Source organism: Bradyrhizobium sp. STM 3809, from assembly GCF_000239795.1.
In the GTDB taxonomy this organism is placed as follows: domain Bacteria; phylum Pseudomonadota; class Alphaproteobacteria; order Rhizobiales; family Xanthobacteraceae; genus Bradyrhizobium.
This window is the reverse complement of record NZ_CAFJ01000802.1, coordinates 1-48981: the sequence shown is the minus strand read 5'-3', so window position 1 is coordinate 48981 and position 48981 is coordinate 1. Positions and strand designations below refer to the sequence as shown.

Here is a 48981-nt window from a genome sequence, read left to right as displayed (position 1 = left end):
ATCATCGATCGCGGCAACGATCGCGTGGATCTGGTCTTCACCATCACCGAGGGCAAGAAGACGCCGGTCCGCGCTATCCGCTTCATCGGCAATACGGCCTATGGCGCGCGACAATTGCGCGCCGTGATCAAGACCTCCGAATCCAACGTGCTCAGCTTCGTGACGGGGGGCGATGCCTATGACGCCGATCGGGTCAACGAGGACCGCGAACAGTTGCGACAATATTACCGGAACCACGGCTACGCCGATGCCGAGGTGACGAATGTCAGTGTCGAGTTCGACCGCGCGTCCAATGGCTTCGATCTGAGCTTCACGATCGACGAGGGCGCCCTCTACAAGCTCGGCGCGATCGACATCGCCTGCAACGTGCCGGGGCTCGCCTGCGACAGCCTGCGCCCGCTCCTGCTTCCGCAACAAGGCGATACGTTCGATGCGAGCAAGCTCGACACGAGCGCGGAGGCGCTGACTGCCGAACTCGGCAGGCGCGGCTTTCCCTTCGCGCAGGTCGAACCGCGCGTCAATCGCAATGCCTCAGCCCGGCTGGCCGACGTGAGCTTCCAGGTCGAGCAGGGACAACGCAGCTATGTCGAGCGGATCGATATTCACGGCAACACGCGCACGCGCGACGACGTCATCCGCCGCGAGTTCGACTTCGGGGAAGGCGATGCCTACAACAAGACGCTGATCGACCGTGCCGAGCGGCGGCTGAGGAACCTCAACTACTTCAAGACGGTCAAGATCACGTCGCGCCCCGGCTCGAGCCGCGATCGCGTGGTGCTGGACGTTGAGGCGGTGGACCAGGCGACCGGCGATTTCAACGTCTCCGGCGGCTATTCGTCCACCGACGGACTGCTGGCCGAGGTCAAGATCGGCGACCGCAACGTGCTCGGTACCGGCAATACGGCCCAGGCCACGTTCACCTATGGCCAGTTTGCCCGCGGCGCCACGCTGTCCTTCACCTCGCCCTATGCGCTGGGCAGGCTGACGCCGGGCGTCGAGCTGTTCGCGCGACAAAGCACCGCCACGACGTTCCAGTCGTTCGGTAGCGAGACCTATGGCGGCGCATTCACCCTCGGCATGCCGGTGAGCGAGCAGACCGCGATGCTGTGGCGCTATTCGCTCTATGACCAGAAGGTCGTGCTCGCACCAGGCATTTCGCCCACCGCGGTGTCCGTACCGGTCCGGCAGGCGATCGCGGCGGGACGGCAGACCGTGTCCCAGCTCGGCAACACCGTCACCTACAGCACGCTCGACAACAGCAAGATGCCGACCAACGGCATTCGCTCGCAGCTGAGCCAGGATCTGGCCGGCCTCGGTGGCGATGTGCGCTTTCTGAAAACCACCGCTGACGTCCGCTACTATCGCTCGATCAACAGCGACCTGACCGCCATGGTGCGCGGCCAGGGCGGCTACATCACCGGATTTGGCGGCCAGCAGGCGCCGTTGCTCAACAGCTTCTTCGGGGGGCCGACGATGGTGCGCGGCTTCGCCCCCGGCGGCTTCGGGCCGCGCGATCTCACCGCGGGATCGACGATGGACAATGTCGGCGGCAGCCTCTATTGGGCCACCACGGCGGAACTGCAGAGCAACATTCCCGGGCTGCCGCAGGAGTACGGGCTGCGCGCATCGGCCTTCGTCGACGCCGGCACCGTGTTCGGCTATCGCGGGACGACCCAGAACGTCCAGGTTGCCAACAAGAACGTGCTGCGTTCCTCGGTCGGCGTCGGCATGACCTGGGCATCGCCCTTCGGCCCGCTGACGGTCGACTATGCCGTGCCGATCAGCAGGGCGGCATACGATGTCGTGCAGCCGTTCCGCTTCAGCGCAGGCGGCTTCTGACGGGCGTCGCAGCGCGAAGGCCGCGACGCTCAGCCTCGCCCGATCCTGACCGCGTCAGTATGGCTGATAGTAGTGCACCCGCGGGCCATAGTACGGATGGCCGTAATACGGGCGCCCGTAATACGGATGCGGCGCATAATAGACCGGCGGCGGCCCGTAATAGCCAGGTCCTACGTAATAGCCCGGCCCATAGTAATAGTCGTCGTCATGCGCATGCGCCGCAATCGCGCCGAACGTGCCGATCATCGCACCCATGATGGCAAGGCCGGCAGCCGGGTTGCCCCGGTAGACGCGGCGGTGACGCCGGCGGGCGCTGAGGTCGGTCGCATCGCTGGCGGACGCCTTGGCAACGGTGACATGCGCGCTCGGGTTCGCCGCCCGTGCGAGTGCCGGCGCCGCCTCGCCCGCCATGAGCACCGTCGCCGCGACGGCAGCAAGCGCGATCTTCGCGCTGGTGGACCGGAACAGATATTGACCACTGACCATGATATCCCCCGTCTCTGCACTGGTCCCAAATATAATACGCCGGCGTCGAGCCGGTTGACCTGAATCAACGGGACGATCACCTCGGTGCGCGCGTGGTCATTCAAGTCGTGGGATGCTCCCGGAACCTTGGACTTTGCCGCGCACCGCAAGGTTCAAGACGGACCAGCGCGATTTTTTTTCGCGAACCGGCAGGCTGTCACGGGAAACCAATGCCTGCAGTCCAGGACAAGCGCATCCGATGTGAACAGGAGCTTCCATGACATCAGCATTCGCCCGCACGCTCTTTGGTTCGATGACATTCCTGCTCGTTGCAGCATCGGTGGCGGCGGCCGAGGACGGCAGGACCACGCTGTTCAGGGTCGTGACCGTCAAGGACGAGATCGTCATCGGGTTGAGCGGCGAGGAACTGGCCTCGATCGGCGGCAGCGACGCCAGCGCGGTGGCGCACGCGCTGGCGCAGAAGGGAGACCTGACGGCCTGGCAGTACAATGTCCATCGCGCAGCGAACGGCGAGTTGCAGATGGCGCCCTCGGCCAAGATCGGCCTGCTGTCGCACGCCTCGCTGCGGGTCGAGCCGTACAGCACGACCTATGTCGTCGCACCGCATCCTTGAGCGGGCCATCAGCCGGCCATCGCGCGGGGCCGGTGGCGGCGCGCGCGATGCCTGGGCTTGCCGCTAGCGGGAGTGACTGCCGGCGCGGCCGGTCGCAAAGCCATAGACCACCGCCAGGCGGTCCAGGCATTCCTTGAAACGGCGCGCGAAATAGTCGTTCCAGCGCTGGCTGGCCAGCCCGCGCTTGTGTCCGACCTGCTCCATCGTCAGGCCATGCACCAGGACATCAAGAGTGATCGCCGCGCCGTCGGCCCCAAGCTCGCGCTCGGCCCGGTTCAGCCTGAGCACCGCCTGCCTCTGACCTTCCGTGACCGGCTCGCGCCCGCGGGCGCCGTCGACATGCTCACGGGATGGATCGATCGCCTGCGGGCCACGCTCGGCGCGCTCCCAGTCGTTCTGGAACGCGCGTCCCGCACGGTACTGTGCGTCGTCGAGCTGCTTGTGCGCATGCAGCCGGCCGAGCGGATCGTTGCGGACCGATCGCAGCGCGACGATCTTTTCGCCGGGCTCGAGCGCCAGGGGATCGTCGATCTCGACCGCCACCAGGTCGGCATTGCGCCTCGGCTCCTGAGCGCGGCGGTCGTGGGTCTTGGAATCCTGGATTTTGGACGTGCGAAGGGGCTTGCTGCGTCGGATGCGCGCCATGTCTCGTCTCCGGAAAATGGAATGGGATCGGGTTGGGTGGGGTTGGCGGCGCGCTACGCGGCCGCGACCAGCCGCAGGATCAGGGGGCCGGCGGGACGAACGGCGGTCTCCTCGGGCGGAGTCCGCGTCAGTTGATGATGGGGCGCGCAATAGCACGAGCCCGGCTGGCGCCGATGGCCGCAAAAGGTGATGGGATCGCCGTCCCGGTCGCCGCCATAGGGGTAGCGGCAATCATCGGGCGCCAGCTGATCCAGCGACAGCAGCCGCGGGCTGATGCCGACCGAGCGCAGTTCGACCCGCCGGTCCGGCTTCGCGGGCCGCGGCAGCGCTGCCGGCCGGGCGTTGGCGTCCGGGCTGCGCCGCGAGGTTCCAGCCGCCGCCATCGCCCGCGGCTCGGGGCGGGCGGCCCTGGTGGCGGGTGCCGCCAGGCCGATGCGCTTGCCGCGACCGAGCGTCGCATTTCGCGTATAGGCCGTCCCGAACTGCGCATTGAGCGTGCGCGCGATCTCGGCATAAGAGAGCCCCTTGGCATGGAGCTCGCACAGCATCCTGGAGTGGTGATCTGGCCAATCGGTGGACTGCATTCTCGCCTCTTTCTTCTGGATCGGGCGCCGAAGGCTCTTGCCCGACGGCTCAATTTCCGTTATTCCGAAGAAAAAGTCAAGCTTGAGTTCTGATAAATCGAAACATATACTCGTTTCCGAGATTCGCAAAAGGGGTTCAAAGCCATGTTGGACGTCGCCATGATCGAGCGTGCACTCGAAAAGCCGGGAAAGACCAAGGGAGGACTGGCCCGCGCCATGGGCGTGCGGCCGGGCGCCGTCTCCGAGATCCTCGGAGGCCAGCGCCTGATCAAGGCCGCCGAGATCCCGCTGATCACGGAATATCTGGAGCTGAACTCGGTCCCGATCATGGGCCGCGTCGGCGCCGGCTCGGTCATCGAGCCGGATTACGAGCAGGTCCCGCTCGAGGGCCTCGGCGAGGTCGCCCTGCCCTTCCCGATCTCCGAGGAGACCGTCGCCTTCGAGGTGACCGGCGATTCGATGCTGCCGAAATACGAGAACGGCGACGTGATCGTGGTCTACAAGGAGCAGCGCCACCCGCTATCGAGCTTCTACGGCGAGGAGGCCGTGGTGCGCCTGAAGTCCGGGGAGCGCTACCTGAAGACCATCGAGCGCGGCAAGTCGCCGTCCGTGGTCAATCTGAAGAGCTTCAATGCCAAGCCGATCGTCGGCGTCAAGCTGGACTGGATCGGCGAGATCTTCGTCACGCTGCCGCGCGGCCAGATCGCCCGGATCCGCGCCAAGGCGGCGGCGAAGTCGCGCGCCCGCGCGGCGAGCAAGGCGGAGCGCTAGGTCATGGCCGGAGGGGTTGCGAAGGCGCCCCTCCTCCTGCCTCCCGCACGACGCAATAAGCCTTGACATATTTCTGATTTACAGAAATAATGGCGCGATCACAGTCAGCCCAAGGCGAACTGGCGCTCCATGCAGTATTTCGTCGTGATGATCGACTACGGCCGGCGCGGACGCGAGGCCGTGGTCGATCCCGAATTGACCCGGCGCGATGTCGTCGCACGCATCGCGTCGGGGGAATATGCCAATATCAGCTTCATTCACGAGATCGCCGGCCACTCGGTCGCGGACATCACGGCCGACCTGCTGTCCGAAGCCCGGCTGCCGGACATCGACACGGCAGATGCCGATCTGCAGGCAAGGCGGTTCGACCATCTACGGGACCTGCGCAAGCACGAGCGGGCGTGACGATCTGCTGTCGTCCCGCCCGCGCGGCAGCGGCAACCGAAACGGTGGCCGGCCTCAGGGCCCCGGCCAACCGGAGCAACGCGCTAGACCAGAAGAACGGTGGATCCGGTCGTCTTGCGCGCCGCGAGATCGGCATGAGCCTTCGCCGCGTCCTTGAGCGGATAGGTCTGGTTGACCTCGATCTTCACCGCCCCGGACTTGACCACGTCGAACAGCTCATTGGCCATCGCGACCAGACTCTCGCGCTTGGCGGCGTAGGTGAACAGCGTCGGCCGGGTCACGAACAGCGAGCCCTTCTGCGCGAGCAGGCCGAGATTGAGCGGATCGACCGTGCCGGACGACTGGCCGAACAGCACGGCGAAGCCGAGCGGCGCCAGACAGTCGAGCGATTTCAGGAACGTGTCCTTGCCGACGGAATCATAGACCACCGGGACCTTCCTGCCGCCGGTGATCTCGTTCACCCGCGCGACGAAGTCCTCGCGCGAATAGACGATGGTGTGCTCGCAGCCATGCGCCTTGGCCAGTTGCGCCTTGTCGTCGCTCGACACCGTGCCGATCACGGAGACGCCGAGATGCTTGGCCCACTGGCTCAGGATCAGGCCGACGCCGCCGGCGGCCGCATGCAGCAGGATGGTCTCGCCCGCCTTGACGCGATAGGTCTGCCGGATCAGGTATTGCGCGGTGAGGCCCTTGAGCATCATCGCGGCCGCCGTCTTGTCATCGATCTCGTCGGGCAGCTTCAAGAGCAGTGCGGCCGGCATCAATCGCGCCTCGGAATAGGCGCCGAGCGGCGACGAGCCATAGGCGACGCGGTCGCCGACCTTCAGGTCCGTCACCCCTTCGCCGACCTCCTCGACCACGCCGGCGCCCTCGCTGCCCAATCCGCTGGGCAGCTGGACCGGATAGAGGCCCGACCGATTGTAGATGTCGATGAAGTTGAGGCCAACCGCCGTGTGGCGGATGCGCGCCTCGCCCGGGCCGGGCTTGCCGACCTCGACCTGCTCCCAGGTGAGGACCTCCGGACCACCGGTCTTGTGGAAACGAATGGCGTTCGTCATGTGCTGCTCATCCTCCCTGCTGCACGCCTGAGGTCGCACCGCTCGAGCGGTCGTTTTGCCGGCTTTCGATCGGGCGACCAATACCGGGCTATTTGGTAGCCGCTCCGGTCGCCGCTTGGCAACCGGCTTCGCGGCGGCCTCGAGCGGATGGATCACCGGTCAGGAACCACGTCAACCGTTCCGGCGTTCACCGGCGAACGACGAGGACCGCCTCATGCCGCCAAGGAAACGCAGTGCTGTGGTCAGCCCGGCCATCCTGATCGAGCTCGCCTGTCACACGATCATGGGCACCGCGCTCGGCCTCGGTCTGGCCTTTGCCCTGACCGAATTCGACGCGTTCGGCATCTCGACCTTGATCGCCCACAGCCTCGATCCGCACATGACGTTCGTCGTCTTCGTCGGCACCTTCACGCTGGCGTTCGCGGTCGGCGCGACCCTGACCGGGTTCGTGTTCACGATGATGCAGGAGAGGTAGTTCAGTCCGCGGTCTCAGACACGCTTCGTCGTGTCGTCCCGATCCGCTCCTGCGCGATGCGCAGCTGTCACATGCGCGTCGTGCAAAGGTTGCAGATCAGCGGCATTCGGATCGCGTGGAGACGAGAATGCCCGCACCATCGCGTACGATTGCCCGGCTGTCGACGAGCGCGCGATCATGACGAGCGGCTGGCTTGCGCTGTTGGCGGCGGGACTGCTGGAAATCGTCTGGGCGCTCGGCCTCAAGCATTCCGACGGCCTGACCCGGTTCTGGCCGAGCCTCGGAACCGTCGTGGCGATCCTGCTCAGCTTTGCGATGATGTCGCTCGCCCTGCGCTCACTGCCGTTCGGCACCGCCTACGCGGTCTGGACCGGCATCGGCGCGGCCGGAAGCATCGTCGTCGGCATGTGGCTGTACAGCGAGCCGGCGGACCCCGTCCGGCTGCTCTGCCTGACGCTGATCATTGCCGGCATCATGGGGCTCAAGCTGAACTCGCCGGTCTGATCGCGCCGTTCCACGCAAGCTCCGTCGCAACTCGATGCCACCGAACAGCGCGAGCGACAACACGAACGGAATCAGGTGATAGAGCACGCGGAAGATCAGCAGTGCTGCAAGCAGCTTCTCCTGATCGTCGCCGCCGAGGCCGAGCAGGATGGTCGCATCGAACAGCCCGATTCCAGCGGGCGCATGACTGGCGAATCCGAGCAGCGTCGCCGCAATGAACACCGCCATCAGCCGGGCGACATCGATGCCGAGCTCGGCCGGAATCAGCATGTACATGGCGAGCGCGGCGGTGCTGAGATCGAACAGTCCGATCAGGATCTGCAGCAGGACCAGCGGTCCCGACGGCAGGCGCACCCGCCATCTCCGGCTCCCTCGCCCGGGCCAGCTCCAGACGACGAAGCCGACGATGCCGCACAGCAGCGCCGCCGCGATCAGCCGATTGAGCGTCGGCGGCCAGTACTCCACCCAGCCGAACGCATCTGGGTCGATCAGCAGGCTCAGCCCCAATGCGGTCAGGTTGCCGAGCCAGAAGGTCAAGCCGGTGAGAAAGCTGATCTTGGCGACGTCCAGCGCGCGGAGCTTGTAAGGCGCATAGATCCGGTACCTCACCAGCGGCGAGATCAGCGCGACCGCGCCGATGCCATGGGCGATGGGATAGCTGGTGAAGCTGCCGACCGCCGCGGCACGAAACGGGATGTCATGACGACCGATCGTGCGCAGCGCAAAGAGATCGTAGAGCGTCAGACCGGCATAGGACAGCGCGATCAATCCCAATGCGAGCGCGATGAGCCTCGGATCGGTCGCCTCGGCGATCGCGATCACATGACCGACATCGAGCTTCTTGACGGCCCGCATGAGCACGGCGATGGCCACGGCCGCGATCACGAGGCTCATCGCCAATCCGGCCAGACCGCGCAGCCAGGCCGTTCGGTTCAGCTGCGGCGGCAGATCATCGTTCGGCACGGCCATTCAGCGGATTGTCTCGCCGAGGCGATAGGCGCCGGCTGATTCGAGCGGGATCATGGCGCCGTTTGACACGTTGATGTGACGGCTGCGTTACCATTTCAGCATGCTGCGCGGCGTCATGCGGCGTTAACCACGCGCGAGGTGCGTGATGCACCGCACTGACGCCACGGAGGCTGTATCGCACATTGCGGATCATTCAGATTTGAGTTAATCGCTGCGCCCCTCGCGCGTAATGAGTGAGCCGTATCATTACGGATGCATAGCGGTCGCATCCTCGTCACGCTGACTTCCTAAGAGGTGTGCGCGACAACAAGGTTCGAGGCAACATGAACGCGGAATCCGATCACGAGCTCACGCCGGATCAATGGGAGACGCTCAAGGCGCTCCGCGGTCCCGTGCGCGACGGCCGTCGGCCGAATGGTTTCATCGTCGGCCAGCTCGTTGCGCTGGGGCTGGCCGTCATCAGCGACGGAACAGCAAAGATCACGCCGGAGGGACGAAAGGTCCTTATTCGGGGATCATCGCGCCTGCTCGACGTCGCGGCCTGACCAGCCGCGGCCCTCTCGCATGTCAAGCCGGACGTCCGCAGCCCGGTGCTCACCACATCGATTGCCGCGCGCGCTCGGGCCATTCGCGATCGTATTGTTCGCCGTCGACCGCGTTGGCGGTCATCGCAGCCAGGATCTGGCCGGGCGACGGAATCTCGCGCGGATCGACCCGCTTGTCGGGGTTCCAGAGATCGGCACGCACGATCGCGCGGGCGCATTGGAAATAGATCTCGTCGATGGTCATGACGAGCACGGTGCGGGGCAGCTTGCCCTCCATTCGGAAGCTCTCGAGCAGATCCGGGTCCGCTGACAGGTGGCCCCGTCCATTGACGCGCAGCGTATTGCCGGATCCCGGGATCAGGAACAACAGGCCGATCCGCGGATCGCGGACGATGTTACGCAATGAATCGACCCGATTGTTGCCGCGGCGGTCGGGCAACATCAGCGTCTTGTCATCGTGGATGCGAACGAAACCCGGCAGGTCGCCGCGCGGCGAGCAGTCGAGCCCTTCCGGACCGGATGTCGCGAGTGCGACGAACGGCGATTTCTCGATCATGACACGGTAGTGCGGCGTCACGCGGTCGGCAACCTTCGCTGTCGACGTCAGCCCGGTCTCGCCGTAGATCGCCTGGAGTTGCTCAAGGGTGGTGATGATCGACATCTTTCACAGCTCCCATCATTTCGGCCGATGCGCCCGTACCGGTTCCCCGGATCACCTCGATCAGCCTGCGGCCGTGTGCGGCGGGATCACCGACGTTGACGATGGTGACATCCGCCGTCACCGCGTCGTCGCTCACGATACGATGCAACCGCTCGCCGATGTCGGTGTCGCTCGGGCGATGCCGCTTGCCGAGCCGTTCCGCGAGGACGTCCGCCGGCGCGGTGATGTTGACGACCACGACATTGGCATAGTCGCGGCGCGCCGAGGGAATGACCGTTCGCGACACGTTGACGACGACGGTGCGGCCGGCAGCGAGGTCGTCTCTGATCGCACGAGGCACGCCGTAGCTGTGACCATGCGCGTTCCAGTGCAGCGCAAAGGCGCCCGCGGCGAGCGCCTCGCGAAACGCAGCCTCGCTCATCTCCAGATTATCCTCGAAGGCCGAGGCTTCGCGGGTGACGACCCGCTGCGGAAACACGACACGGTCATCGCCCGAGCACGCGCCCCGCGCCAGGTTGATGAGGGTGTCCTTGCCTGCGCCGCTTGGCCCGACGACGAGCACCAGCCGCCCGGGCCCCAGTCGCCCGTGCCGATCATCCGAGCCAGTCGACGCCGCGCTCATGCCACCCGCGATCCTTCCCGCCAGACGCTGCGCACGACGGCGTGATCGCCGGCGACATGGACGCGGATCAGGTCCGCGCGTTTGCCCGCAGCGATTTCACCGCGGTCACGCAGCCCCACGGCTTCGGCTGGCGCCTTGGTGACGGTGCGAACCGCTGCCGCGAGATCGATCGCGGGCACCCGCCGCGGCAGTTGCAGCGCGCCCATCAGCAGGCTCGATGGCACGTAGTCCGAGGACAGGATATCGAGCAGCCCTTCGCGCGCGAGATCCACGGCAGCGATGTTGCCGGAATGCGAACCGCCCCGGACCACGTTGGGCGCCCCCATCAAGATGCTGATCCCCGCTTCGTGCAGGCCTCGCGCGGCTTCCATCGTCGTCGGAAACTCGGCGACGGCGATGCCGTCCTTGATCGCGTCGGCGACGTTCTCGTCGGTGGTATCGTCATGGCTGGCGAGCGGCACGTCATGGGCCTTGGCCAGCGCGACGATGTCGCGCATGTTCGCCGCCGCATAGGCCTGCTGATAGGCGAAGCGCCGCGCAAACATGACGTCGAGCTCCGCGTCGGTCTTGCCGCCGCTCTTGCCGCGGTAATAGTCGCGCAGCTTGCCCTCGTCGCGAAACTGGCGCTGGCCGGGCGTGTGATCCATCAGCGACATCAGCCGGACGTCCGGGCGACCTGCGAGTTGCCTGGCTTCCTCGACCACCGTCGGCATCGGCACCTCGCAGCGCAGATGCAGGAAGTGATCGGCGCGCAGCAGCCGCGCGTCGCGCGCGCGGCCGATCGCCTCCGCCAGCACATTGGCCTGGCCGTCGACGCCTTCCGCGCCCTCCTCGCTCCACACACGCAGCGAATCCAGAACGGTGGTAATGCCGGCCGTCGCGAGTTGCCCGTCATAGGAAATCACCGCCGCGACCGGGTCCCAGTAGACCTTCGGCCGCGGCACGAAGTGCGCTTCGAGATGATCGGTGTGCAGCTCGATGAGCCCGGGCATCACGAGATCACCGCCGGCATCCAGGCTGCCGGCCGGCGCGGTGCCTTCGCCGATCTCGGCGATCCGGCCTCCGGCCATCGTCACCCAGCCCTGCTCGACGACCCGGTCCGCAAGGACCAGCCGGGCGTTTCCTATCACCGTCTCGGACGTGTTGGCGCTCATCTGCTTTCTCTGCCTTCTAAGCCGCCGCCGCGAAGCTCGTCACATCGACTATCCGGTCTGCGATGTCAGCACGAATATCATCATCGTGCACGATCGCAATCATCGCGACGCCCGCCTGCTTCTTGGCCGCGATGAGATCGACCACCACCATCCGGTTCGCCGCATCGAGCGAGGCGGTCGGCTCGTCCAGCAGCAGGATCGGGAGGTCGGAAATGAAGCCGCGGGCGATGTTGACGCGCTGCTGCTCGCCGCCGGAGAACGTCGAGGGAGGCAGCGACCATAGCCGTTCCGGAATGTTGAGCCGGGCGAGCAGCGCGCCGGCGCGCGCCCGCGCATCGTCGCGTGACACGCCCGACACGAGCAGCGGCTCGGCGACCACGTCAAGCGCAGCCACCCGCGGCACCGCCCGCAGGAACTGGCTGACATAGCCGATCGTCTGCCGCCGTGCATTGAGCACCAGGCGCGGCTCGGCGCCGGCGAGGTTCGTCATCTCGCCACGATGGCGGACGCTGATGCGGCCCTCATCGCAGCGATAGTTGCCGAAGATCATCTTCAGGATCGACGACTTGCCCGCGCCCGAGGGTCCCGACAGCACGACGCATTCGCCGGCCGCGACCTGGAACGAGACGCCCTGCACCACCGGCAGCGAGATGCCGCCCTGCAGATGCATGGTGAAGGTCTTCCTGGCATTCTCAACGTCGAGCATCACGGTCATGGTCATCGGCTCATGGCGGCAGGATCGAGGACACGAGGAGCTGCGTGTAGGGCTCGCGCGGATCGTCGAGCACCTGGTCGGTCAGGCCGGTCTCGATCACCCGGCCCTCCTTCATGACCATCACGCGATGAGACAACAGCCGCGCCACGGCAAGGTCATGCGTGACCACGATCGCGGCGAGGCCGAGCTCGTTGACGAGGCTGCGCATGAGGTCGAGCAACCGGGCTTGCACAGAGACGTCGAGGCCGCCGGTCGGCTCATCCATGAAGACGAGCCGCGGCTCGGTGACCAGATTGCGCGCGATCTGCAGCCGCTGCCGCATGCCGCCGGAATAGGTCCGCGGCGCATCGTCGATGCGCGCGGTGTCGATCTCGACGCGCTCGAGCCAGGACGATGCCGTCTGCCGGATTCGCCCGTAATTGTTCCAGCCGACCGCCATCAGCCGCTCGCCGACATTGGCGCCAGCCGACACCGCCATGCGCAGGCCCTGCGCCGGGTCCTGATGCACATAGCCCCAATCGGTGCGGAACAGGAAGCGGCGCTCGGCCTCGCCGAGCTGCGCGAGATCGCGCAGCTCGCCATCGCGCATCCGATAGGAGACGCGACCGCCACTCGGCGCGAGCTGGGCCGACAGCATCTGCAGCAGCGTCGATTTGCCCGAGCCGGACTCACCGACGATCGCAAGCACCTCGCCGGGATAGAGCACGAAGGACACGTCGCGGCAGGCGGCGAGACGGCCGTAGCTCTTGGTCAGCCCTTCCGCGACCAGCAGCGGCTGATCCGATGCGCCGGTCATCTCAGCCATGGTCGTCTCAGCCATGGACCGCCTCCTTGTGCGGAGCGGCGCTCTCGACGCCGCGATGTCCAGCCGCCTGGCGGCCCTCGCAATAGTCGGTGTCGGAGCAGACGAACATGCGGCTGCCCTTGTCGTCGGTCACGATCTCGTCGAGATAGGAGTCCTCGGCGCCGCACAGCGCGCAGGGAGCATCGAACTTGTAGCGCGTGAACGGATGGTCCTCGAAATCGAGCGACACCACCGACGTATACGGCGGAATGGCGTAGATGCGCTTTTCGCGCCCGGCGCCGAACAATTGCAATGCGGGGCAATTGTCCATCTTGGGATTATCGAACTTCGGCGTCGGCGACGGATCCATCACATAGCGCGCGTTGACCTTGACCGGATAGGCATAGGAGGTCGCGATGTGGCCGAAGCGCGCGATGTCCTCGTACAGCTTGACATGCATCAGCCCATATTCCGCCAGCGCATGCATGCGGCGCGTCTCGGTCTCGCGCGGCTCGAGAAACCGCAGCGGCTCCGGAATGGGGACTTGATAGACCAGCACCTGGCCCGCGCGCAGCGGCGCCTCGGGGATGCGGTGGCGGGTCTGGATCACGGTCGCTGCGTCCGTCGACGTCGTGGTCTCGACGCCCGCCGTCTTGGCGAAGAATTTGCGGATCGAGATCGCGTTGGTGGTGTCGTCCGAGCCCTGGTCGATCACCTTGAGCACATCCTGGGGACCCAGAATGGCCGCGGTCACCTGAACACCGCCGGTGCCCCAGCCATAGGGCATCGGCATCTCGCGGCTCGCGAACGGCACCTGATAGCCCGGAATCGCGATCGCCTTGAGGATCGCGCGGCGGATCATCCGCTTGGTCTGCTCGTCGAGATAGGCGAAATTGTAGGTCGGCGCGTTCATTCCGCAGCCTCCTTCAGCGCGGGAGCGGCGTTGGCGTCGGCAAATTCCTGGCGCAGCTTGCGCAGCAGGCCGAGCTCGGACTGGAAGTCGACATAGTGCGGCAGCTTGAGGTGCTCGACGAAGCCGGTCGCCTGGACGTTGTCGGAGTGCGACATGACAAACTCCTCGTCCTGCGCCGGCGCGATCACGTCTTCGCCGAGCTCGCGTGCGCGCAGTGCACGATCGACCAGCGCCATCGACATCGTCTTGCGCTCGCTCTGGCCGAACGCCAGCCCGTAACCGCGCGTGAAACACGGCGGCTCGGTGGCCGAGCCCTTGAACTGGTTGACCATCTGGCATTCGGTCAGTTCGATCGATCCGAGCGGAACGGCAAAGCCGATCTCCTCGGCGAAGAACTCGACCTCGACCTCACCGAAGCGGATTTCGCCCGCGAACGGATGGTTGCGACCGTAGCCACGCTGGGTCGAGTAGCCAAGCGCCAGCAGAAAGCCCTCGTCGCCGCGCGCGAGATTCTGCAGCCGCAGATCGCGGCCGGCCGGAAAGCTCAGGGGATCGCGTGTGAGATCGCCGACCGGCGCATCAGCCTCCGCTGCGGGAGAGGGCTCGATCAGTCCGTCCTGACCAAGGATATCGGTCACGCGGGGCATCGGAACATCGGACGTTGCGGCGAGAGCCGGATCCTCCGGATCGCCACCTTGTGCCAAGCCCGGGTCGAGCAGACGATGCGTGTAGTCGAAGGTCGGTCCCAGCACCTGCCCACCGGGAATGTCCTTGAAGGTGGACGAGACCCGCCGCTGCACGCGCATCGCGCCGGTATCGACGGGCTCGGTCGCACCGAAGCGCGGCAAGGTCGCGCGGAAGGCGCGCACCAGAAAGATCGCCTCGATCAGATCGCCGCGTGCCTGCTTGATCGCGAGTGCCGCCAGCTCGCGGTCATACAGCGAGCCCTCGCTCATGACGCGATCGACCGCGAGCCCGAGCTGCTCTGAGATCTGCGACAGCGACAGCTCCGGCACGCTGCGGTCGCCGCGACGCTCATGCGCCAGCAGCCGGTGCGCATTCTCGATGGCGCGCTCGCCACCCTTCACCGCCACATACATGGGTCAGACTCCCGAGGCTGCGAGGCGCGTCGTGCGCGGGATTGCGACCAGCGAGCGATCATCGACCAGGATCACGTCGATGCCGCGCGGAAACAGCGCCTGATTGATCGACAGCCGCGCGAACAGGTCGGCTGGCGCGAGCGAGGCCGTCAACGCCGTCGTGCCGTCAATGCCCGGACCACGCAGGCGAAACGACTCACCTGCAGCGAGGCTCGGCACCTGCATGATCAGCGTCGTCGAGCGATCGGGATATTCGGCCGTCCCCAGCGCAAAGACGGAGAGATCCGGCAGCGCGGCTGGCGCCGCGACCAGCGCAAAGCTCGCCGCATCCGGCCGCGCGACGATCGGCGCACCCGTGTGGAACTTCAGCCAGGCACCGACATCGGAGGCGCTCGCGAAAGCATCGTCCAGCCAGACCGGCGTGTCCTGATCGAGCAGCGTCAGCGCGACGGCCGCGACGCCCACCATCATCGATGGTGGATGGCCGACCTCATCGTCGACCGCCATCACCTGCCCCGGACGCGCCATCGCTTCCATCACGGTGCGGAAGGTCGATTGCGCCGCCAGCACCTTGTCGGCGAACCCGGGCTGCAACTCGATCGTCGTCACCGCCATCACCCTTCTCCCCGCACCATGGTGTAGAAATCCACACGCGTGGCTGCCGCCTCGGCCGCGCTCCGCTGCTGATCAGCCTGCACCTGCGCGCGCAGGGGAGCCACGACCCTGGTCTCGATCGCCTGGGCATGCTCGGGCGACTGCAGCAGCGCATCGCACAGCGCGATCAGCCGCGCCTTTTCGCTGTCACGCCCGAGCACATAGCCGAAACCGAGCTGGCCGCTGTCGAGCCGGACGGCCGCGCGCGACACGGTCGCCTCGCCGAGATTGAACGGCGCGCCATCGCCGCCGACACGGCCGCGCACCATGACCAGACCGCTCTCGGCGGCCCGGAGCTCCCGATGCGGCGGCACCGTCACTTCAGCCATTCGCGCCCCGATCTCCGCCGAGGGAACATGCGCGAGCACGCGCATGGCTCCCTTCCGCCTCTCCTGCAATGCCGTGTCGCCGCTCATGGCCCGTTCCGATCTTGCCCGGCTCAAGTTGTCTATGATAATAGACAACTTGATAAGAGAGCGCCATGACTGTTTGATGACATGGCTGTGATTTTCGGCAGCAGCTGGTGGAGCCGCGATGAGCATTGAGGACGCCGGATCGGGCGTGGCGCTGTGGCGGCGCGTCGCCGACGGCATCGAGCGCGAGATCGCCGAAGGGCGCTTCCCGGCGGGAACACGGCTGCCCGGCGAGACCGAGATCGCCGAGAGCTATCGCGTCAACCGCCATACGGTGCGCCGCGCGCTCGCGACGTTGGCGGAGCGCGGGCTGGTGCGCGCCGAGCGCGGCAGCGGCACCTATGTCGAGGCTCCCCGCCTGTCCTATCCGCTGCGTTCGCGCACGCGCTTCTCCGAGATCGTCGGCGCCGGTGGCCGCGAGCCGCGCGGACAGTTGATCGCCGCCTCCGAGGAACCGGCGACGCGCGATCTCGCGCGCGGGTTGGGATTGAAGACCGGCGCGCCGCTCATCCGCATCGAGGCGCTGCGGTTTGCCGACAAGACGCCGATCTGCGTCAGCACGTCTTTTCTGTCGGCCGAGCGGTTTCCGGACGCGGGCCGCATCTTTGCCGCGGTCCGCTCGATGACGGCCCTGCTGGCGCATTACGGCATCCGCGACTATCGCCGCGGCGGGACCCGTATCACGGCCGCGATCGCCGACGCCGGCGACGCCGCGCGACTCGACCTCGCCTTGGGCCGCCCCGTCCTGGTCGTGGACAGCACCGACATCGACGCCGACGGCACCCCGCTGGTCAGCAAGCGCTCGCGCTTTGCGGCCGAGCGCGTGACCTTCGAGGTGGAAGGCTGATCGGCGTCCGCGGCGCGGCTCGAAGACCGCCGGATCAGTCGATCAACGTCCCATCCGGATTGAAGAACGGATGCGGCCCGTCGAAGTCGCCGATCGGGACCTGATGCGTCACGATCGTTCCGAACTCCGGCCCGGCAAACCAGGCGTGCAGATGAAACGCCGGCGGCTCGACCTTGAAGGCTGGCGCACGGATCACGGCGAGGTCGAGATCGACGGCATGGTTCGGCGCCGGGCAGATCGTGCAGGGAACGCCGGCAAAGCGCGTCAGCGCGGCGCGGTGAACGTGGCCGCAGCCGATCAGTTGCACCCGCGGGTGGCGCCGCACGATGGCGGCGAGTTGATCGGCATTCCGCAGGTTCTGCCGGTCCATGTGCCAGATGCCGGCAGCAAAGGGCGGGTGATGCAGGAACAGCAGCGCCGGTCGGTCGGAGCTGGCAGACAGAGCGGCGTCGAGCCAGTCGAGGGTCGATCTGTCCAGCTCACCATACGGATGGCCCGGCACGCTGGAGTCGAGCAGCAGCAGATCGAGATCGGCCAGTTGGACATGCCGGTTGAGTGCACCCGACGCCGTTTCGTACGCATGGTCGGGGAATGCAGCGCGCATCAGTTCGCGCGAATCGTGGTTGCCGGGGATCGCGACGAACGGGAGCTGAAGCTCGTGCAGCAGGGTTTTGAGATGAGCGTACTCGTCGGCGGACGGCGTGTCGGCGAGATCGCCTGAGATCACCACGAGGTCGATCCTGGGCGCGAACCGGTTGAGCTCGTCGATGCAGCGGGACAGCGCCTGCGCGGTGTCGACGCGGCGATAGGCGAGCCGACCGGGCGCCTTGATGTGCAGGTCGGAAATCTGGGCGATCGTGACGGGCGGTTTTGTCATGGCGTCAGTCTTCTTCAGGAAGCAGGCGGATGGCAGCCGGCGGAATCGAAAGACCGACGCGCTCGCCGGCGCTGACGTTGACCGTATTCGGCGCATCGACGGCCAGCGGAACCGACGCAGCATCACGCACGATGATGCGCTGCCGATCTCCGGCGAAACGAACGCTGTCGACGGTGCCCGCAAGGCCCGCCGTCGCGGCATCGGCCAACATGATGGTCTCGGGGCGGACCATTGCGACCGCCCTGCTCATCGCATCTCGTCCGCTCACCGGCACACGGCCTCCGGGCAGGACCAGCTCGCCGCTCTCGATGGGCGCCTCGATGATATTCGCGGCACCGACGAATTCGGCGACGAAGCGGTTGGCCGGCGTGAAGTAGATCTCGCGCGGCGTGCCGACCTGCGCAATGGCCCCCTTGCGCATGACCACGATGCGGTCGCCGAGCTCCATCGCCTCCGCCTGGTCATGCGTCACATAGATCGCGGTGATGCCGAGCTTGCGCAGGAGGTCGTTGAGCTCGCCGCGCAGGCGCTCGCGCAGCGCCGCGTCGAGCGCCGTCAGCGGCTCGTCCAGTAGCAGCACGCTCGGCCGGATCGCAACCGCGCGCGCGAGCGCAACCCGCTGGCGCTGCCCACCGGACAGCTGGTCGATGCGCCGGTCCTCCAGCCCCCCGAGATTCGTCAGCGCGACGAGCTCGGCCACACGCGCCGCACGCTCCGTCTTCGGCAGGCCGCGGAGCTTCAGCCCGTAGCCGATGTTGTCGGCGACGCTCATGTTCGGGAACAGCGCGTAGGACTGGAACACCATGCCGACATTGCGCTTCTCGATCGGCTGGCGCGTGAGATCCTTGCCGTCGAACAGCACGCGGCCGCCGCTGTCCGGTGTCTCGAGGCCGGCGACGATCCGCAGCAGCGTGGTCTTGCCGCAACCGGACGGCCCGAGCAGCACCAGCGTTTCGCTCTGGGCGATGTCGAGGGTCGCGCGCGCCAGCGCGCAGGTCCCGTCGGCGAAGGTCTTGCCGCAATTCTCCACCTTCAGCGCGGCGCCGTGCCGGGTCATCATGTTCACCGTGATTGTCCTCTTTCGCCGATCCATTGCATGGCCACCAGCAGCGGGATGATCAAGACGAAGAAGATCAGCGTATAGGCCGAGGCGACCTCGAGCCGCATCGATGCATAGCTGTCGGCAAGGCCGACCGGCAACGTCTTGGTGAGCGGCGTGTGCAGCATCCAGGTCAGGTTGAACTCGCCGAGCGACAGCGTCACCACCATCAGGCTGCCGGCCAGGATTCCCGGCGCCGCATTGGGCACGATGACATCGACGAAGCGGCGCCACGGCGGTGCCCCGAGGGACGCCGCGCCTTCGTCGAGCGATTTGACATCGATCGTCGCGAACACCGCCATGACCGAGCGGACCATGAACGGCATCGTGAAGACGACATGCCCTGCGAGGATGAACAGCCATGAGCGGCGGAAGCTGCCAAAGCCGCCATAGGTCAGCAGCAGCGCGAGCGCAATGGCGAGCCCGGGAATCGCGAGCGGCAGCGTGATGATCTCCTCGACAAGGCGGGCCAGCCGCCCGCCACGGACATACAGGGCGTAGGCGGCGGGTACGCCGACCACGAGCGTCACCGCGAGCGTGCCCAGCGCAATCATGATCGAAGCCAGGATCGTTCCGGCGTAGAGGTCCCAGACCTGGGCGACCCATTGCAGGGTCACACCCGACTGAAGGCCGCGGAAGTAGTTCACCGTCACGCCCGCGGCAATCGAGAGGCCGGCAGGCACCGCCAGAAACGCAGCAACGAGCAGCGTGAACAGGAACTGAAGCGTGAAGAGAATCCGGTTGCGCACGTGCTAGCCCGCCGCTGCCACGGAATTGCCGGTGAAGCTGCGCGCCAGCGCCAGGATCAGCCAGGTCATCACGCCGAGCCCGACCGACAGCGCCGCCGAGGTGGCGAGGTTTCCGGCCAGCGTGAACTCCGTGTAGATCAGCATCGGCAGCACGTCGATGTTGGTCGCCAGCGTGAACGCGGTGCCGAAGGCGCCCATCGCGGTCGCAAAGGCGATGGCGCCCGAGGCGACCAGCGCGGGCGCCAGCGCCGGCAGGACGACGTCGCGCAGCACGGCCCATGAGCCCGCGCCGAGCGAGCGGGCCGCCTCCTCCAGGCTCGGATCGAGCTTCTGCGCCGCCGCCATGATGGTGAGGATCACCCGGGGAATCGAGAAGTAGAGATAGCCCAGGAACAGGCCGTAGATCGAATAGGCGAATACGATCTTGTCGCCGACCAGACGCGAGGAGACGTCGCCGATCAGGCCCTGGCGGCCGGCGAGCAGGATGATCATGAAGCCGATCACGACGCCCGGGAATGCGAGCGGAAAGGTCAGGATGGCGACCAGGACGGCACGGCCCGGAAAACGATGTCGCTGCAGGAACAGGCCGGCGATGGTTGCAACGATCAAGGTCGCGATTGTGTTCGCGGCGGCCAGGAGCACCGTGTTCAGAAGCGTGGCGCGATAGCGCGGCTCGGCGAGGATGGCGAGATATTCCGCCAACCCGCGCGGGCCTTCCGCGCCGGTCACGAGCAGCCGCGCCATCGGCAGAACAAAGAAGGCGGCCGTCACGGCCGCCAATGGCAACAGACAGATCCAGACGAAGGACTTGTGCGACATGATCTCAAGCGTGCCCCGCCGGATCTCGACCGGCGGGGCACGGGTCTCCTTTAGCGGACCTCGGACAGATAGCGGTCGACGAACCCCTTCTGCGCGGTTTCCATGTCGCCCCAGTTGACGCTCTTCGCACGGGCGTAGTCGCTGTCCGGCAGGAACTTGCTCTTGACGGCTTCGGGCAGCTCGATCGGCCGGGCCGGACGCAGATACGCATTTGTCCAGATCGCCTGGCCCTTGTCGGAGAGCAGATAGTCGATGACCTTCTTCGCCTTGTCCTTGTCGGGCGCGTTCTTCACGAGACCGACGACATAAGGAAAGACCACCGAGCCTTCGCAGGGAATGACAAACTCGAAATTGCCCTTCTCGGTGTACTTCGCGCGATAGGCATTGAAGTCGTAGTCGAACAGGATCGGGATCTCGCCCGAGACCACGCGCGCATAGGAGGTCTGCTTCGGCACGATCGGATCGTTCTTGCGCAGATCCTTGAAGAAGCCGAGCGCGGGATCGAAGTTCGACTGCGAGCCGCCGAGCGCGAGATTGACGGCAACGGCGCCGACATAGCCCACCGCCGCCGAGCTCGGATCGAGATAGCCAACCATGCCCTTGTAGTCGGGCTTGAGCAGATCCTTCCAGCACGCCGGTACCGGCTTGCCGCCCAATGCATCCTTGTTCACGAACAGCCCGAGCGTACCCGAATGGATCGTGGTCCAGTAGCCGTCGGCATCCTTCAGGCCGGCCGGGACCTGATCCCAATTGACGGGCTTGTACGGCTCCAGCGCGTCCTGCGCCCTCGCCTTCATGCCGAAGGTCACGCCGAAATAACCGATGTCGCCGACTGGATTGGCCTTCTCGGCGAGGATCTGCGCCAGCGCCTGGCCGGAGTTCTTGTTGTCGTGCGGGATGTCGTAGCCGAGATCGGTCTTGATCGCCTTCAGCATCGACGCCCAGTCGGCCCATTCCGGCGGACAATTGTAGCAGATGACATCAGCGGCCTTGGCGGGCTGCGACGGCGCCAGAACGAACAGCGCGAGCAGCGCAAGAACGAGGCGGATGACCTTCATGAATGAAACTCCGTATGCCTGGCATCACGGCCAGTTCCGGAGCCCCCTTAAGGCCGGCACATGAAAGATTTGCGACAGCCAATGCAAGGCACCCAGGCGCCTGCGCAGCCTGATCGTTTGTCTGCGAACGATCGCAACTTTCAGATGCCGAGGCAATCAGGCGACGGCGCGACGACCGATGATGGCGAAGCGCAGCCTGTTCGAGATCCAGTCGATCGCGGCCACCGCCACCAGGATCATCAGGATCAGGAACGACACCTTCTGCCATTCCAGCACGCGAATCTGTTCGGCGAGCTGCAGGCCGATGCCGCCGGCACCAACGATGCCGATGATGGTCGCCGAACGGGTGTTGGACTCGATGAAGTACAGCACCTGCCCCGCGATGACCGGAAGCACCTGCGGCAGTAGGCCGAAGCGGATCTCATGCAGCGCGTTGCCGCCGGCGGCGCGCACGCCCTCGACCTGCTTGCGGTCGGCGCTCTCCATCGCCTCCGAGAACAGCTTGCCGAGCGCGCCGAAGTCCGAGACCGCGATCGCGAGCACGCCGGCAAAGGGGCCGAGCCCGACGACATTGATCCAGACCAGCGCCCAGATCAGCGTGTCGACGCCGCGGATCGTGTCGAACAGCCGCCGCACTGGAAACCGGAAGATCGCCGACGGAATGACGTTGCGTGCCGCGAGCAGGCTCACCGGAAACGCGGCACAGGCCGCGAGCGTAGTGCCGAGCACCGCGATCGACAGCGTCTCGCCGAGCGCCTTGAGATAGACCGGCAGCGAGGAGCCCGGGTCGGGCGGCAGCATCAGGCGTGCGATCCAGCCGAGCTGGCTGAGTCCCGCCAGGATGCGCGACGGCGAGAAATCCAGATCGACGAGGCCGAAGACGAACACCGCGAGCGCGAGCAGCAGGACAACGGGCGTCGCGAGCCGCGCCGACATCGGCCGGTTGAAGATGTGCGGGTAGCGTTCGCGCAGCTGCGCCTGGTCGGGCGTCTCCGGGAGGCTCATGTCGGCGCCTCCGCGCCGAACAAGCGTCCACGCAGCCAGCCGGTGCCGATATCGATCAGGAACACCGTGACCACGATCATGACCAGAATGGCACTGACATCCGAATAATAGAACTTGCGGATCGCGACCACGAGTTCCTGGCCGATGCCGCCAGCTCCGACGAAGCCCATGACGGAGGCCTCGCGCACATTGATCTCGAAGCGCAGCAGCGTGTAGCTCGAGAAGCCGGCGATCACCTGCGGCAGCACGGCGAAGCGCATGCAGGACAGCCAGCTCGCGCCGGTGGCCCGGACGCCTTCGACCGGCTTCATGTCGGCATTTTCGACCACTTCGGAAAACAGCTTGCCGAGAGCGCCGCTGGAATGGACCGCGATCGCGAGCACGCCGGCGACGGGCCCGAGGCCGAAGGCGATGACGAAGATCAGCGCGAACACGATGCCGGGAACGGTGCGCGCGAATTCGAGCACCCGGCGCACCGTGAAGCGGACCCAGGGCGCGGGCGAGGTGTTCTCTGCTGCGAGGAAGTTGAGACAGAACGCAACCAGCATGCCGGCGAGCGTGCCGACATAGCTGATCAGCAGCGTCTCACCGAGCAGCTTTGCCCACTTCTTGAGACCCCAGAACCATTCGGGGACGTTGGTCCAGACGCGATGACCGTCATCGAGCGTGAAGATGCGGTCGAAATAGCTGACGAAGTTGCCGAAATAGGTGAAGAAGGTTCGCAGATTGACTTCCGCGCCGACCGCGGCCGCCAGCAGTACGGCCAGAAACACCAGTGCCGACAGCGCCAGCCGCAGGCGGCGGCGGGCGACGGCCCGATGATACGCGTCGCTCAAAGCCTCAAGCTGCTGGCTCGGCAGGATCGAAACGGCGACCGCCATCGGATGCGTGCTGCTCTCGTTCTGAAAAGATCGGGCGCTGGTCAAGGCAAGAGCCGGGTCATGCCCGACCCGACTCTTGCTTCGATAGGACGTCGATCAGGACGCCTTCTTGCGCAGGCTGTCGACGAACTTGATCAGGTCGATCGTGCCGTCCCAGTCCTTGGTCGTGGCCGGATGGAAGCCCTTCTTCTGGCCATCGGAGAGACGGTCAAACGCCGCCTTGTCCTTGGTCGGCGCGTCGAAGAAGGCCTTGGCGATTGCCTGCTTGGCGTCCTCGGGCAGATCGGCGTTGTAGGCATAGGGGCCGTTGATGATCGGCGCCGACTTGTGGATGATGCGGAAGTCATCCTTCTTCATCGGCGAGCCGTCGGCGTTCTTCAGCATGCCCTTGGTCAGCATCTGCGCCAGCGTCGAGTCGTTATCGCTGGTCCACTGGTTGGCGGCAACGTCGACGGTGCCCTGGCTCAGCGCGAGAACCGCGTTTTCATGGCTGCCGGTGAACACCACCTTGCCGAAATAGGCTTCCGCGTCGGTGATCCCCATCTTGTTCAGCTCGAAGCGCGGCACGTTGTTGCCGGAGGTCGAGTTCGGATCGACCAGGCCGAGATTCTTGCCCTTGAGATCCTCGACCTTCTTGTAGGGGCTGCTGGCCTTGACGAAGAACACCGAGTAATAGCCGGTGCTGCCGTCGGAGTTGATGTCGTTGGCGAAGGCTTCGGTCTTGACGCCGGTCAGCCGGGCGCGGGCGAACGAGGCCGAGCCGTAGCTCGCGATGTGGATGTTGCCGGCGCGCTGGCCTTCGATGACCGCGGCGTAGTCGTTGGCGATGCGGAGCGTGACCTTCACGCCCAGTTCCTTAGACAGGTAGTTGACGAACGGCGTCCAGCGCTCGGTCACGCCCGAGGCATTCTCCGCCGGGACCACAGCGAAGGTCAGTTCAGGAACCTTCGTCTTCCAATCCTCGGCCGACGCCTGTGCCGTGAAAGCCAGCGCAGCGACGCCCGCCAGAACGATGCGACGATTGATCATAACATTCCCTCTTGTTGCAGTAAGTAACAAGTCTCGCGCCCGCGATGCGAGGGCCGAGACGGCAGAAACCCGGTGTCAGGCCACGGCGGCTTCGCCGATGGCAGGGACCGGCGGGGCCGGTGCCGGATGCATGTCCATGACTTCGTCGGCCTCAAGATCATAAAGCTCGCGCGCGATCTGGGCGGTCAGCGCCGCCGGCAGATCGTCGAACACGACCCGCCCTTGGGCCATGCCGATCAGGCGATCGCAATAGCTGCGCGCCAGATCAAGCGAATGCAGATTGCAGATCACCGTGATGCCAAAATGCTTATTGATGCGCAGCAGCGCATCCATCACGATCTTGGTATTGCGCGGATCGAGCGAGGCGATCGGCTCGTCGGCGAGGATGATCTCGGGGTTCTGCACGAGGGCGCGGGCGATCGCGACACGCTGCTGCTGTCCGCCGGACAGCTGGTCGGCCCGTTGCGCGGCCAGCGACGCCATGTCGAACTGCTCGAGCGCGGACAGCGCCATCGCGACATCCTCCGCAGGCCAGAGCTGCGCGAGCGAGCGCCAGGACGGCACGTCCGCCAACCGGCCCATCAGCACGTTGGTGAGAACGTCGAGCCGGCCGACCAGATTGAACTGTTGGAAGATCATCGCCGAGCGGGCGCGCCACTTTCGCAACTCGCGGCCGCGCAGCGCGGTGACATCGAGATCCCCGAAGCGAACTTGCCCCGAGCTGATCGGACTGAGCCGGTTGATGGAGCGCAGCAGGGTCGACTTTCCGGCTCCCGACCGTCCGATGACGCCGACAAAGCTGCCGGGCGCCACCGAAAAGGACGCATTGTCGACCGCGGCTTTCGCGCCGAAACGGCACGTCAGACCATTGACCACCAGCATGGACTTCTCCAGACGCCTCGCTTTGCCCTACCGCTAGCGTCTGGTTTCAACAGTTATGTGACAGCCCGCTGACGCCTGCCTCCTCATCCACACCGGCGGCCGTGCCGTCATGCAGATGTCACGCAAACGTCACGATGGGCCGCCTACAGGTTTCTGTCGTTGCAAGAGAATAGAGAAAGAAGAGAATAGGGAAAGATATGGCCGGAAAATCGCTTTCGATCGATCCCACCGTCGATCCCAGTGCCAAGCTCCATGAGGTGCACCTCGGCGCCTACACCGAAGTCGGTGCGCGCACCATCCTCCACGAGGTGACGATGGGCGACTACTCCTACGTCGTCAATGATGCGCAGATCACCTACACGACGATCGGCAAGTTCTGCTCGATCGCGGCCATGACCCGGATCAATCCGGGCAATCACCCGATGCATCGCGCGACCCAGGCTCACTTCACCTATCGGGCGAGCGCCTATTTCCCCGGCGAAGCCGACGATGCCGAGTTCTTCGCGTGGCGCAGGCAGCATCACGTGGACATCGGTCATGACGTGTGGATCGGCCACGGCGCCATCGTGCTGCCGGGACGCACCATCGGCACCGGGGCGGTGGTCGCCGCAGGGGCCATCGTCACCAAGGACGTGCCGGCCTACACCATCGTCGCCGGCAATCCCGCCCGCATCGTCAAGCGCCGCTTTCCGATCGAGATCGAGCAGCGGCTCATGCTCCTCGCGTGGTGGGATTGGAGCCATGACGCGCTCCGCGCAGCCCTGCCCGACTTCCGGCAGCTCGAGATCGGTACCTTCCTGAACAAGTACGAAGCGGCACTCGACGACGGACGCCAAGTGCGGCAGAGTGCCGCGCAATGATCGACATCTCCATCTCCTCCGGCCGCTGCCTGATCGGCTCGGACCTCGTTGACACCTCCCTGACCGTTGTCGACGGCGTCATCGACCAGCTCGATGCCACGGCGGCAGTCGCCGCGCTGTCTCTCGATGCATCCGGCCTCACGGTACTGCCCGGGATCGTCGACATCCATGGCGACGCGTTCGAGCGGCAGATGATGCCGCGCGCCGGCGTCGATTTCCCGATCGACATCGCGCTCGTCGACAGCGACCGCCAGGCCGTCAGCAATGGCATCACCACCGTGTTCCATGCCACCACATGGTCATGGGAGCCCGGCCTGCGCAGCGCCGGCAACGCGCGCCAGCTGCTGGAGGCGATCGAAGGCTTGCGCCCCCGGCTGGCCGCCGACACCCGCTTCCATCTGCGCCACGAGACCTACAATCTCGACGACGAGGACGAAATCCGTCAGCTGCTCGCCGCGCGGCGTATCGATCTGTTCGCCTTCAACGACCACATGGATTCGACGGTCGCAAGCCTCGACAAGCCGCACAAGCGCCAGCGCATGGTCGATCGCACCGGGCTGTCCGGCGACGAGTTCGATCGCCTCGTCGCCCGCATCGTGTCCCGCGGCGATGCGGTGCCTTCGTCGATCGCCCGGCTGGCCGAGACCGCGCGGCAGGCCGGCATCCGCATGCTGTCGCACGACGACGAAAGTCCGGAGATGCGCCGTGCGTTTCGCGCACAGGGCGTCTCGATCGCCGAGTTTCCGGTCAACGAGGAGACCGCGCGCGAGGCCGCGGCTGGTGGCGACGCGATCGTGTTCGGCGCTCCCAATGTGGTGCGCGGCGGCAGCCATACCGGTTGGACCAAGGCGAGCGACATGATCGCCAAGGGCCTGTGCTCGGTGCTGGCGTCCGACTATTATTATCCCGCTCCGCTGCTGGCCGCCTATCGCCTCGCAGCCGACGGCATTCTGCCGCTGGCCCGCGCCTGGAGCTTGATCTCGGCCGGCCCCGCACAGGCCGCCGGCCTGTCCGACCGCGGCGCGCTCGCACCCGGGCATCGTGCCGACATCATCCTGGTCGACGACAGCCTGCCGCTGCGTCCACGGATCGTCGCCGTGATCGCCGCTGGCCGCCTCGTCTGCCTCACCGAGTCGGACCGTCTCGGCACCAGGACCGCGCCGCGCGCGGCTGCGGCGGAGTGATCGTGATGGGCGGCTTCCCACGCTACGCCATCTACTACGCGCCCGCAGCCGAGACGGCGCTTGCCGCCTTCGGTGCCGATCTGCTCGGCTATGATGCCTCAACCGGGGCCGAAAGGGATTTTCCCAGCGCGGTCCTCGACGCGGTGCCGGATTGGGCGGAGCTGACGGCCGACGCGCGGAAGTACGGCTTCCATGCCACCCTGAAGGCGCCGTTTCCGCTGCACGATGCACGGACCGAAGCCGAGCTGACCGCCGCATGCGTGGATTTTGCGGCGAGGTCCAGGACCATACCGATCATCCGTCCTGTCGTCGATGCGATCAGCGGCTTCATCGCGGTGATCCCTCGCGAAGCAACACCGGCGCTGCAACAACTCGCCGCCGACTGCGTCGAGGCATTCGAGGCGTTTCGGGCGCCGATGAGCGCGGAGGACCGCGCCCGGCGCAAGCCGGAGCTGCTGACGCCGCGCCAGCGCGAGCATCTCGACCGCTGGGGCTATCCCTATGTCATGGAAGATTTCCGCTTCCACATGACGCTGACGTGCCGGCTGTCCGACGAGCGGCGGACGCCGATCCTCGCGATGCTCAAGGACCGTTTTGCCGCGCTCGATCTCGCCACGCTCGCCGTCGATCGCATCGCGCTGTTCCGGCAGACGGGCTCGACCAGCCGCTTCAGCATCATTGGCAGCTGGCCGATCGCTGCGCGCTAGATCAGTTCGACGCCGCCGCGAAATGCGGCGGGGATTGCGGATTGAACACCGACAGCGGCGGCGAGATGTCGGCACGGTCGCGCGGCAGGGCCTCGCGCATGTCCCGCTGCAGGAAGGCGATCAGCTTCTCGCGCACCTCGCAGCGCAGATCCCATGCCTGCGGTGCGTTGCGCGCGCTCACCAGAGCGCGCAGCTCCATGGTGCGCGCATTGGTGTCGACGACTTGCAGATTGACCACGGCCCCATCCCAGATCTTGGATTCCTTGGCCACCTCCTCCAGCCGCTTGCGGATGCGGGGCACGTCGGCCGCGTAGTCGACATGCAGCACCACCGAGCCGATCAGCGACGCCGCATCGCGGGTCCAGTTCTGGAACGGGCGCTCGATGAAGTAGGACAGCGGCACCACCATGCGGCGCCAGTCCCACAGCCGGATCACGACATAGGTCGAGGCGATGTCCTCGACCCAGCCCCATTCGTTCTCGATGATGACGGCATCCTCGATCCGGATCGGCTGGGTGACGGCGATCTGCACGCCGGCGATCAGGTTGCTGAGCAATGGCCGCGCGGCGAGACCGACGATCAGACCGGCAGCACCGGCCGATGCGAACAGGCTGACGCCATATTGCCGGACGGAGTCGAAGGTCATCAGCGCCGCCGAGACGGCGACGATGATGATCAGCGTGTCGATCACGCGCTTGAAGACGCGAACCTGGGTGACGTGCTTGCGGGCGAGGAAATTCTCCGTGATGTCGTCGCGAAAGCGCTGCAGGTAGCGGGCCGACACCATGTCGACGATGCGGATGGTGATCCAGCCGACCAGGGCGATGGTCGCCACCACGAACAGATGCGCCAGCGCGCGCCGCCAGCCCTCGCTCAGCGGCGCCAGCGGCAACACCAGGGCCACCGCGATCAGGCAGAGGGCCAGCCGCGCGGGGCCAGCCGTCCGTTGCAGGATCGGCAGCAGGATGGATTGGCGCGGCCCGATCGCCCGCTTCACCAGCGCACGGAGCAGCTTATAGACGAGCAGCGCGCCGAGGATGGCGCCGATGATCAAAGCCGGCCCGACCATCCAGTCGGGAACCAGCGCGGACAGCTGCTGCACGAGCGCCTGCATGCCTTGTTCTCCCTTGCGGCCTCAAGCGCTCTCAACTCGTGAGGCCGCCGGGAGAGTCGGACGGGAGCCGCAGCGCAGCATTCTCGTGCTGCATGGCTTCCTAGCTTGCGTGCAACGACTAGACCGCCTTCGTCAAGGCTCCGTCGATGATCAGGTTGGTTCCCGAGATGCGGCTGGCGAGCGGGCTTGCGAGCATCACCACGCCATAGGCGACCTCCTCGGCGGTTCCCATGCGTCCCGTCGGGTTGAGGCCCATCGCCATCTTGAACAGATCCGGCGATCCGTTCTCGATATTCTGCCAGATGCCGCCTTCGAAATAGGTGTTCCCTGGCGACACCGCGTTGACGCGGATGCCCTTGCCCACCAGCTGATGCGCCAGTCCCTTGGCATAGTGGATCAAGGCGCCCTTGATCGCGCCATAGGATCCGGCGGCGAAGTCGACCTCGAAGCCGGACACGCTGGAAATGATGCTGATCGACGCCGATTTGGATTTCTCGAGATAGGGAACGGCCGCCGCAATCGCGTTCACCGTGTGCATCATGTCGGTGCGGAAGGATTTCTCCCAGGTCTCGGGCGTGTCGCCGACAGCGAGCGCACTGACGTTGCAGACCACGCAATCGACGCCGCCGAGCTCCTTTGCCGCGCCGTCGACCCACCCCTTCAGCGCCACCGGATCGGCGACGTCGATGCCCTGCCCCCACGCCTTCACGCCCTTGGCCGCGAGCTTCGCCACCACCTTGCTGACCGCCTCGGCATCACGCGCGCAGATCGCGACGTTGGCGCCTTCGGCGGCGAACAATTCGGCGATCGCGAGCCCAATGCCCTTGCTGCCGCCGGTGACCAGCACGCTCTTTCCGGTCAATCCCAGATCCATAATCGTCTCCTCGTCTTTCGTGTGCTGTGTCAGCCGTGATAGCCGGCGAGCAGGGCCTTGTTGACCTTGCAGATGTAGGTGTATTTCGGATTGACCACCTGGGTGCAGCGCGCTTCCGCGACCTGGCCGAGCAGCATGTAGGCTTCGGGCGCCGGGATCTTCCAATCGTCCTCCAGCCAGTTGATCATCTCCTCGAACGCGATCCGCATCGCGTCCTCCAGGGGGCGCGCACAGCCGAGCGTGCAGATATGCGTCGGCGTCTCGATCCGCGGATGGTTCAGGCGCGCCGGTGCCTTGCCGAGCGAGACCTTGACGGTGAGGTTCGCCGCGATCTCGATCGCGCCCATGCCGTTGGCCTCGCCATCACCCTGGATCGCATGGCAGTCGCCGAGGAAGAGATGCGCGCCGTCCTTGTTGACGCGGAAGAACACCGAATTACCCGACGTGATCTCCTGCACATCGAGATTGCCGCCATGCGGACCGTTGTCGACGGTCAGCACGGCGCCATGCACCGGCGCGACGCCGGCGACGCCAATCATCGGCCGCACCGGCAGCTTCAGATGCTCGTTCCACAGCACGTGCCCATTCTCGACGGCGACGACGCGGGTCTGGATGCCGAACTCCTTGCGGCGGACCCAGTCGGGAAACATGCCGATGCCCGGCCACAGCGCGGTGAAGCCGAGGCGGTCCAGCTCCATGTCGAGAATGTCGAGCCGCAGCATGTCGCCGGCCTTGGCGCCGCGCACCTCGATCGGACCCGTCGCGCCGTTGACGTAGGGCAGCGTCACGTCGCTTTCGACCAGCTGCTGGCCGAGCGCGCGGATGGTGCCGTCATTGACGTTGATGGCGCACTCGACGACGAAGATTTCGCCGGGCTCGACGGTGGCGATGAACGCCTCGTCTCCCGAGAGCGCGTATTTGATGTTGCCGGCCTTGGCGATGCGCTTTGACATGATCACGATCACTCCCGCTTGGCTGCCGTTTCTGATGAATGATGATGGATCTCAGCGTAGCTGCCGGCGCCACGGCATCAACAGCTGCTCGATCTTGCCGACTGCGAAGGTCAGGATCAGCGCCAGCGCGATCGTTGCGACCAGCGCGGCGAAGACCTTCGGAATGATGTAGAGCGAGCCGGCCTTGAAGATGGCGTGGCCCAGCCCCTCGGACGACGACATGAACTCGCCGACGATGGCGCCGATCAGTGCAAATCCCACGGTCAGCTTCAGACCGGCGAAGATGTCGGTCAGCGAGGCCGGCACCACGAGCTTGCGGAAGATCTGAAACTTTGAAGCGCCGAGCGTCCGCAGCAGATTGATCTGGTCGGGATCGACGCCGGTCGCGCCCTTGTACGAGGTCACCAGCGCGACGATCACGACCGACAGGGTCGACATCGCGACCTTGGAGATCAGCCCGGTGCCGAACCAGATGATGATGATCGGGGCCAATGCGATGATCGGGATCGAGCCGAGCGCGATCACGAACGGCTCGACCACCCGCGAGACGAAGCGCGAATACCACAGCGACAGCCCGATCAGCGTTCCGATGCAGTTGCCGACGAAGAAGCCGAGCAGCGTCTCGAGGCCGGTCACATAGGTGTCGCGCCACAGGCTGCCGTCATAGGCCATCTGCGACAGGAACTTCGAGATCGCCGAGGGCGAGCCGAACATGAAGGCCGCCGCCTTGTTCTGGCCCGTTGCGTACTCCCAGAACGCGAGGAAGGCCGCGAGCACGACGAGCTGGGTCACGAGCACCCCGAGCGTGCCGCGCAGGCGCAGCCAGCGCCGCCCCATCCCCGCCGCGCGATCGATGGGACCCTTGGCGGCGGACGGCGTCGCCGTGGTGTCGATCTCGGCCGTCATTGCAGCACCACGTCGAGATCGGCCCAGATGCTGCGGACGTAGTCGCTGAAGCCCGGCGCCTGACGGACCGAAATCACGTCGCGGCGATCGGCGCCCAGCGCAATGTCATAGACCGCCTTGATCTGCGTCGGCCGCTTCGACAGCACGATCACCCGGTCGGCCAGCGACACCGCCTCCTCGAGATCATGGGTGATCAGGAGCAGCGAGCGCCGACCTTTCCGCACCAGATCGACCGTGTCGTTCTCGATCAGCAGCTTGCTCTGGAAGTCGAGCGCGGCGAACGGCTCGTCGAGCAGCAGCACATCGGGCTCGTTGACCAGCGTGCGGGCCAACGCCACGCGCTGGCGCATGCCGCCGGACAAGGTGGAGGGATAATGATCGGCAAAACCGTGCAGCCCGAGCTGGTCGAGCATGGCGCGGCAGCGGTCCTCGGCCTGCGCCGCCGGCACGCCGCGGATCTCCAGGCCGAGCATCGTGTTGCCGAGCGCGGTCCGCCACGGCAGCAGCAGATCCTTCTGCAGCATGTAGCCGACGTTCTGCGGCTGGCCTGCCACCTCGCGGCCGTGCCAGCGGATGCGGCCGGCATCGGGCGCGAGCAATCCGCACAGCGTGTTGAGAAGCGTGGTCTTGCCGCAGCCGGACGGGCCGACGATGCTGACGATCTCGCCTTCTCCCAAGGTCAGGCTGAGATCGCCGATGACCGGCACGGTGCGGCCGCCGTCGAGCTCGTAGCTCTTGGCCACGTGCTCGACGACGAGCGGGGGCACGGGCGCCGTTGTGGCGCCCGGCCCGAACTGCATCATGCCGCCGACTTCAGTCATTTGAGACTGGCGATCGCCTTCTCAGCAAACGAATTGTCGATGATCTGATCGAACGGCACCGAGCCCTTGGCGTTGCCGAGATAGACCTGCATCTCCATCAGGTTCGCCCACTGGTCCGTCTTGGTGATCACCGACTGCGCGGGAATGAGATATTTCAGCTCGGCGTCGATCGCCTTGTCGACGACCTCGCCAGGCAAATCGGGGAACTCCTTGCGGGCGACCTCCTTCGAGAACGCCGGGTCGGCATAGGTCTTGCGCGAAGCCTCCTCGAACGAGGTCACCAGCGCCTGCACCATCTCCGGATCCTTCTGGATCGTGGTCGGCAGCACCATGATGCCGGTGTTGCAGAACGGACCGATGTAGTTGGAGAAGTCGAACACCACCTTGGCGCCCTGTGCTTCGGCGGCTGCGACACTCGGCTGATACGCGATGGCGATGTCGGCCTGCCCGGCCAGCATGGCGGCGATTTCAGTGCCGGGATTGACCGGAACGATGGTCGCATCGACGCCGACTTTCATGCCCGCCTTCTCCAACAGCCGCTTGGCGACGCTGTAGTTGGTGTTGGGCTCCGGCGACGTCACGATCTTGAGGCCCTTGAAGCCTTTGGGATCGGTGATCGGCTCGAGCGTCTTGGACACGCCGAAATAATGCGCGCGCTGCACGACGGTGCCGACCACGACGCCGGGGCCGCCGTTCTCGCGCGAGATCTGCGCCATCGTGGCGTCGCCGATCGCAAAATCGGCCGAGCCGCCTAGCACGGCGGCGAAGGTCTGGGTGTCGCCGCCCGCGGCGCTCACCTGCATGTCCAGGCCGTTCTTCTTGAAGATGCCGGCATGCATGCCGACGTAGAGATTGATGTAGCCGAGATTGTGCACGGCCTCGCTGAAGCGGACCGTCTTGAGACCGGCGGCTACCGCCTTGCGGGTTCCGATCAATGTCGGTGCGGCCAGCCCCGCCGCGAGCGCGGCGGAGGTCGTGAGGAAACGACGGCGATCGACCGATGAAATTGCACTCGCGGAATGGGCCGAGACACGTTCGCTCATGGTGCAGAACTCCTCCCAGACGTTGAAACTTCGCGGGCAGAGTATGATCAGGCTGCCATGCATCAAGGCGAAATAACAGACGCGATCTGCTGAAAAGCTGACAAAACCGCGCGCGGCGAATTGCGCATCTGGATGCGACGCCCTCGCTCTGCCGAGCGCTTGTCGTTTGTCTGCCGCTTCTGCGGACGCTGTGGTCAAACGTGCATCGCAACACCGGCGATAATGTCAATTTTGCCACTAAGGCCGCACAAAGAAATTGCAGCTGCGCCATCGCTGAATGTGCAATCCAGCTTCGGCCGTTTGCATCGCGCGTATCAACTCAAGAGTGGAGCGCGCCATCGGCGCACGCTCCGCAGGCGCCCGCGCTGCTGTCACGAATCTGACGCCGTCCGCTCTCCCTCGGATGCGTCTCGTCACGTCTCCAACATCGTCTTCATTCGCAATCGCAACATACCCGTCGTGACTGTCGGCTTTACGACAACGCATTGATGTTGATAGCTAATGGCATATCGCTTGCAATGCACAATAAGCCTCGCTATTGCAGCGCAGAAATTTCTTGGAGTGCGACATGCTTGGAATTGGAAGTCAGCTGCCTTCGTTCGAAATCGTCGGCGTGAAGCCCGGTTTTCACCTGCAGGAGGAGAAGGGTGAAAGCGCCTTCGAGACCCTGACCGAGACCAGCTTCCCTGGGAAGTGGAAGATCATCTTCTTCTACCCGAAGGATTTCACCTTCGTCTGCCCGACCGAGATCGCCGAGTTCGCGCGCCTGTCCAAGGAATTCGCCGACCGTGATGCCGTCGTGCTCGGCGGCTCGACCGACAACGAGTTCTGCAAGCTGGCCTGGCGCCGCGACCACAAGGATCTGCACAAGCTGCCGATCTGGCAGTTCGCCGACACCAAGGGCTCCCTGGTGGATGGCCTCGGCGTGCGCTCGCCCGATGGTGTGGCCTATCGCTACACGTTCATCGTCGATCCGGACAACACGATCCAGCATGTCTATGCGACCAACCTCAATGTCGGCCGTGCGCCGAAGGACACGCTTCGCGTCCTTGACGCGCTGCAGACGGACGAACTCTGCCCGTGCAACCGCGAGGTCGGCGGCGAGACCCTGAAGGTCGCCTGATCATGTCGATCGAGCAGTTGAAGGACCAGATTCCGGACTTCGCCAAGGACGTCCGGCTGAACCTGTCGTCGATGGCGTCTGACGAGACGCTGTCGCCGCAGGCCAAATACGGTCTGTTCGTCGCCTGCGCGATTGCCACGCGCAATCCGACCGTGGCCGCGGCGCTGGAGTCGGTCGCCGCGCCGCATCTGTCGCCGGCGGGGTTGGCGGCGGCAAAGTCGGCCGCTGCGATCATGGCGATGAATAATGTCTACTACCGCTTTGTGCACCTTGCCGCGAACAAGGAGTACGCGACGATGCCGGCCCGGTTGCGGATGAACGTGATCGCCAATCCCGGCGTCGACAAGGCGGATTTCGAGCTGTGGTCGCTCGCGGTATCGGCCATCAACGGCTGCGGCACCTGCATCGACGCGCACGAAAAGGTTCTGCAGGACGCAGGCGTCCCCGCCGCCTCGATCCAGACGGCGGTCCGCTTCGCCGCCATCATTCAGTCGGTCGCCGTGGCGATCGAGGCCGCCGGTGTGACCGTCGCGCTGGCAGCCGAGTAGAAAAACGACCGGATATGTGAATGCGGCCGGCCCTGTCCGGCCGCATTTGCCTTTCGCCAACTCCCCTCATAGTTGCAACTTCGGCGGCGGCACCGCGATCGATTGTCAGCCTAAGCCGCTGATTGCGTGGTGAAGTTGCACCCCGGCGGCATTCTGGTACTCCGCGCATCCTCCTCTCCGCCCTGGCAGCGTCTGGCAGCTTCGCGCACAGCGAGCATTCGCCCGTCACGCCAGCCGGGAAATTTCCATCAAATAGCCTTACCAACTCACGCTTCCCGCCAAGAACATTGATCAGCTTAACGGCCAAGCAACATCCATTGTGACCAGGGCGCGCGAAAACAGTGGCGCGTGTGTCGGAAGGAAACCGGACCTGTCTGTAGCGACGCAAGCGTGGATTCATTTCCCCCGGGCTCGCAACATGCGATCATCCGACGGACTGCGCGTGCCTGACGCCCTGAAGCTCTCTCCGACGATCGGACCGCCGGAGACAGGAGGCTAGTGATGAGTGCTCCAGTTCAGAACGATCCGGACAAGCCGGCGCCGCCTTGGGCCAGCGAAGAGCTTCGTCGATATGCGCCGCGCCGGCGCCAGCCCGATGCCGGTCCGGCGCTGTACCAGTCTGTCGCCGATGACAGCCCGCTGCCCCACCATCTCGTTGCACGGCAGAACTCATTGCCGGCGCGGCCGCTCGCGATCGATTTCGAAGACGAGGAGGTCCGGCGCGCCTGGAGTGCGAAGCTGGATCCCGTGGTGATGCCGCTTCCGCCGGACGACACCGACAAGATGTCCCGGCTGGGCGTCCTCATCAAGGTCGGTGCAGCGGTCGGCATCGCCGCTTCGGTCGCCATGATCGTCGTGAACACGGTCTCCTTCGACACCGGCGGAGCCGCCCCGACGGGCAATCGGTCGATCATGCCCTCGACCGTGCTGGAGAGTCTCGCCCAGATCGATCCTGCCGAAGCCAAGGTCGCCCAGGAGGAGCTGCCACAGACAGTGGCTTCGCTGGCGGCGCCCAGCGCGACCGACATGACGAGCCGCAGCTGGCCGTCGGCTCCGCAATCGCCGGCGCCGATGGTTGCCGCACCGCCAGCGGCGCCTGCCGCTGCAGCCGTCGCCCCGCCCCGCCCGACCGTGCCGCTGCCGCGCGAGGAGGTCGATTCGCTGATGAAGCGCGGACGCGAGCTCCTCGGCGCCGGCGACGTGGCGAGCGCGCGCCTGATCCTGACGCGGCTGTCGGACGCCGGCATCGCCGACGCCTCGCTTCTGCTGGCGCGCACTTATGATCCGAACGAGCTGACGAAGTCGCGTCTCCTCGGCGCCGTCCCTGACGCCGCCAAGGCGCGCGCCTGGTATCTCAGAGCTGCGGAGCAAGGATCGCCGGAAGCCAACCGACGCGTCTCCGCGTCACGCTGACGGCTTCAACTCGGAGCGCTCGAACGCGATCCGGACCGCCCGGCAACAAGGGCGGCCGCGTTGGCCTGCGCGCATAAGCCATACCACCAACGGGAGGATTGATGATGCAGGGCATCGACGCTGTGATTCGCGCCGATCTGGCCACGGAACGAAGCCGTGGCTTGCCGCGGCCTGTTCACCCGGTCAGTCGCATCGCGAGGATCGGAAAGGCCGCCACAGGCCTCGTCCTCGCCCTCATTCTCGCATTGCACGTCGCTCAGCCTCGCGCAGCCGAAGCAGCCGGCAACGACATCCGCATCGGCAACACCATGCCCTATAGCGGCCCCGCCCTCGCCTACGGCGTCATCGGCAAGACGATTGCTGCGTATTTCAACAAGATCAACGCCGAGGGCGGGATCAACGGCCGGCGCATCAACTTCATCTCCTATGACGACGGCTACAATCCGCAGAGGACGGTCGAGATGACGCGCAAGCTCGTCGAGGAGGACAACGTCCTCCTGATGTTTGCCAGTCTCGGCACCGCGACGAGCCTCGCCGCCCGCCCGTATCTGAACGCCAACAAGGTGCCGCAGCTGTTCGTCGCCTCCGGCTCCTCGCAATGGGACCAGCCGCACGACTTTCCCTGGACCATGGGATTTCAGCCGAGCTACCAGACCGAAGCGCACATCTTCGCGCAATACCTGCTCGAGACGCATACCAGGGGCAAGATCGCGATTCTCTATCAGGACGATGATTTCGGCAAGGATTACATCAAGGGCCTGAAAGACGGTCTCGGCGGCAAGATCCCGGTGGTGGCCGAAGCCGGCTACAAGGTCACCGATGCCAACGTCAACCAGCAGATCGCAACGCTGAAGGCCTCGGGGGCCGACATCCTGCTCGACGTGACGACTCCCAAATTTGCGGTCATGGCGATCCGACGTGTCGCCGAGATCGGCTGGCGTCCGGATCACCTCATCACCTCGGTGTCGGATTCCGCGTCTGCGGTGATGCTGGCTGCCGGCGCGCAGAACTCGGAGGGCATCCTGTCGGCCAACTACTTCACCGACGAGGACGACGCGGCAACCACCGACGATATGGCTCACCGCGAATGGGCCTCGTTCATGGACCGCTATCTGCCCCAGGTGTCCCGCAGCAACGGGCTGGCGATCTACGGCTACATCGTCGCCGAAACCATGGTCGCCGTCCTGAAGAAGTGCGGTGACGACCTGTCGCGCGAGAACATCATGAAGCAGGCCTCCTCGCTGAAGGGGCTTCGCACGTCGATGCTGCTGCCGGGCATTACGATCAACACCAGCGTCCACGATCACGCACCTCTCGAGCAGATGCAGATGATGCAGTTCATCGGCGGCAAATGGCAGCGTTTCGGGCCGGTGCGCAGCGGCATCGATCCCGGAACGATCAGCGATTCCTTCAAGACGATCTTTCGCTACGGCACGGCCAAGAAGGATCTGGCCAACCAGCTGAACGCCAACACCGTGACGCTGATGACCGGATCGTTCGGCAGCACCTACGCCAACATGGGCGCCGACCTCGCCTCGGTCCTGGACAAGGGCGCGGAGCTGCGCGTCCTGCCGGTGATCGGCCGCGGCTCGGTGCAGTCGGTCGCCGACATCCTGCTGCTGCGCGGCGTCGACGCCGGCATCATCCGCAATGACACGCTCGCCTTCCTCGAACGCAAGGACTTCGCCAACAATGTGCGCGAGCAGCTGGCCTACGTCGCCAAGCTGTTCAACGAGGAGATGCACGTGGTGGCGCCGAGATCGATCACCAGCCTCAGCGAGCTCGACGGCAAGACCATCGCCGTCGACCTGCCCGACGGCGGAACCTTCGTCACCTCGATCAACGTTTTCGAGCGGCTCGGGATCAGGCCGCATCTGCTCTACATCGAACCGCGGCTGGCGGTGGACATGCTGCGCCGGGGCGACATCGACGCGATCATCGCGGTCGAGGGCAAGCCGCTGCAATGGCTCAGCCAGATCAATGATCCGAACCTGCACCTCGTACCCGTCGAGTACGACAAGGCGTTGCGCGACGACTATCTGCCGGCGCAACTGTCGGCCGAGGACTACCCGAACCTCGTCAGCGCAGGCGCGCCGGTGAGTACGATCGCAGCCGAAGCCCTGCTGGCCTCCTACAATTGGCAGCCCGGCAGCGATCGGCATCGCCGGCTGTCGCTGCTGGTCGAAGCGCTGTTCAACAACCTTCAGGCGCTGCAGCGCCCGCCGTTTCATCCGAAATGGCTGGAAGTCGCACCGCTGGCGCCGGTTGCCGGCTGGACGCGGTTCAAGACGGCGCAGGACTGGCTCGACCGCAACATGCCGGCGGCCCAGGTGATGGGCGCCAATGCCCAGGTCAGCGAGCCGCAGCCGGGCGCGCCGCCCGACGCGAGGCTGTTCCGCGAATTCCTCGAATGGCGCGCCAACCGGCAGAAGCGGCCGGCGGCTCGGCCGCCGCAATGATCGATCCGCGGCGTCAGGCCGCCGCCCGGACGATCCTGACCTGCACGTCGCAGGGACGCGCAAGATAGGGCGCGGAGGTGACGAGCACGTCGGCCCCGGCTGCGGCATAGGCAGCCGCGTTCAGCGCATTGACGCCGCCGGCGGCCGCAACGATCGGCCGCAGCGGCATGGTGGCCAGCGCCGTCATCCGCTCAACCAGCGCGGCGATGTCGGCAGGGGTGAACTTCTCCGCCTGGATGACGTCGAAGCCGGCCGCCGCTGCCGCCACCGCATGCTCGACGCTCGTCACCTCGATGACCAGCCGTTTCTCTGGGGCGGTACGGCGCAACCGCTCGGCGATGTCGGCCAGCGGCGTCTCACCGAAGAACGCGCGGTGCTCGGGAAAGACGAGAATCGTCTCGGACAGGCCGAGCCGATGCATGACGGCTCCGCCCGCCTTCACTGCGGCGACTGCAAACGGCTTCGTGCCGGGGACGTTCTTGCGCGTGCATGCCACCGCAATGCCGGGCCTCACCGCGCGCGCTGCCGCGACGATGGCCGCGGCCTCGGTGGCGACGCCGGACCAGATCTCGACCAGCGTCTGCGCCACTTTCCAGCTGCGTAACAGACCGGCCGCAGCCCCGCTCGCCCTCAGGATCGGTGCGCCCTTCTCCAGCATCGCACCGCTGTAGGCCAGACGCTCGACGCGGCAACCGGCAAGCTCGATCAGCGCGGCGGCCTCCTCCGCCAGCGCCAGCACCATCCGGTCCCGGGCCGAGAACAGCATCTCGCCCGGCATCGCGCCGATCCCGAGCGCCTCCGTGGTCAGATCGCCATACGGGACATCGTCGCGCAGCAGCGCGTCCAGATCATGGTAGGAAGCGGTGGCCGGCACGTGCGACATCTCCTCTTTGTCCGGAGCACATAATCCCGATATAACGACGGCGCCCTGCGCGCTCCCGATCGCCGGTCCCGCCCGGTCCGGACGGCCGAGCCCGACGGCACCGATAGCCTGAGGTCCTCCCATGACGCCGCACCAGCAGTCCGAGCCGGCAGAGCTCAACCCGCCACGCCTGGCCGCGGTTCTCTATGGGCCGGGCGACGATGCCGACACACTGCTGGACGATTTCGTCCAGGTCCTCCAGCGGCGCGGCGTGCGCGTCGGCGGCATCGTCCAGCGCAATACGAGGGATGAGATCGGCCGCAAGAGCGGCATGGATGTGATCGATCTCAGCAATGGCGACACGATCTCGATCTGCCAGGACCTCGGCAGCGGATCCACGGCCTGCAAGCTCGATGCAGCCGGTCTTGCCGAAGCCGGCATGGCCGTTCATCGCGCCATCGCGGCCCATGCCGACCTCATCGTCATCAACAAATTCTCCAAGCAGGAGGCGTCGGGAAGCGGATTGCGGGGCGAACTGGCCGACGCGATCACATCCGGCATTCCCGTTCTGACGGCGGTGCCGCAGAAATGCATTGCGGATTGGCGCGACTTCACCGGCGACTTCGGCACTTTGCTGCCGCCGTCGCGCTCGGCCATGGACGCATGGTGGCTGACACTGAGCCCGCGCTGGGCGCGCGCCGACTGAGCCACGCTCCCTCGCCGCTCTCATCGACGGCTATTTGCCGATCATCACGTCCGACGACTTGATCACGGCCGAGACGCGATCGCCGACGACGAGCGCGAGCTCCTCCACCGCTTCATTGGTGATTGCCGAGAAAACCGTCAGCCCCGGAGCGAGCTCCACCTTGACATGGGCCGTCGTCGCCCCCTTGGAGACCGAGATCACCGTTCCCGGCAGGACATTCCGTGCGCTCAGCTTCACGTGTCTCTCCTTATCCTCATCAGCACCGCTGCTGTGGACCGATGAAAGCAGAGCGGGCGTCCATGTTCAATGAGCTATATCAATGACGATATAGGTTGCGACGGAGGTCGGAGCGCCGCATGGCATGCGCCGCCCCATCCGCCGCGGCGTTCAGCCGAACTTGAACAGCACGCCATAACCGCCGCGAGGATAGCTCCACTCGATGTCGCCACTGGCCTCGCCGATGACGCGGCAGGTGCCGCATTCGATGCAGCCATCGACCGTGATCTCGACCTGGCCCGAGTCGTTCAACTCGTAGCAACGCGCCGGGCAGGCCTTGAGAAGCGCCTTCAGCTGCGGGCTCGGCGTGGTGTGCGGACGGACCTTGATGTGGGCCCGGCCGGGATCGACCTGGTAGCGATTGTAGAACAGCTTGTCTTCGACGCGCACTGCGACTTCCGTGCTCATGTCCGATCTCCCTTGGCCTCGTCTGTTGGTTCAGTCACCGATTAGCGCCACGCCCGGGCAAACTTGAAGGCATCGCCGAACAGGCCGGTCCACGACCTCGCGCTGACGAATGAGCGCAGCATGCTGCTTTCCTTCTCCTTCTTCGGCGTGCCGTCGACGCGCACGAAGTTCTGCATCGCCTTGGAGACGAGCTGCGGATAGGTCAGGAAGAAGTTCTGCGACTGGTTATGCAGCAGTGCCGGCATGTCCTTGTACTTCTTCAGGTCCTTGATGACAAAGGACTCCTCCAGCATCTTCTTGTAGAGCGCGAGGTTCTCCTTGGTCATGGGATCGCGGCGCGACTTCACCTGGAAGATCGCTTCGGCTGCGATGCGGCCGGAAGTCATGGCGAGGTTCGAGCCTTCGCGATGGATTGCGTTGTTGAGCTGGGCGGCATCGCCGACCACGACCCAGCCGTCGCCGCAGAGCTGCGGGATCGCGTTGTAGCCGCCCTCCGGGATCAGATGTGCCGAATACTCCTTGACCTCGGAGCCTTCGATCAGCGGCGCGACCGACGGATGCTGCTTGAAGCGCTCCAGCAGGCCATAGGGCGTCTCGCCGGTCTTCTGGAAGTCGGAGACGAGGCAGCCGATGCCGAGCGAGATGCACTCCTTGTTGGAGTAGATGAAGCCCATGCCGGTCATGCCGCGGGAGATCGTGCCGGCGGCCTCGATGACCGCGCCCTCGTCGCCCTTGAGGTTGAAGCGCGCCTCGATCGTCTCGCGCGGCAGGAAATGCATCTCCTTGACTGCGAGCGCGACATTCTCCGGCTTCGGCCGCTCACGGAGGCCCGCGCGGGTGCCGAGCAGGCCGTTGACGCCTTCCGCCAAAACGACCACATCGGCATGGATCTCACCGTCACGGCGGTCGGTCTTGACGCCGATCACCTTGCCATAGGCATCCTGCGCCAGTTCCGTCACCGTGGTCTCGCACAGCACGGTCGCGCCGGCTTCCTTGACCTTGGAGGAGAACCATTTGTCGAACTGCGCACGGATGATGGTGTAGCGGTTCGGCTTCTCTTCGTTGAAATCATCCGACTTGTAGTGCAGTCCGACATGCGACTTGTCGTCGAGCATCCAGAAGCGCTGCTCGACGAGATGCCGCTCCAGCGGAGCTTCCTCGCGGAAATCCGGAATCAGCTTCTCCAGCATGTCGGCATAGAGGATCGCGCCCTGCACGTTCTTCGAGCCGGAATACTCGCCGCGCTCGAGCTGCAGCACTTTCATGCCGCGCTGGGCCATGGTCAGCGCAGCCGCATTGCCGGCCATGCCGGCGCCCACGACGATCGCGTCGAAACGTTCCTCGATCATTGCCCTGCTCCTCTGGGTTGCCTAGCTTGCGATGCGGTCGCGCGAATGCGGCGACAGGCGTGCGCGGAACGCCTCGGTCAGCGCCGGCAGCAGCCGGATCGCATCCGTGACGATGCCGACATGTGCGAAGTCGAAGATCGGCGCGTTCTTGTCGGTGTTGATGGCGACGATCAGATCGGCGCCCTCGACGCCGACGCGATGCTGGATCGCGCCGGAAATGCCTGCGGCGATATACAGCTTCGGACGGATCGTCTTGCCGGTCTGGCCGATCTGGCGATCGGAGGTGACCCAACCCTTCTGCACCAGCGGCCTGGAGCAGCCGAACTCGGCGCCGAGCACCGCAGCCAGCCCCTTGACGAGTTGGAAGTTCTCGGGCGAGCCGAGGCCAAGACCGCCGGCGACGACGATGTCGGCATAGGCGAGATTGGACTTGGCGGAGTCGCGATCCGGAATGAAGGACAGGATCTTGGTGACGATGTCTTCCTCGACCAGGCCGAGCTTGTGCTCGATGATCCGGGTCGCCGGCTTCTCGACGCGGTCGGGCATCGGCATCACGCGGGGACGCACGGTGGCCATCTGCGGCCGGTAGTTCAGCGTGTAGATCGTGCAGAGCAGCGAGCCGCCGAAGGTCGGGCGCGTCGCCGCCAGCGATCCGTCGGCGTCGACGTCGAGCTCGGTGCAGTCGGCGGTGAGACCCGTCAGCAAGGTGGTCGCCACCGAGCCGGCGAGGTCGCGGCCGAGCGTGGTGGCGCCGAGCAGCAGGATCTCCGGCTTGAAGGTGTTGACGGTGTCGGTCAGCGCCTTGGTGTAAGCCTCGTTGCGATAGTCCATGAGGACCGCGTCGGCGACGATGTAGGCGAGATCGGCGCCGTAACAGAACGATTCGGCCGCGGCATGCTGGACGGCTTCGCCGGGTGGTCCGATCACCACCGCCGCAAGGTCGACCTTCAGCTTGTCGGCGAGCTTGCGGCCGGCGCCCATCAGCTCCCAGGACACGGGGTGAACCTGACCGCGCTCCTGCTCGATGAACACCCAGACGTGCTTGTAGGCCTTGAAGTGCTCCGGCAGCTCCTTCTTGGTCGCGGCGCGACCGGCTGCGGCGGGCGTTGCTTTGGTGGGTTCGCTCATGGTCGTCGTCCCGTGTGCCTGAAACCGATGTCGGATGCGAAAGTCAGAAGCCGTGCGCCGAGGAAATCAACTCGGCCTCGAGCTTCGGCTGCCGCTTGAACAGTTCCTCGATCAGCGCCTCCGCCGGCGGCTTATTGCTGAAATCGACGAAGACCGCTTTCTCGGCGCGCGCCGACGGTGCGAACACGCGCTTGACGATGGTCGGCGAGCCTTTCAGGCCGCATTTCGAGATGTCCTCGACGCCGGCATCCTTGGCGCTCCAGGTCACGATCTGCGCGCGCGCCGCGCGCAGCGCGTCAGCCATGCCGCCGCGGCGGATCTCGTTCGTCGCCTCCAGCATCGTGACCAGGCAGGGCAGCCTGGTCTTGAGCACCTGCACACCCCCTTCCGAGCGGCGCTCGGCCTCGATGGTGCGCGCGGCCGGATCGACCTCGTTGATCCTGGCCACATAGGTCAGCTGCAGCAGGCCGAGACGCTTGGCGATCCCGGGACCCACCTGGGCGGTGTCCCCGTCGATGGTCTGCTTGCCGGTGAACACGATGTCCGGCGCGCCGAAGGTCTCGCTGATCTTGCGGATGGCGGTCGCCAGCGCATAGGTCGTCGCCAGCGTGTCGGCGCCGGCGAAGAAGCGGTCGGTCAACAGCACGGCACGGTCCGCCCCATAGGTCAGCGCGCGGCGCAACGAGTCTTCGGCGGATGGCGGCCCCATGGTCAGCACCGTGACCTCGCCGCCGAACTTGTCCCGCAGCTGCAGCGCCGCTTCGAGCGCGAACAGGTCGTAGGGATTGATGATGGTCGGCACGCCCTGGCGCATGATGGTGTTGGTGACCGGATGGACGCGGATCTGCGCGGAGTCCGGGACCTGCTTGATGCAGACGACGATATGCATGCGATCTCTCCGGTGTAGGGCCTGCGATGAGGACAGCAATTGTCGTACCAGTTTAGATCGCGGCCAATTTCATCGCCGTTTCAACGCCTTGACCGAGGCACTTGAAATTCTGCTGAGATGTCCTGCAGAGGTCCGACACGTCGCAAGCAACACGCGTCGGGAATGCGACAGGACGTCAATTGACTCAGTTTGCTCACGAACAACAACGCCGCCGGCAGGACCGGCGGCGCGTGCGCATGTCATGATGAGTTCGTCCGCTACTTGAGCGTCGTCAGCGACACGAACGGCTTGGGTGCCGGCTTCGGCGGCGCGACGGCTTCCTTGAGCACTTTGAAGACACGCTGATCGAGCGGCGTCGAGACGACGAAGTCCTGATAGGCCTGCGCCAGGAATGATTTGCACCGCGTTGCGATCTCCTCGTTGGAGACGCCGGAAAAATCCTCGCTGACCAGATACTGCCCCATCCGCCTGAGGATGTGCAGACGGCAGACGTTCAGTACCTTGGGATCGTAGTCGACGCCCAGCAGCTTGAAGAACTCCTCCGCCGCGGACGTCTGCTTCAGTTGTTCGAGCACATTCGGTGTTGCCGCACTCATTGCTTCGCTCCTTGAGTCAAAGTCGGATCAACCTCGCAGCCATTGATCGGCGCTGGCGGCGGCGGTCCCTGGCGAACCTTCTGCCGGACATGCGCGAGCTGCGCTTCGAGGAACTCGATGCGGTCGAGCATCACCGACAGCGCCTCGCCGACCGGATCAGGCATGAGGTGATGATCGAGATCGATGCGACCGACGGTGCGGCGATGCGTGAACTCCGGCCGCACCACTTTCGCAGGGATCCCGACCACGGTGACATCTGGCGGCGTGCTCTGGATCACGACGGAGTTGGCGCCCACACGCGTGCGCGGCCCGATCGTGATCGGCCCGAGGATCTTGGCGCCGGCGCCGACGACGACGCCGTTCTCCAAGGTCGGATGCCGCTTGCCCGGCGACCAGGACGTGCCGCCCAGCGTGACGCCGTGATAGAGCGTGACATCGTCGCCAACCTCGGCAGTCTCGCCGATCACCACGCAGGCCCCATGGTCGATGAAGAAGCGCCGACCGATCTGCGCGCCCGGATGAATGTCGACATTGGACAGGAAGCGGCCGAGCCATGACAGCAGCCGCGCCGGAAAGCGCCAGCCGCTGATCCAGAAGCGGTGGGCGAGGCGATGCCAGATCAGCGCATGGATGCCGGGATAGGTCAGCAGGGTCTCGATCTCGCTCCGCGCTGCCGGATCGCGCGAGCGAACGCAGCCGATGTCCTCGCGGATCAGGCGGAACAGCGAGGGCGGGCTCGCCTCGATGGTGACGGGCTTGGCAATCGGGTGGTCCACGACATCGGTCATGATCAGGCAAAGCTCGCGTGCGGGTGATCACAGACTTCGCGCCAGATGGCGGCGACGGCTTCCTTCGGCACGGGCCCCTTGTGGGCGACCGCATGCTTGCGTACCCGCGCCAGAATGCGTTGCGCCTGGTCGGCGCTCGCCGGCAGGCGCAGATCCGACAGCAGCGACGTGATCGCGGACAGGCCCGAGTGCTTGCCGATCACGATCCGGTTGGAGCGGCCGAACAGCATGGGGTCGAGCGCCTGGTAGGTGCGCTGGTCCTTCAGCAGGCCGTCGACGTGGATCCCGGACTCGTGGGTGAAGACATGCTCGCCGACGATCGCCTTGTTGAGCGGGATGGCGCGCGCAGCAGCGGCCGCGACGACATTGGCGACATGATCGAGCTCGGCGAGCACGATGCCGGTCTCGCGGCGGTAGAGCTGCCGCAGCGCGACGGCGACCTCCTCCAGCGGCGCGTTGCCGGCGCGTTCACCGAGGCCGATCACGGTGACAGATGCGTGCGTCGCGCCGGCCTTGACCGCAGCCAACGTGTTGGCGGTGGCGAGGCCGAGATCATCATGGCCGTGAAATTCGATCTCCAGGTCCGTGGTCGCGCGCAAGGCCCCGACCAGGGCCGACGTCGCGTCGGGATCGAGCACGCTCAGCGTATCGGCGACACGGAAGCGGCGCGCACCGAGCGCCCTCGCGGTTGCGATCACCTCGGCCAGGAAGCCGACATCCGCACGGGACGAATCCTCGCCGCCGACGGCAACGTCCAATCCCCGGCTCCGTGCGTAGCCGACCACGCGCTTGAGCAGCTCCAGCGCGACGCTGCGGCTGCCGCCGAGCTTGGCGGCGATTTGCACGTCGGATGTCGGGATGGAGACATTCACCATCGAGACTCCAGCGGCGATGGCGGCATCGACATCCGCCTCGCGCATCCGGCACCAGCCGATGATGGTCGCCGGCAGACCGGCCTCGACGATCGCGCGGATCGCAGCGATCTCGTCGGCGCCCATCGCCGGTGTGCCCGCCTCGATCTCCGGCACGCCGGCACGCGCCAGCGCGCGGGCGATCGCAACCTTCTCTCCGAGAGCAAACGCGACACCCGGCGCCTGCTCGCCGTCGCGGAGCGTGGTGTCGTTCAGGATGACCCGGGGCATCGGGCTTCCGGAGGGAGGGCTCCCGAGAGCGGAGCCGGCATCCCGTGCATTCCTGATGATGGTCTTGGGCCCGCGCGATCCGAAGACGTCAGGCATTCACTTGCTCCGTCGCAACCTGTGTCGACCGCCAGAGCGCGACGCTCATTGCGGCCTGTCAGTCACTCAGCAACGGCCATGCCAGGGCCGAGCACCGCCCTAATCCACTGAATATGCGTGACTTTTACGAACGGCGAGGATTGTCGGATTCGTAACAGGGTCGGAAATCGGACGCGGCGACGATAGGGATCCTGCGATGTCAGCCCTGGCGCGTGCGGCGCAGGTGAATGACGACGTCGATCCGCTCCATGGCGTAGCCCGGCAATGGCTCGGGCAAGTGATCGAACGCGACCACATCCGGCACGTCGACGAGCTCGCCCTCGTCCTCATAGAAGAAGTGCGGATGCACGGTGGTGTTGGTATCGAAGAACGAGCGGGAGCCGTCGACGCCGATCTGGCGCAACAGGCCGAGCTCCACGAACTGATTAAGGGTGTTGTAGATGGTGGCCTGCGAGATCTTCATGCCGGTCGCGACCGCCTCGGCATAGAGCACGTCGGCGGTGATGTGACGGTTGCCATTGCCGAACAGGATGCGGCTGAGCTGCTGGCGCTGCTGGGTCGGTCGCAAGCCGGCCAGCCGCAGCGCGTCCTCGCAGCGGCGCATGAGGGCCTCGCCAGCCTCGCAGGTCTCCGCTTCAGGACAGCGTCCGTGGTCGGAGTTGCAGGGGGATCCAAGCTGGGGGTCCATCAACATCGTCGCAGTCCTCGACCTCACATGGCGGCGCTGGCCGCCTCCTGCAGCGCCACCTCGCGTCGCCGCTCCGCCATCCGGCTCTCACCGCTCTCCTCGCCGAAGCAGAGCTGGAAATCGTTGCACTGGGTGCAGACCGGCGTCGTGCACATCACGAAGCCGTCGTCCTCGCACAGCATGCGATAGAAGAAGCGCTTCCAGCGCATGTTTCTCGTGTTGCGGCTAGCCAGCGGCGCGAAATGGCGCATCAAGAGCCGTGACAGTTCGGAGCGCTCGCGCAGACCAAGGTCTTCCCACAGATGGTTCGGTTCCATCGCGCGCCGTGCGACCATCGCCGCGAGCCAGCGGCTGACGTCGCCCTCGGTCGAGCGTTGCGCGGCGAGCAGATCGCGCACCATCGCGATCTCGTCGTCATCGGGCGCCGGCGCGAGGCCATTGATCGGCAGCCAGGACGAATCGATCGAGGCAGCCGGAAACATCTGCGCCAGCAGCGCAATCAGCTCGACGGTCGAAAGGCCGGCGCGCTCGGCCAGCGCGCCATGCTCCATCGCCGAAACCGCCAGAATCGATGCGATGACGTGGCGGTCGAAGCTGGTATCGTTGTCGATCACGGCGTCAGCCGGATCGCAGCCTGTCAGCAGGCGATAAATCGCGCGGCCATGATGCCCCTTGTCGTCCTCAAAGGGTGTGCCCGAGGCTCGCAGATGGACCGCGGCGGCGTGCGACGTATCGACAATGGCGATGGTCATGGCGCGAGCTCCAACTGAGGGCTGGTGGCGACTTGCGAAGAGATACCGGCCTTCCGACGGAAGGAAGGCCGGTACCAAGACTGCTTAAGCCGTTGCGGCGAGTTCGGCGGCAGTCTTTCCGATCTGGCTCTCGTCCACGG

General features: G+C 65.7%; 55 protein-coding genes. 16 read left to right on the top strand and 39 right to left on the bottom strand.

The window, feature by feature from the left end; translation table 11 throughout:
• Window positions 1-1839: outer membrane protein assembly factor BamA (gene bamA / locus BRAS3809_RS34225; protein WP_035660420.1), on the top strand; the 1839-nt coding region annotated here is incomplete at its 5' end.
• A 54-nt stretch (window positions 1840-1893) separates the two neighbouring features.
• Here bamA and BRAS3809_RS34220 read toward each other — a convergent pair.
• Window positions 1894-2325 carry a hypothetical protein gene (locus BRAS3809_RS34220; RefSeq protein ID WP_008966594.1) on the bottom strand — a complete coding sequence of 144 codons (432 nt, stop codon included), beginning with the start codon at window positions 2323-2325 and terminating at the stop codon, window positions 1894-1896.
• Window positions 2326-2617: 292 nt separating this feature from the next.
• Between BRAS3809_RS34220 and BRAS3809_RS34215 the strand changes: the two genes are divergently transcribed.
• Window positions 2618-2938, top strand: coding sequence for a hypothetical protein (locus BRAS3809_RS34215; protein WP_052523526.1), 321 nt, complete (start codon window positions 2618-2620; stop codon window positions 2936-2938).
• Window positions 2939-3001: 63 nt separating this feature from the next.
• On the opposite strand, the gene BRAS3809_RS34210 is transcribed toward BRAS3809_RS34215, so the two are convergent.
• Together BRAS3809_RS34210 and BRAS3809_RS34205 are read right to left on the bottom strand one after the other, a co-directional pair.
• A complete protein-coding gene (locus BRAS3809_RS34210; protein ID WP_008966592.1) occupies window positions 3002-3583 on the bottom strand; it encodes a DUF6456 domain-containing protein in 582 nt (193 codons plus the stop codon).
• A 53-nt stretch (window positions 3584-3636) separates the two neighbouring features.
• Window positions 3637-4167 (bottom strand): GcrA family cell cycle regulator, encoded by a 531-nt coding sequence (locus BRAS3809_RS34205; RefSeq protein ID WP_008966591.1) that lies wholly within the window; start codon window positions 4165-4167, stop codon window positions 3637-3639.
• A 144-nt stretch (window positions 4168-4311) separates the two neighbouring features.
• On the opposite strand from BRAS3809_RS34205, the gene BRAS3809_RS34200 reads away from it, so the two are divergent.
• A complete protein-coding gene (locus BRAS3809_RS34200; protein ID WP_008966590.1) occupies window positions 4312-4938 on the top strand; it encodes a LexA family transcriptional regulator in 627 nt (208 codons plus the stop codon).
• A gap of 129 nt (window positions 4939-5067) precedes the next feature.
• Window positions 5068-5343: a hypothetical protein gene (locus BRAS3809_RS34195; protein ID WP_008966589.1), complete on the top strand. Its 276-nt coding sequence runs from the start codon at window positions 5068-5070 to the stop codon at window positions 5341-5343.
• An 83-nt stretch (window positions 5344-5426) separates the two neighbouring features.
• On the opposite strand, the gene BRAS3809_RS34190 is transcribed toward BRAS3809_RS34195, so the two are convergent.
• On the bottom strand, window positions 5427-6401 hold the full coding sequence (locus tag BRAS3809_RS34190; RefSeq protein ID WP_008966588.1) for a quinone oxidoreductase family protein: 975 nt from the start codon (window positions 6399-6401) through the stop codon (window positions 5427-5429).
• 214 nt (window positions 6402-6615) lie between these two features.
• Between BRAS3809_RS34190 and BRAS3809_RS34185 the strand changes: the two genes are divergently transcribed.
• The 3 genes from BRAS3809_RS34185 to BRAS3809_RS34170 all read left to right on the top strand — a co-directional run bounded on the left by BRAS3809_RS34185 (window position 6616) and on the right by BRAS3809_RS34170 (window position 8894).
• A complete protein-coding gene (locus tag BRAS3809_RS34185) occupies window positions 6616-6876 on the top strand; it encodes a hypothetical protein (RefSeq protein ID WP_008966587.1) in 261 nt (86 codons plus the stop codon).
• A 177-nt stretch (window positions 6877-7053) separates the two neighbouring features.
• The gene (locus BRAS3809_RS35480) at window positions 7054-7380 is read left to right on the top strand and encodes a DMT family transporter (RefSeq protein WP_008966586.1); all 327 of its coding nucleotides are present in this window, start codon (window positions 7054-7056) and stop codon (window positions 7378-7380) included.
• A gap of 1292 nt (window positions 7381-8672) precedes the next feature.
• Complete coding sequence (locus BRAS3809_RS34170) at window positions 8673-8894, top strand: hypothetical protein (RefSeq protein ID WP_008966584.1); 222 nt, start codon at window positions 8673-8675, stop codon at window positions 8892-8894.
• Window positions 8895-8943: 49 nt separating this feature from the next.
• Here the strand turns inward: BRAS3809_RS34170 and BRAS3809_RS34165 are convergent, their stop codons facing one another.
• From BRAS3809_RS34165 to phnG, 9 genes are read right to left on the bottom strand one after another with little or no spacing between them, the layout of a single operon-like run.
• Complete coding sequence (locus BRAS3809_RS34165; RefSeq protein WP_008966583.1) at window positions 8944-9555, bottom strand: pyridoxamine 5'-phosphate oxidase family protein; 612 nt, start codon at window positions 9553-9555, stop codon at window positions 8944-8946.
• On the bottom strand, window positions 9533-10177 hold the full coding sequence (gene phnN, locus BRAS3809_RS34160; protein ID WP_008966582.1) for a phosphonate metabolism protein/1,5-bisphosphokinase (PRPP-forming) PhnN: 645 nt from the start codon (window positions 10175-10177) through the stop codon (window positions 9533-9535). The genes BRAS3809_RS34165 and phnN overlap by 23 nt, the downstream gene beginning before the upstream one ends.
• Window positions 10174-11331, bottom strand: a complete 1158-nt coding sequence (locus tag BRAS3809_RS34155; RefSeq protein WP_008966581.1) for an alpha-D-ribose 1-methylphosphonate 5-triphosphate diphosphatase — start codon at window positions 11329-11331, stop codon at window positions 10174-10176. The genes phnN and BRAS3809_RS34155 overlap by 4 nt, the downstream gene beginning before the upstream one ends.
• A gap of 16 nt (window positions 11332-11347) precedes the next feature.
• Entirely contained in the window at window positions 11348-12046 is a 699-nt protein-coding gene (phnL, locus tag BRAS3809_RS34150) for a phosphonate C-P lyase system protein PhnL (RefSeq protein ID WP_035660430.1), read from the bottom strand.
• A 10-nt stretch (window positions 12047-12056) separates the two neighbouring features.
• The gene (gene phnK, locus BRAS3809_RS34145) at window positions 12057-12851 is read right to left on the bottom strand and encodes a phosphonate C-P lyase system protein PhnK (RefSeq protein ID WP_008966579.1); all 795 of its coding nucleotides are present in this window, start codon (window positions 12849-12851) and stop codon (window positions 12057-12059) included.
• A 7-nt stretch (window positions 12852-12858) separates the two neighbouring features.
• A complete protein-coding gene (locus tag BRAS3809_RS34140; protein WP_008966578.1) occupies window positions 12859-13743 on the bottom strand; it encodes an alpha-D-ribose 1-methylphosphonate 5-phosphate C-P-lyase PhnJ in 885 nt (294 codons plus the stop codon).
• Window positions 13740-14843, bottom strand: coding sequence for a carbon-phosphorus lyase complex subunit (locus BRAS3809_RS34135; protein WP_008966577.1), 1104 nt, complete (start codon window positions 14841-14843; stop codon window positions 13740-13742). Before BRAS3809_RS34135 ends, BRAS3809_RS34140 begins: the two co-directional genes overlap by 4 nt.
• 3 nt (window positions 14844-14846) lie before the next feature.
• Window positions 14847-15458 carry a phosphonate C-P lyase system protein PhnH gene (phnH, locus tag BRAS3809_RS34130; RefSeq protein ID WP_008966576.1) on the bottom strand — a complete coding sequence of 204 codons (612 nt, stop codon included), beginning with the start codon at window positions 15456-15458 and terminating at the stop codon, window positions 14847-14849.
• Window positions 15458-15913: a phosphonate C-P lyase system protein PhnG gene (phnG, locus tag BRAS3809_RS34125; protein WP_008966575.1), complete on the bottom strand. Its 456-nt coding sequence runs from the start codon at window positions 15911-15913 to the stop codon at window positions 15458-15460. Before phnG ends, phnH begins: the two co-directional genes overlap by 1 nt.
• Window positions 15914-16031: 118 nt before the next feature.
• On the opposite strand from phnG, the gene phnF reads away from it, so the two are divergent.
• Window positions 16032-16757 carry a phosphonate metabolism transcriptional regulator PhnF gene (phnF, locus tag BRAS3809_RS34120; protein ID WP_008966574.1) on the top strand — a complete coding sequence of 242 codons (726 nt, stop codon included), beginning with the start codon at window positions 16032-16034 and terminating at the stop codon, window positions 16755-16757.
• Between the two features lie 34 nt (window positions 16758-16791).
• On the opposite strand, the gene BRAS3809_RS34115 is transcribed toward phnF, so the two are convergent.
• From BRAS3809_RS34115 to phnC, 9 genes are all read right to left on the bottom strand, one after another.
• Window positions 16792-17634: a phosphodiesterase gene (locus tag BRAS3809_RS34115; RefSeq protein ID WP_008966573.1), complete on the bottom strand. Its 843-nt coding sequence runs from the start codon at window positions 17632-17634 to the stop codon at window positions 16792-16794.
• Between the two features lie 4 nt (window positions 17635-17638).
• Window positions 17639-18694: an ABC transporter ATP-binding protein gene (locus BRAS3809_RS34110; RefSeq protein WP_008966572.1), complete on the bottom strand. Its 1056-nt coding sequence runs from the start codon at window positions 18692-18694 to the stop codon at window positions 17639-17641.
• 2 nt (window positions 18695-18696) lie between these two features.
• A complete protein-coding gene (locus tag BRAS3809_RS34105; RefSeq protein ID WP_008966571.1) occupies window positions 18697-19482 on the bottom strand; it encodes an ABC transporter permease in 786 nt (261 codons plus the stop codon).
• Window positions 19483-19485: 3 nt separating this feature from the next.
• Window positions 19486-20301 (bottom strand): ABC transporter permease, encoded by an 816-nt coding sequence (locus tag BRAS3809_RS34100; protein WP_008966570.1) that lies wholly within the window; start codon window positions 20299-20301, stop codon window positions 19486-19488.
• 50 nt (window positions 20302-20351) lie between these two features.
• Window positions 20352-21359 carry an ABC transporter substrate-binding protein gene (locus tag BRAS3809_RS34095; protein WP_008966569.1) on the bottom strand — a complete coding sequence of 336 codons (1008 nt, stop codon included), beginning with the start codon at window positions 21357-21359 and terminating at the stop codon, window positions 20352-20354.
• 156 nt (window positions 21360-21515) lie between these two features.
• Window positions 21516-22364: a phosphonate ABC transporter, permease protein PhnE gene (gene phnE / locus BRAS3809_RS34090; RefSeq protein ID WP_008966568.1), complete on the bottom strand. Its 849-nt coding sequence runs from the start codon at window positions 22362-22364 to the stop codon at window positions 21516-21518.
• Window positions 22361-23245, bottom strand: coding sequence for a phosphonate ABC transporter, permease protein PhnE (gene phnE / locus BRAS3809_RS34085; protein ID WP_008966567.1), 885 nt, complete (start codon window positions 23243-23245; stop codon window positions 22361-22363). The genes phnE (BRAS3809_RS34090) and phnE (BRAS3809_RS34085) overlap by 4 nt, the downstream gene beginning before the upstream one ends.
• A gap of 96 nt (window positions 23246-23341) precedes the next feature.
• Window positions 23342-24274 carry a phosphonate ABC transporter substrate-binding protein gene (phnD, locus tag BRAS3809_RS34080; protein ID WP_008966566.1) on the bottom strand — a complete coding sequence of 311 codons (933 nt, stop codon included), beginning with the start codon at window positions 24272-24274 and terminating at the stop codon, window positions 23342-23344.
• 75 nt (window positions 24275-24349) lie between these two features.
• The gene (phnC, locus tag BRAS3809_RS34075; protein ID WP_008966565.1) at window positions 24350-25156 is read right to left on the bottom strand and encodes a phosphonate ABC transporter ATP-binding protein; all 807 of its coding nucleotides are present in this window, start codon (window positions 25154-25156) and stop codon (window positions 24350-24352) included.
• Window positions 25157-25353: 197 nt separating this feature from the next.
• Between phnC and BRAS3809_RS34070 the strand changes: the two genes are divergently transcribed.
• Genes BRAS3809_RS34070 through BRAS3809_RS34060 form a run of 3 tightly spaced genes read left to right on the top strand, consistent with a single transcriptional unit; the run spans window position 25354 to window position 27907 of the window.
• Complete coding sequence (locus BRAS3809_RS34070) at window positions 25354-26016, top strand: LbetaH domain-containing protein (protein ID WP_008966564.1); 663 nt, start codon at window positions 25354-25356, stop codon at window positions 26014-26016.
• Window positions 26013-27200, top strand: a complete 1188-nt coding sequence (locus BRAS3809_RS34065; protein ID WP_008966563.1) for an alpha-D-ribose 1-methylphosphonate 5-triphosphate diphosphatase — start codon at window positions 26013-26015, stop codon at window positions 27198-27200. Before BRAS3809_RS34070 ends, BRAS3809_RS34065 begins: the two co-directional genes overlap by 4 nt.
• Window positions 27201-27205: 5 nt before the next feature.
• Window positions 27206-27907 carry a DUF1045 domain-containing protein gene (locus BRAS3809_RS34060; RefSeq protein WP_008966562.1) on the top strand — a complete coding sequence of 234 codons (702 nt, stop codon included), beginning with the start codon at window positions 27206-27208 and terminating at the stop codon, window positions 27905-27907.
• A 1-nt stretch (window position 27908) separates the two neighbouring features.
• Here the strand turns inward: BRAS3809_RS34060 and BRAS3809_RS34055 are convergent, their stop codons facing one another.
• The 6 genes from BRAS3809_RS34055 to BRAS3809_RS34030 form a co-directional block, all read right to left on the bottom strand.
• On the bottom strand, window positions 27909-29021 hold the full coding sequence (locus BRAS3809_RS34055) for a mechanosensitive ion channel family protein (RefSeq protein WP_008966561.1): 1113 nt from the start codon (window positions 29019-29021) through the stop codon (window positions 27909-27911).
• Window positions 29022-29139: 118 nt separating this feature from the next.
• A complete protein-coding gene (locus BRAS3809_RS34050) occupies window positions 29140-29895 on the bottom strand; it encodes an SDR family NAD(P)-dependent oxidoreductase (protein WP_008966560.1) in 756 nt (251 codons plus the stop codon).
• Between the two features lie 29 nt (window positions 29896-29924).
• Window positions 29925-30848 carry an acetamidase/formamidase family protein gene (locus BRAS3809_RS34045; protein ID WP_008966559.1) on the bottom strand — a complete coding sequence of 308 codons (924 nt, stop codon included), beginning with the start codon at window positions 30846-30848 and terminating at the stop codon, window positions 29925-29927.
• Window positions 30849-30899: 51 nt separating this feature from the next.
• Window positions 30900-31754 carry an ABC transporter permease gene (locus BRAS3809_RS34040; protein WP_008966558.1) on the bottom strand — a complete coding sequence of 285 codons (855 nt, stop codon included), beginning with the start codon at window positions 31752-31754 and terminating at the stop codon, window positions 30900-30902.
• On the bottom strand, window positions 31751-32554 hold the full coding sequence (locus BRAS3809_RS34035; RefSeq protein ID WP_008966557.1) for an ABC transporter ATP-binding protein: 804 nt from the start codon (window positions 32552-32554) through the stop codon (window positions 31751-31753). The genes BRAS3809_RS34040 and BRAS3809_RS34035 overlap by 4 nt, the downstream gene beginning before the upstream one ends.
• 17 nt (window positions 32555-32571) lie before the next feature.
• Complete coding sequence (locus tag BRAS3809_RS34030; protein WP_008966556.1) at window positions 32572-33618, bottom strand: ABC transporter substrate-binding protein; 1047 nt, start codon at window positions 33616-33618, stop codon at window positions 32572-32574.
• A gap of 568 nt (window positions 33619-34186) precedes the next feature.
• Between BRAS3809_RS34030 and BRAS3809_RS34025 the strand changes: the two genes are divergently transcribed.
• The 4 genes from BRAS3809_RS34025 to BRAS3809_RS34010 all read left to right on the top strand — a co-directional run bounded on the left by BRAS3809_RS34025 (window position 34187) and on the right by BRAS3809_RS34010 (window position 39161).
• Window positions 34187-34741 (top strand): peroxiredoxin, encoded by a 555-nt coding sequence (locus tag BRAS3809_RS34025; RefSeq protein WP_008966555.1) that lies wholly within the window; start codon window positions 34187-34189, stop codon window positions 34739-34741.
• Window positions 34742-34743: 2 nt separating this feature from the next.
• Window positions 34744-35289 carry an alkylhydroperoxidase, AhpD family gene (gene ahpD, locus BRAS3809_RS34020; protein WP_008966554.1) on the top strand — a complete coding sequence of 182 codons (546 nt, stop codon included), beginning with the start codon at window positions 34744-34746 and terminating at the stop codon, window positions 35287-35289.
• Window positions 35290-35790: 501 nt separating this feature from the next.
• Window positions 35791-36702 carry an SEL1-like repeat protein gene (locus tag BRAS3809_RS34015; protein WP_008966552.1) on the top strand — a complete coding sequence of 304 codons (912 nt, stop codon included), beginning with the start codon at window positions 35791-35793 and terminating at the stop codon, window positions 36700-36702.
• Between the two features lie 101 nt (window positions 36703-36803).
• Window positions 36804-39161, top strand: a complete 2358-nt coding sequence (locus tag BRAS3809_RS34010) for an ABC transporter substrate-binding protein (RefSeq protein WP_008966551.1) — start codon at window positions 36804-36806, stop codon at window positions 39159-39161.
• Between the two features lie 13 nt (window positions 39162-39174).
• Here BRAS3809_RS34010 and modD read toward each other — a convergent pair whose 3' ends face one another.
• The gene (modD, locus tag BRAS3809_RS34005) at window positions 39175-40044 is read right to left on the bottom strand and encodes a ModD protein (protein ID WP_502685690.1); all 870 of its coding nucleotides are present in this window, start codon (window positions 40042-40044) and stop codon (window positions 39175-39177) included.
• A 121-nt stretch (window positions 40045-40165) separates the two neighbouring features.
• On the opposite strand from modD, the gene BRAS3809_RS34000 reads away from it, so the two are divergent.
• Window positions 40166-40729, top strand: a complete 564-nt coding sequence (locus BRAS3809_RS34000) for a DUF2478 domain-containing protein (RefSeq protein WP_008966549.1) — start codon at window positions 40166-40168, stop codon at window positions 40727-40729.
• Window positions 40730-40759: 30 nt separating this feature from the next.
• Here BRAS3809_RS34000 and BRAS3809_RS33995 read toward each other — a convergent pair whose 3' ends face one another.
• The 10 genes from BRAS3809_RS33995 to BRAS3809_RS33950 all read right to left on the bottom strand — a co-directional run bounded on the left by BRAS3809_RS33995 (window position 40760) and on the right by BRAS3809_RS33950 (window position 48841).
• Entirely contained in the window at window positions 40760-40966 is a 207-nt protein-coding gene (locus BRAS3809_RS33995) for a TOBE domain-containing protein (protein ID WP_008966548.1), read from the bottom strand.
• A gap of 150 nt (window positions 40967-41116) precedes the next feature.
• Entirely contained in the window at window positions 41117-41413 is a 297-nt protein-coding gene (locus BRAS3809_RS33990) for a ferredoxin family protein (RefSeq protein WP_008966547.1), read from the bottom strand.
• 41 nt (window positions 41414-41454) lie between these two features.
• A complete protein-coding gene (locus BRAS3809_RS33985) occupies window positions 41455-42762 on the bottom strand; it encodes an FAD-dependent oxidoreductase (RefSeq protein ID WP_008966546.1) in 1308 nt (435 codons plus the stop codon).
• Between the two features lie 21 nt (window positions 42763-42783).
• Window positions 42784-43890, bottom strand: a complete 1107-nt coding sequence (locus tag BRAS3809_RS33980; RefSeq protein ID WP_008966545.1) for an electron transfer flavoprotein subunit alpha/FixB family protein — start codon at window positions 43888-43890, stop codon at window positions 42784-42786.
• Window positions 43891-43933: 43 nt separating this feature from the next.
• Window positions 43934-44779 carry an electron transfer flavoprotein subunit beta/FixA family protein gene (locus tag BRAS3809_RS33975; protein WP_008966544.1) on the bottom strand — a complete coding sequence of 282 codons (846 nt, stop codon included), beginning with the start codon at window positions 44777-44779 and terminating at the stop codon, window positions 43934-43936.
• Between the two features lie 257 nt (window positions 44780-45036).
• The gene (gene nifW, locus BRAS3809_RS33970) at window positions 45037-45375 is read right to left on the bottom strand and encodes a nitrogenase stabilizing/protective protein NifW (protein ID WP_008966543.1); all 339 of its coding nucleotides are present in this window, start codon (window positions 45373-45375) and stop codon (window positions 45037-45039) included.
• Window positions 45372-46163, bottom strand: coding sequence for a serine O-acetyltransferase (cysE, locus tag BRAS3809_RS33965; protein WP_008966542.1), 792 nt, complete (start codon window positions 46161-46163; stop codon window positions 45372-45374). Before cysE ends, nifW begins: the two co-directional genes overlap by 4 nt.
• 2 nt (window positions 46164-46165) lie before the next feature.
• Window positions 46166-47305, bottom strand: coding sequence for a homocitrate synthase (gene nifV / locus BRAS3809_RS33960; protein ID WP_008966541.1), 1140 nt, complete (start codon window positions 47303-47305; stop codon window positions 46166-46168).
• A 295-nt stretch (window positions 47306-47600) separates the two neighbouring features.
• Window positions 47601-48095: an iron response transcriptional regulator IrrA gene (gene irrA / locus BRAS3809_RS33955; protein ID WP_008966540.1), complete on the bottom strand. Its 495-nt coding sequence runs from the start codon at window positions 48093-48095 to the stop codon at window positions 47601-47603.
• A gap of 17 nt (window positions 48096-48112) precedes the next feature.
• The gene (locus tag BRAS3809_RS33950; RefSeq protein WP_008966539.1) at window positions 48113-48841 is read right to left on the bottom strand and encodes a nitrogen fixation protein NifQ; all 729 of its coding nucleotides are present in this window, start codon (window positions 48839-48841) and stop codon (window positions 48113-48115) included.
• Window positions 48842-48981 lie beyond the last annotated feature (140 nt).

What these genes read in the sequence shown, in the direction of transcription:
- BRAS3809_RS34205 (WP_008966591.1), bottom strand. Translation starts at nt 4,167, where the DNA reads ATGCAGTCCACCGATTGGCCAGATCACCACTCCAGGATGCTGTGCGAG.
- BRAS3809_RS34190 (WP_008966588.1), bottom strand. Translation starts at nt 6,401, where the DNA reads ATGACGAACGCCATTCGTTTCCACAAGACCGGTGGTCCGGAGGTCCTC.
- BRAS3809_RS33980 (WP_008966545.1), bottom strand. Translation starts at nt 43,890, where the DNA reads ATGAGCGAACCCACCAAAGCAACGCCCGCCGCAGCCGGTCGCGCCGCG.
- BRAS3809_RS34165 (WP_008966583.1), bottom strand. Translation starts at nt 9,555, where the DNA reads ATGTCGATCATCACCACCCTTGAGCAACTCCAGGCGATCTACGGCGAG.
- BRAS3809_RS34195 (WP_008966589.1), top strand. Translation starts at nt 5,068, where the DNA reads ATGCAGTATTTCGTCGTGATGATCGACTACGGCCGGCGCGGACGCGAG.
- BRAS3809_RS34135 (WP_008966577.1), bottom strand. Translation starts at nt 14,843, where the DNA reads ATGTATGTGGCGGTGAAGGGTGGCGAGCGCGCCATCGAGAATGCGCAC.
- phnL (WP_035660430.1), bottom strand. Translation starts at nt 12,046, where the DNA reads ATGACCGTGATGCTCGACGTTGAGAATGCCAGGAAGACCTTCACCATG.
- phnK (WP_008966579.1), bottom strand. Translation starts at nt 12,851, where the DNA reads ATGGCTGAGATGACCGGCGCATCGGATCAGCCGCTGCTGGTCGCGGAA.
- BRAS3809_RS34030 (WP_008966556.1), bottom strand. Translation starts at nt 33,618, where the DNA reads ATGAGCGAACGTGTCTCGGCCCATTCCGCGAGTGCAATTTCATCGGTC.
- BRAS3809_RS34050 (WP_008966560.1), bottom strand. Translation starts at nt 29,895, where the DNA reads ATGGATCTGGGATTGACCGGAAAGAGCGTGCTGGTCACCGGCGGCAGC.
- BRAS3809_RS34045 (WP_008966559.1), bottom strand. Translation starts at nt 30,848, where the DNA reads ATGTCAAAGCGCATCGCCAAGGCCGGCAACATCAAATACGCGCTCTCG.
- BRAS3809_RS33990 (WP_008966547.1), bottom strand. Translation starts at nt 41,413, where the DNA reads ATGAGCACGGAAGTCGCAGTGCGCGTCGAAGACAAGCTGTTCTACAAT.
- BRAS3809_RS34185 (WP_008966587.1), top strand. Translation starts at nt 6,616, where the DNA reads ATGCCGCCAAGGAAACGCAGTGCTGTGGTCAGCCCGGCCATCCTGATC.
- modD (WP_502685690.1), bottom strand. Translation starts at nt 40,044, where the DNA reads ATGTCGCACGTGCCGGCCACCGCTTCCTACCATGATCTGGACGCGCTG.
- irrA (WP_008966540.1), bottom strand. Translation starts at nt 48,095, where the DNA reads ATGTTGATGGACCCCCAGCTTGGATCCCCCTGCAACTCCGACCACGGA.
- BRAS3809_RS35480 (WP_008966586.1), top strand. Translation starts at nt 7,054, where the DNA reads ATGACGAGCGGCTGGCTTGCGCTGTTGGCGGCGGGACTGCTGGAAATC.
- BRAS3809_RS33975 (WP_008966544.1), bottom strand. Translation starts at nt 44,779, where the DNA reads ATGCATATCGTCGTCTGCATCAAGCAGGTCCCGGACTCCGCGCAGATC.
- nifV (WP_008966541.1), bottom strand. Translation starts at nt 47,305, where the DNA reads ATGCCCCGGGTCATCCTGAACGACACCACGCTCCGCGACGGCGAGCAG.
- BRAS3809_RS34060 (WP_008966562.1), top strand. Translation starts at nt 27,206, where the DNA reads ATGGGCGGCTTCCCACGCTACGCCATCTACTACGCGCCCGCAGCCGAG.
- phnD (WP_008966566.1), bottom strand. Translation starts at nt 24,274, where the DNA reads ATGATCAATCGTCGCATCGTTCTGGCGGGCGTCGCTGCGCTGGCTTTC.
- BRAS3809_RS34115 (WP_008966573.1), bottom strand. Translation starts at nt 17,634, where the DNA reads ATGACAAAACCGCCCGTCACGATCGCCCAGATTTCCGACCTGCACATC.
- BRAS3809_RS34095 (WP_008966569.1), bottom strand. Translation starts at nt 21,359, where the DNA reads ATGAAGGTCATCCGCCTCGTTCTTGCGCTGCTCGCGCTGTTCGTTCTG.
- BRAS3809_RS34210 (WP_008966592.1), bottom strand. Translation starts at nt 3,583, where the DNA reads ATGGCGCGCATCCGACGCAGCAAGCCCCTTCGCACGTCCAAAATCCAG.
- BRAS3809_RS33950 (WP_008966539.1), bottom strand. Translation starts at nt 48,841, where the DNA reads ATGACCATCGCCATTGTCGATACGTCGCACGCCGCCGCGGTCCATCTG.
- phnC (WP_008966565.1), bottom strand. Translation starts at nt 25,156, where the DNA reads ATGCTGGTGGTCAATGGTCTGACGTGCCGTTTCGGCGCGAAAGCCGCG.
- cysE (WP_008966542.1), bottom strand. Translation starts at nt 46,163, where the DNA reads ATGACCGATGTCGTGGACCACCCGATTGCCAAGCCCGTCACCATCGAG.
- ahpD (WP_008966554.1), top strand. Translation starts at nt 34,744, where the DNA reads ATGTCGATCGAGCAGTTGAAGGACCAGATTCCGGACTTCGCCAAGGAC.
- BRAS3809_RS34025 (WP_008966555.1), top strand. Translation starts at nt 34,187, where the DNA reads ATGCTTGGAATTGGAAGTCAGCTGCCTTCGTTCGAAATCGTCGGCGTG.
- BRAS3809_RS34220 (WP_008966594.1), bottom strand. Translation starts at nt 2,325, where the DNA reads ATGGTCAGTGGTCAATATCTGTTCCGGTCCACCAGCGCGAAGATCGCG.
- BRAS3809_RS34170 (WP_008966584.1), top strand. Translation starts at nt 8,673, where the DNA reads ATGAACGCGGAATCCGATCACGAGCTCACGCCGGATCAATGGGAGACG.
- BRAS3809_RS34110 (WP_008966572.1), bottom strand. Translation starts at nt 18,694, where the DNA reads ATGATGACCCGGCACGGCGCCGCGCTGAAGGTGGAGAATTGCGGCAAG.
- BRAS3809_RS34070 (WP_008966564.1), top strand. Translation starts at nt 25,354, where the DNA reads ATGGCCGGAAAATCGCTTTCGATCGATCCCACCGTCGATCCCAGTGCC.
- BRAS3809_RS34065 (WP_008966563.1), top strand. Translation starts at nt 26,013, where the DNA reads ATGATCGACATCTCCATCTCCTCCGGCCGCTGCCTGATCGGCTCGGAC.
- phnH (WP_008966576.1), bottom strand. Translation starts at nt 15,458, where the DNA reads ATGGCGGTGACGACGATCGAGTTGCAGCCCGGGTTCGCCGACAAGGTG.
- phnE (WP_008966567.1), bottom strand. Translation starts at nt 23,245, where the DNA reads ATGGCGGTCGCCGTTTCGATCCTGCCGAGCCAGCAGCTTGAGGCTTTG.
- BRAS3809_RS34215 (WP_052523526.1), top strand. Translation starts at nt 2,618, where the DNA reads ATGACATTCCTGCTCGTTGCAGCATCGGTGGCGGCGGCCGAGGACGGC.
- BRAS3809_RS34200 (WP_008966590.1), top strand. Translation starts at nt 4,312, where the DNA reads ATGTTGGACGTCGCCATGATCGAGCGTGCACTCGAAAAGCCGGGAAAG.
- phnF (WP_008966574.1), top strand. Translation starts at nt 16,032, where the DNA reads ATGAGCATTGAGGACGCCGGATCGGGCGTGGCGCTGTGGCGGCGCGTC.
- BRAS3809_RS34035 (WP_008966557.1), bottom strand. Translation starts at nt 32,554, where the DNA reads ATGCAGTTCGGGCCGGGCGCCACAACGGCGCCCGTGCCCCCGCTCGTC.
- BRAS3809_RS33985 (WP_008966546.1), bottom strand. Translation starts at nt 42,762, where the DNA reads ATGATCGAGGAACGTTTCGACGCGATCGTCGTGGGCGCCGGCATGGCC.
- BRAS3809_RS34155 (WP_008966581.1), bottom strand. Translation starts at nt 11,331, where the DNA reads ATGAGCGCCAACACGTCCGAGACGGTGATAGGAAACGCCCGGCTGGTC.
- BRAS3809_RS34010 (WP_008966551.1), top strand. Translation starts at nt 36,804, where the DNA reads ATGATGCAGGGCATCGACGCTGTGATTCGCGCCGATCTGGCCACGGAA.
- phnE (WP_008966568.1), bottom strand. Translation starts at nt 22,364, where the DNA reads ATGAGCCTCCCGGAGACGCCCGACCAGGCGCAGCTGCGCGAACGCTAC.
- nifW (WP_008966543.1), bottom strand. Translation starts at nt 45,375, where the DNA reads ATGAGTGCGGCAACACCGAATGTGCTCGAACAACTGAAGCAGACGTCC.
- BRAS3809_RS34015 (WP_008966552.1), top strand. Translation starts at nt 35,791, where the DNA reads ATGAGTGCTCCAGTTCAGAACGATCCGGACAAGCCGGCGCCGCCTTGG.
- phnG (WP_008966575.1), bottom strand. Translation starts at nt 15,913, where the DNA reads ATGAGCGGCGACACGGCATTGCAGGAGAGGCGGAAGGGAGCCATGCGC.
- BRAS3809_RS34000 (WP_008966549.1), top strand. Translation starts at nt 40,166, where the DNA reads ATGACGCCGCACCAGCAGTCCGAGCCGGCAGAGCTCAACCCGCCACGC.
- BRAS3809_RS34100 (WP_008966570.1), bottom strand. Translation starts at nt 20,301, where the DNA reads ATGTCGCACAAGTCCTTCGTCTGGATCTGTCTGTTGCCATTGGCGGCC.
- phnN (WP_008966582.1), bottom strand. Translation starts at nt 10,177, where the DNA reads ATGAGCGCGGCGTCGACTGGCTCGGATGATCGGCACGGGCGACTGGGG.
- BRAS3809_RS34055 (WP_008966561.1), bottom strand. Translation starts at nt 29,021, where the DNA reads ATGCAGGCGCTCGTGCAGCAGCTGTCCGCGCTGGTTCCCGACTGGATG.
- BRAS3809_RS34040 (WP_008966558.1), bottom strand. Translation starts at nt 31,754, where the DNA reads ATGACGGCCGAGATCGACACCACGGCGACGCCGTCCGCCGCCAAGGGT.
- BRAS3809_RS34140 (WP_008966578.1), bottom strand. Translation starts at nt 13,743, where the DNA reads ATGAACGCGCCGACCTACAATTTCGCCTATCTCGACGAGCAGACCAAG.